General features: G+C 70.8%; 57 protein-coding genes, 2 tRNA genes and 1 other RNA gene (2 of these 60 running past the window's edge). 22 read left to right on the top strand and 38 right to left on the bottom strand.

Annotation, left to right across the window (positions count from 1 at the left end):
- From ASD90_RS15500 to ASD90_RS24545, 3 genes are all read right to left on the bottom strand, one after another.
- A protein-coding gene (locus ASD90_RS15500) for a molybdopterin oxidoreductase family protein (protein WP_056758429.1) crosses the window boundary here: on the bottom strand, positions 1-335 show its 5' end (the start). 2080 nt of this gene lie to the left of the window's left edge; the window shows 335 of its 2415 coding nt (coding positions 1-335); the start codon lies at positions 333-335; the stop codon falls past the left edge of the window.
- Between the two features lie 130 nt (positions 336-465).
- On the bottom strand, positions 466-1116 hold the full coding sequence (locus tag ASD90_RS15505; protein ID WP_056758432.1) for an HAD family hydrolase: 651 nt from the start codon (positions 1114-1116) through the stop codon (positions 466-468).
- On the bottom strand, positions 1113-1241 hold the full coding sequence (locus ASD90_RS24545; RefSeq protein ID WP_255358577.1) for a hypothetical protein: 129 nt from the start codon (positions 1239-1241) through the stop codon (positions 1113-1115). Before ASD90_RS24545 ends, ASD90_RS15505 begins: the two co-directional genes overlap by 4 nt.
- Positions 1242-1525: 284 nt before the next feature.
- Here ASD90_RS24545 and ASD90_RS15510 point away from each other — a divergent pair, with 284 nt between their 5' ends.
- Positions 1526-2269: a GAF and ANTAR domain-containing protein gene (locus ASD90_RS15510; protein ID WP_056758434.1), complete on the top strand. Its 744-nt coding sequence runs from the start codon at positions 1526-1528 to the stop codon at positions 2267-2269.
- 119 nt (positions 2270-2388) lie between these two features.
- On the opposite strand, the gene ASD90_RS15515 is transcribed toward ASD90_RS15510, so the two are convergent.
- From ASD90_RS15515 to ASD90_RS15530, 4 genes are all read right to left on the bottom strand, one after another.
- Positions 2389-3243: an NAD(P)H-hydrate dehydratase gene (locus ASD90_RS15515; RefSeq protein WP_056758437.1), complete on the bottom strand. Its 855-nt coding sequence runs from the start codon at positions 3241-3243 to the stop codon at positions 2389-2391.
- 1 nt (position 3244) lies between these two features.
- The gene (locus ASD90_RS15520) at positions 3245-4027 is read right to left on the bottom strand and encodes a histidine phosphatase family protein (RefSeq protein ID WP_235506689.1); all 783 of its coding nucleotides are present in this window, start codon (positions 4025-4027) and stop codon (positions 3245-3247) included.
- A 309-nt stretch (positions 4028-4336) separates the two neighbouring features.
- Positions 4337-4720 (bottom strand): hypothetical protein, encoded by a 384-nt coding sequence (locus ASD90_RS15525; RefSeq protein ID WP_056758440.1) that lies wholly within the window; start codon positions 4718-4720, stop codon positions 4337-4339.
- Positions 4717-5259 carry a hypothetical protein gene (locus ASD90_RS15530; protein ID WP_056758442.1) on the bottom strand — a complete coding sequence of 181 codons (543 nt, stop codon included), beginning with the start codon at positions 5257-5259 and terminating at the stop codon, positions 4717-4719. Before ASD90_RS15530 ends, ASD90_RS15525 begins: the two co-directional genes overlap by 4 nt.
- 216 nt (positions 5260-5475) lie before the next feature.
- Here ASD90_RS15530 and ASD90_RS15535 point away from each other — a divergent pair, with 216 nt between their 5' ends.
- Positions 5476-6720, top strand: a complete 1245-nt coding sequence (locus ASD90_RS15535; RefSeq protein ID WP_056758444.1) for a threonine/serine exporter ThrE family protein — start codon at positions 5476-5478, stop codon at positions 6718-6720.
- An 11-nt stretch (positions 6721-6731) separates the two neighbouring features.
- On the opposite strand, the gene ASD90_RS15540 is transcribed toward ASD90_RS15535, so the two are convergent.
- The 8 genes from ASD90_RS15540 to ASD90_RS15575 form a co-directional block, all read right to left on the bottom strand.
- On the bottom strand, positions 6732-7106 hold the full coding sequence (locus tag ASD90_RS15540; protein WP_056758447.1) for a hypothetical protein: 375 nt from the start codon (positions 7104-7106) through the stop codon (positions 6732-6734).
- Between the two features lie 108 nt (positions 7107-7214).
- Positions 7215-7814: a hypothetical protein gene (locus ASD90_RS15545; protein ID WP_056758449.1), complete on the bottom strand. Its 600-nt coding sequence runs from the start codon at positions 7812-7814 to the stop codon at positions 7215-7217.
- A 95-nt stretch (positions 7815-7909) separates the two neighbouring features.
- Positions 7910-8536 carry a Clp protease N-terminal domain-containing protein gene (locus ASD90_RS24635; protein WP_056758453.1) on the bottom strand — a complete coding sequence of 209 codons (627 nt, stop codon included), beginning with the start codon at positions 8534-8536 and terminating at the stop codon, positions 7910-7912.
- Between the two features lie 4 nt (positions 8537-8540).
- Positions 8541-8753: a helix-turn-helix domain-containing protein gene (locus ASD90_RS15555; protein ID WP_056758945.1), complete on the bottom strand. Its 213-nt coding sequence runs from the start codon at positions 8751-8753 to the stop codon at positions 8541-8543.
- Positions 8754-8856: 103 nt separating this feature from the next.
- Positions 8857-9252 carry a VOC family protein gene (locus ASD90_RS15560; RefSeq protein WP_056758455.1) on the bottom strand — a complete coding sequence of 132 codons (396 nt, stop codon included), beginning with the start codon at positions 9250-9252 and terminating at the stop codon, positions 8857-8859.
- A gap of 173 nt (positions 9253-9425) precedes the next feature.
- Positions 9426-9995 carry a dihydrofolate reductase family protein gene (locus tag ASD90_RS15565; protein WP_056758458.1) on the bottom strand — a complete coding sequence of 190 codons (570 nt, stop codon included), beginning with the start codon at positions 9993-9995 and terminating at the stop codon, positions 9426-9428.
- A 146-nt stretch (positions 9996-10141) separates the two neighbouring features.
- The gene (locus ASD90_RS15570; RefSeq protein WP_369793613.1) at positions 10142-11707 is read right to left on the bottom strand and encodes an alkaline phosphatase family protein; all 1566 of its coding nucleotides are present in this window, start codon (positions 11705-11707) and stop codon (positions 10142-10144) included.
- A gap of 84 nt (positions 11708-11791) precedes the next feature.
- A complete protein-coding gene (locus tag ASD90_RS15575; protein ID WP_157623201.1) occupies positions 11792-12124 on the bottom strand; it encodes a hypothetical protein in 333 nt (110 codons plus the stop codon).
- A 607-nt stretch (positions 12125-12731) separates the two neighbouring features.
- Between ASD90_RS15575 and ASD90_RS15580 the strand changes: the two genes are divergently transcribed.
- Complete coding sequence (locus ASD90_RS15580; protein WP_056758466.1) at positions 12732-13169, top strand: hypothetical protein; 438 nt, start codon at positions 12732-12734, stop codon at positions 13167-13169.
- A gap of 931 nt (positions 13170-14100) precedes the next feature.
- Here ASD90_RS15580 and ASD90_RS15585 read toward each other — a convergent pair.
- Positions 14101-14514, bottom strand: a complete 414-nt coding sequence (locus ASD90_RS15585) for a PPOX class F420-dependent oxidoreductase (protein WP_056758947.1) — start codon at positions 14512-14514, stop codon at positions 14101-14103.
- 489 nt (positions 14515-15003) lie between these two features.
- Between ASD90_RS15585 and ASD90_RS15590 the strand changes: the two genes are divergently transcribed.
- Positions 15004-15696 (top strand): GAF and ANTAR domain-containing protein, encoded by a 693-nt coding sequence (locus ASD90_RS15590; RefSeq protein WP_056758469.1) that lies wholly within the window; start codon positions 15004-15006, stop codon positions 15694-15696.
- 73 nt (positions 15697-15769) lie between these two features.
- Here ASD90_RS15590 and ASD90_RS15595 read toward each other — a convergent pair whose 3' ends face one another.
- Complete coding sequence (locus ASD90_RS15595; protein ID WP_056758472.1) at positions 15770-16201, bottom strand: VOC family protein; 432 nt, start codon at positions 16199-16201, stop codon at positions 15770-15772.
- A gap of 371 nt (positions 16202-16572) precedes the next feature.
- Between ASD90_RS15595 and ASD90_RS15600 the strand changes: the two genes are divergently transcribed.
- The 3 genes from ASD90_RS15600 (at position 16573) to ASD90_RS15610 (ending at position 21619) form a co-directional block, all read left to right on the top strand.
- Positions 16573-17679, top strand: coding sequence for a phosphotransferase (locus ASD90_RS15600; RefSeq protein ID WP_056758475.1), 1107 nt, complete (start codon positions 16573-16575; stop codon positions 17677-17679).
- 366 nt (positions 17680-18045) lie between these two features.
- Positions 18046-19071, top strand: coding sequence for a glutaminase A (gene glsA, locus ASD90_RS15605; RefSeq protein WP_082588771.1), 1026 nt, complete (start codon positions 18046-18048; stop codon positions 19069-19071).
- A 661-nt stretch (positions 19072-19732) separates the two neighbouring features.
- On the top strand, positions 19733-21619 hold the full coding sequence (locus tag ASD90_RS15610; protein WP_056758478.1) for a CHAT domain-containing protein: 1887 nt from the start codon (positions 19733-19735) through the stop codon (positions 21617-21619).
- 246 nt (positions 21620-21865) lie between these two features.
- Here ASD90_RS15610 and rnpB read toward each other — a convergent pair.
- Positions 21866-22261, bottom strand: an RNA gene (gene rnpB / locus ASD90_RS16435) — RNase P RNA component class A.
- Between the two features lie 92 nt (positions 22262-22353).
- Positions 22354-24153 (bottom strand): PP2C family protein-serine/threonine phosphatase, encoded by a 1800-nt coding sequence (locus tag ASD90_RS15615; RefSeq protein WP_056758482.1) that lies wholly within the window; start codon positions 24151-24153, stop codon positions 22354-22356.
- A gap of 81 nt (positions 24154-24234) precedes the next feature.
- On the opposite strand from ASD90_RS15615, the gene ASD90_RS15620 reads away from it, so the two are divergent.
- Positions 24235-24618, top strand: coding sequence for an ATP-binding protein (locus tag ASD90_RS15620; protein WP_056758484.1), 384 nt, complete (start codon positions 24235-24237; stop codon positions 24616-24618).
- Between the two features lies 1 nt (position 24619).
- Here the strand turns inward: ASD90_RS15620 and ASD90_RS15625 are convergent, their stop codons facing one another.
- The 3 genes from ASD90_RS15625 to ASD90_RS15635 all read right to left on the bottom strand — a co-directional run bounded on the left by ASD90_RS15625 (position 24620) and on the right by ASD90_RS15635 (position 27428).
- Positions 24620-24982 carry an STAS domain-containing protein gene (locus ASD90_RS15625; protein ID WP_056758487.1) on the bottom strand — a complete coding sequence of 121 codons (363 nt, stop codon included), beginning with the start codon at positions 24980-24982 and terminating at the stop codon, positions 24620-24622.
- A 72-nt stretch (positions 24983-25054) separates the two neighbouring features.
- Positions 25055-25786, bottom strand: a complete 732-nt coding sequence (locus tag ASD90_RS15630; RefSeq protein WP_056758489.1) for a hypothetical protein — start codon at positions 25784-25786, stop codon at positions 25055-25057.
- 4 nt (positions 25787-25790) lie between these two features.
- Complete coding sequence (locus tag ASD90_RS15635) at positions 25791-27428, bottom strand: peptide chain release factor 3 (RefSeq protein WP_200958638.1); 1638 nt, start codon at positions 27426-27428, stop codon at positions 25791-25793.
- Positions 27429-27603: 175 nt separating this feature from the next.
- Here ASD90_RS15635 and ASD90_RS15640 point away from each other — a divergent pair, with 175 nt between their 5' ends.
- Positions 27604-28395 carry a hypothetical protein gene (locus ASD90_RS15640; protein WP_157623202.1) on the top strand — a complete coding sequence of 264 codons (792 nt, stop codon included), beginning with the start codon at positions 27604-27606 and terminating at the stop codon, positions 28393-28395.
- Between the two features lie 139 nt (positions 28396-28534).
- Here the strand turns inward: ASD90_RS15640 and ASD90_RS15645 are convergent, their stop codons facing one another.
- Both ASD90_RS15645 and ASD90_RS15650 read right to left on the bottom strand, forming a co-directional pair.
- On the bottom strand, positions 28535-29044 hold the full coding sequence (locus ASD90_RS15645; protein WP_056758953.1) for a hypothetical protein: 510 nt from the start codon (positions 29042-29044) through the stop codon (positions 28535-28537).
- Between the two features lie 83 nt (positions 29045-29127).
- The gene (locus ASD90_RS15650) at positions 29128-30564 is read right to left on the bottom strand and encodes an RNB domain-containing ribonuclease (RefSeq protein WP_056758495.1); all 1437 of its coding nucleotides are present in this window, start codon (positions 30562-30564) and stop codon (positions 29128-29130) included.
- A 151-nt stretch (positions 30565-30715) separates the two neighbouring features.
- On the opposite strand from ASD90_RS15650, the gene ASD90_RS15655 reads away from it, so the two are divergent.
- Both ASD90_RS15655 and ASD90_RS15660 read left to right on the top strand, forming a co-directional pair.
- Positions 30716-31465, top strand: coding sequence for a YaaA family protein (locus ASD90_RS15655; RefSeq protein WP_056758499.1), 750 nt, complete (start codon positions 30716-30718; stop codon positions 31463-31465).
- A gap of 1 nt (position 31466) precedes the next feature.
- Entirely contained in the window at positions 31467-32561 is a 1095-nt protein-coding gene (locus ASD90_RS15660) for an SLC13 family permease (RefSeq protein ID WP_056758502.1), read from the top strand.
- A gap of 118 nt (positions 32562-32679) precedes the next feature.
- On the opposite strand, the gene ASD90_RS15665 is transcribed toward ASD90_RS15660, so the two are convergent.
- The 8 genes from ASD90_RS15665 to ASD90_RS15700 form a co-directional block, all read right to left on the bottom strand.
- On the bottom strand, positions 32680-33861 hold the full coding sequence (locus ASD90_RS15665; RefSeq protein WP_056758504.1) for an O-succinylhomoserine sulfhydrylase: 1182 nt from the start codon (positions 33859-33861) through the stop codon (positions 32680-32682).
- On the bottom strand, positions 33858-34271 hold the full coding sequence (locus tag ASD90_RS15670) for a rhodanese-like domain-containing protein (RefSeq protein WP_056758507.1): 414 nt from the start codon (positions 34269-34271) through the stop codon (positions 33858-33860). The genes ASD90_RS15665 and ASD90_RS15670 overlap by 4 nt, the downstream gene beginning before the upstream one ends.
- A 24-nt stretch (positions 34272-34295) precedes the next feature.
- Entirely contained in the window at positions 34296-35294 is a 999-nt protein-coding gene (locus ASD90_RS15675; RefSeq protein ID WP_056758510.1) for a reverse transcriptase-like protein, read from the bottom strand.
- Positions 35291-35941: a zinc ribbon domain-containing protein gene (locus tag ASD90_RS15680; RefSeq protein ID WP_369793614.1), complete on the bottom strand. Its 651-nt coding sequence runs from the start codon at positions 35939-35941 to the stop codon at positions 35291-35293. Before ASD90_RS15680 ends, ASD90_RS15675 begins: the two co-directional genes overlap by 4 nt.
- An 86-nt stretch (positions 35942-36027) precedes the next feature.
- A complete protein-coding gene (locus ASD90_RS15685; protein WP_056758960.1) occupies positions 36028-36918 on the bottom strand; it encodes a Nif3-like dinuclear metal center hexameric protein in 891 nt (296 codons plus the stop codon).
- Between the two features lies 1 nt (position 36919).
- Positions 36920-36992, bottom strand: a tRNA-Val gene (locus tag ASD90_RS15690).
- 34 nt (positions 36993-37026) lie between these two features.
- Complete coding sequence (locus ASD90_RS15695; RefSeq protein ID WP_082588776.1) at positions 37027-37554, bottom strand: peroxiredoxin; 528 nt, start codon at positions 37552-37554, stop codon at positions 37027-37029.
- 115 nt (positions 37555-37669) lie between these two features.
- A complete protein-coding gene (locus tag ASD90_RS15700) occupies positions 37670-38086 on the bottom strand; it encodes a DUF3052 domain-containing protein (RefSeq protein ID WP_056758514.1) in 417 nt (138 codons plus the stop codon).
- A 296-nt stretch (positions 38087-38382) separates the two neighbouring features.
- On the opposite strand from ASD90_RS15700, the gene aceE reads away from it, so the two are divergent.
- From aceE to fabF, 8 genes are all read left to right on the top strand, one after another.
- A complete protein-coding gene (gene aceE / locus ASD90_RS15705) occupies positions 38383-41154 on the top strand; it encodes a pyruvate dehydrogenase (acetyl-transferring), homodimeric type (protein WP_056758517.1) in 2772 nt (923 codons plus the stop codon).
- Between the two features lie 187 nt (positions 41155-41341).
- The gene (argG, locus tag ASD90_RS15710) at positions 41342-42766 is read left to right on the top strand and encodes an argininosuccinate synthase (protein ID WP_056758521.1); all 1425 of its coding nucleotides are present in this window, start codon (positions 41342-41344) and stop codon (positions 42764-42766) included.
- A 166-nt stretch (positions 42767-42932) separates the two neighbouring features.
- Entirely contained in the window at positions 42933-43649 is a 717-nt protein-coding gene (locus tag ASD90_RS15715; RefSeq protein WP_056758523.1) for a class I SAM-dependent methyltransferase, read from the top strand.
- 100 nt (positions 43650-43749) lie between these two features.
- Positions 43750-45078, top strand: coding sequence for a CdaR family transcriptional regulator (locus tag ASD90_RS15720; RefSeq protein ID WP_056758526.1), 1329 nt, complete (start codon positions 43750-43752; stop codon positions 45076-45078).
- 46 nt (positions 45079-45124) lie between these two features.
- Positions 45125-46075, top strand: coding sequence for an ACP S-malonyltransferase (locus tag ASD90_RS15725; protein ID WP_056758529.1), 951 nt, complete (start codon positions 45125-45127; stop codon positions 46073-46075).
- Positions 46076-46217: 142 nt separating this feature from the next.
- Positions 46218-47273 carry a beta-ketoacyl-ACP synthase III gene (locus ASD90_RS15730; RefSeq protein ID WP_200958639.1) on the top strand — a complete coding sequence of 352 codons (1056 nt, stop codon included), beginning with the start codon at positions 46218-46220 and terminating at the stop codon, positions 47271-47273.
- A 138-nt stretch (positions 47274-47411) separates the two neighbouring features.
- Positions 47412-47660, top strand: a complete 249-nt coding sequence (locus ASD90_RS15735; protein ID WP_020145270.1) for an acyl carrier protein — start codon at positions 47412-47414, stop codon at positions 47658-47660.
- A gap of 132 nt (positions 47661-47792) precedes the next feature.
- The gene (fabF, locus tag ASD90_RS15740) at positions 47793-49043 is read left to right on the top strand and encodes a beta-ketoacyl-ACP synthase II (protein WP_056758531.1); all 1251 of its coding nucleotides are present in this window, start codon (positions 47793-47795) and stop codon (positions 49041-49043) included.
- A gap of 34 nt (positions 49044-49077) precedes the next feature.
- Here the strand turns inward: fabF and ASD90_RS15745 are convergent, their stop codons facing one another.
- From ASD90_RS15745 to ASD90_RS15765, 5 genes are all read right to left on the bottom strand, one after another.
- Positions 49078-49902 (bottom strand): LAGLIDADG family homing endonuclease, encoded by an 825-nt coding sequence (locus ASD90_RS15745; RefSeq protein WP_056758534.1) that lies wholly within the window; start codon positions 49900-49902, stop codon positions 49078-49080.
- Positions 49903-50006: 104 nt separating this feature from the next.
- On the bottom strand, positions 50007-50381 hold the full coding sequence (locus ASD90_RS15750) for a WhiB family transcriptional regulator (protein ID WP_056758537.1): 375 nt from the start codon (positions 50379-50381) through the stop codon (positions 50007-50009).
- Positions 50378-50884 carry an HNH endonuclease gene (locus ASD90_RS15755; protein WP_056758540.1) on the bottom strand — a complete coding sequence of 169 codons (507 nt, stop codon included), beginning with the start codon at positions 50882-50884 and terminating at the stop codon, positions 50378-50380. Before ASD90_RS15755 ends, ASD90_RS15750 begins: the two co-directional genes overlap by 4 nt.
- Positions 50885-51381: 497 nt before the next feature.
- Positions 51382-51897: a DUF3145 domain-containing protein gene (locus tag ASD90_RS15760; RefSeq protein WP_082588777.1), complete on the bottom strand. Its 516-nt coding sequence runs from the start codon at positions 51895-51897 to the stop codon at positions 51382-51384.
- A gap of 175 nt (positions 51898-52072) precedes the next feature.
- The gene (locus ASD90_RS15765; RefSeq protein ID WP_056758543.1) at positions 52073-52414 is read right to left on the bottom strand and encodes a bifunctional 3-phenylpropionate/cinnamic acid dioxygenase ferredoxin subunit; all 342 of its coding nucleotides are present in this window, start codon (positions 52412-52414) and stop codon (positions 52073-52075) included.
- A gap of 142 nt (positions 52415-52556) precedes the next feature.
- Here ASD90_RS15765 and ASD90_RS15770 point away from each other — a divergent pair.
- Both ASD90_RS15770 and ASD90_RS15775 read left to right on the top strand, forming a co-directional pair.
- Positions 52557-52630, top strand: a tRNA-Ile gene (locus tag ASD90_RS15770).
- A gap of 1162 nt (positions 52631-53792) precedes the next feature.
- Positions 53793-54743 (top strand): zinc metalloprotease, encoded by a 951-nt coding sequence (locus ASD90_RS15775; protein WP_056758546.1) that lies wholly within the window; start codon positions 53793-53795, stop codon positions 54741-54743.
- Positions 54744-54839: 96 nt separating this feature from the next.
- Here ASD90_RS15775 and ASD90_RS15780 read toward each other — a convergent pair whose 3' ends face one another.
- Positions 54840-55649, bottom strand: a complete 810-nt coding sequence (locus ASD90_RS15780) for a maleylpyruvate isomerase family mycothiol-dependent enzyme (protein ID WP_056758549.1) — start codon at positions 55647-55649, stop codon at positions 54840-54842.
- Positions 55650-56005: 356 nt separating this feature from the next.
- Here ASD90_RS15780 and ASD90_RS15785 point away from each other — a divergent pair, with 356 nt between their 5' ends.
- On the top strand, positions 56006-56901 hold the 5' portion of the coding sequence (locus ASD90_RS15785) for a M23 family metallopeptidase (RefSeq protein ID WP_056758552.1). Its footprint extends 427 nt past the window's final position; the window shows 896 of its 1323 coding nt (coding positions 1-896); its start codon is at positions 56006-56008; its stop codon lies off the right edge, out of view.

The raw sequence follows: 56901 nt of genomic DNA on the forward strand, positions 1-56901 counted from the left end.
TCGACGAGCCGGCCGTCGCGGCGCACCAGTGGACGCGTCAGCCGGTCGGGTGACTGGATCGCCTGCCAGCCGAAGAGGTCCTTGGGACCCAGCCGTCCCCGGTTGACGCGGTCGTCCGGGCGTCCCCTGACGCCCACCATCCGACCGTCGCGGACGGCGACGTCGAAGGCGTCCCCGTTCGAGTGCAGGGTCGATGCCGTCTGCACCCACCGGTCGACCTCACCGGGGCTCAGGTCGGCGGCGAGGTGTGCATCGACCCTCACGGGCCAGTCACCACCGCGTGGGTACGGTGTGCGATCCCCCCAGACATCGGCGATGCGGTCTTCGGTCGGCACAGGTGTCTCCTCGTCGGCAGGGCCGTCGGCGAGCGGCGCGGGTCAGGGCCAGAGGCCCTTCGGCCGTTGCTTACCCCGCGGGCCCTGGCTCAGTCGGAGCGGCCGACGTGCCGCGCCGACCGTCGCACGGTCAGGAGGACAGGCGTTCCACGAGACCAGCCCAGAGGGCCGCGGCCAGGGCGGCCGGCCCCTCGAAGACCTCGGTCGCGCCGGCGTCCCGCAGCTCGGCCTCGCTGAAGCCCCCGGTCAGCACTCCCACCGACGGCATGCCCGCGGCCTGAGCCGCACGGGCGTCCCATGTGGCATCACCCACCATGACGCCGGCAGACCCACCGACGCGACTCAAGGCGACCTCGAGCAGGTCGGCGGCAGGCTTGCTCTCGTCGGCGTCGTCGGCCGTCGTCCACGCATCCGCGAGAGACTCACCGTCGAAGAGGCGCAGGAAGGTCTCGACGCGCTGGGGCTGCCCGGAGCTCGCCAGCACGAGGTGGTGTCCGCGCAGCTTGACCTCCTCGAGCAGCGTCCGAGCTCCGTCGAACGGCCTGACCTCCTCGATGAGCCGGTCGAACTCGCGAGTCCACTGGTCGCGCAGCGCCTCCCCGAGACGCTGCTCGGCGGCGTCCCCCGCCACGTGGGCGACGAGCTTGTCGCCTCCCATGCCGATCGCACGGTGGATCCGCCAGAGCGGCACGGTCAGGTCGTACTGCGCGAACGCTCGCGCCCACGCCACAGCGTGGTGGTAGTTGCTGTCGACCAGAGTGCCGTCCACGTCGAGGATCACGGTGTCAGCCCAGGGACCGTCTGGCGGGCCTCCGCGGTCAGGCGCTGGAGGTCCTGGCGTAGGTCGACGTCGCCATAGCGCTCCAGCTCCATCAGCGCCTCGTCTGTCTCGGGTATCGGTTCCACCGTCTCTCCATCGGCGCGTCTCGGGTACGGGTCGCCTGGGTCAGGCGCGCCCAGCGGCAGGTAGCCCCTACCTCGACACGTGTGCCCCCGGGGCCGGGTTTCGAAACAGCACGGGCCGAGTCGCAATGGCGGTCGCAGGATGGATCGAGGCCCGGTGGGTACGTGCACGTGGAGTCGGCACCAGCCGCTCGTGACCGACGCGACGGTGATTCGAACCGGAGTTGCCGCCCCTGACCCGTCTCGGCGCGCAGAGCGTGACCGCAGACTGACGGGAGCCTACCCGGATGAACGACACGACGACCACGAACCCGAACGTGCCCGGCTACCTCCGGGGGGTGGCCGAGGACTTCGACCGCCTCGGCCGTCAGCTTGCCCGGGCAAGCGCGAAGAACGCGTTCGCGGCGGTGACGCGCATCGCCGTCGAGCGGGTGCCCAGCGCGAGATCCGCCAGCATCACGACGTTGAGCCACAACCGGTTCGCCACGGCGGCCTCCTCCGACGACGTGGCCCGCGAGGCGGACGCGATCCAGTACGAGCTGGGTTCGGGCCCATGCGTCGACGCCATCGTCGAGCACACGATCTACCAGCCCAAGGACCTCGCCACAGACGAGCGGTGGCCGGAGTACGGCAGGCGCGTGGCGGACGAGCTCGGCCTGCGGAGCATGTTGTCCTTCCGGATGAACCTCGAGGAGACGACCCTCATCGCAGGGCTCAACTTCTACGCCGACGAGCCGAACGCGTTCGACGAGCAGGATCTCGCCGAGGGCCTGCTGCTCACCACCCATGCCGCGCAGTCCGTCATGGTTGCCCATCTGCGCGAGCGCGTCGACAACCTCGAGCGGGCGCTGACCTCCAACCGCGACATCGGGACGGCCGTGGGCGTGCTCGTCGCGCAGCACAAGCTGACCCGCGACCAGGCGTTCGACCTGCTGCGCATCGCGAGCCAGAACACCAACCGGAAGCTGCACGACGTCGCTCTCGACGTCATCGACACCGGCGCCCTCGACGTCACCCCCCACGGACGGTAGGAGGACGTCCCTGCGGGCCATCCGGCATACGACAGCCCTTCTCCTGGACCACGTCAGGGTCAACCGGTCGGGCGCACGGCCTCGGTGGAGCTCAAGTCCCGCTCGACGCGGTCGATCTCTCACGGAATGGCACGCGGCACGTCGCGGGCCAGGAAGCCGGGGCGGTCCTCGCGCAGCCGCGCGCCCGCATGGGCGTGCAGCCACGACGTCCACACGGCGGCCTGCGCCGGCGACGCACCCTTGGCCATGAGGCCGGCAGCACATCCGGCCTTCACGTCACCCGAACCGGCCGTCGCCAGGTCCGAGGGGCCCGAGTCGCACGACCACGCCTCACCCTCGGGCGAGACGATGTAGGAGACCTCTCCCCCGCTCAGGACGACCGCGCCGGTCCGGTCGGCGACCGTGCCCGTCGCGCGGAGCTGCGCGCGCGTGACCTCCTCCTCAGACCGCTCGAGGAGGGCGGCCACCTCGGTGACATTGGGGGTGAGCAGCACCCGCCCGTCCAGATGTCGCACTCCGTCACGGTGACCCGTCAGGTAGGCGGTGCCCAGAGCGTCCAGCACGAGGCCTGCGTCAAGATGCGGAACGATTTGCGCTGCAAAGAGGCTCGCATCGCGGGGCTTGCCCAGACCGGGCCCGAGGACGACGACGTCGGCGCCCGCTGCCAGCTCGAGCACGCGGTCGGCACCGGCCACTGCCAGCTCACCGTCGTGCAGGACGGGAAGACCCTCGACGAAGGCCTCGGGCAGCGCGACGGCCAGGGCCGCGGCGGTGTCGGCGGCCGTGGCCACCTGCACCTTGCCGGCGCCCACCCGTAGTGCAGCCTCCGCGACGAGCAGGACCGCGCCCGGTGTCTGGCGTGCCCCGCCGACGACCAGGACGGTGCCGTGGTCGGACTTGTCCCCATCCGGATCGGGCAGAGGCCACCCACGCAGCAGCTCACGGTCCACGCGTACGGGACGCTCGACGGCCACGTCACCCCCTCCTCTCGTGCACCTCGAGGGCGGGCGGCTCCTCGGCAGCCTCCTCGTGCGTCTCCTCGACGGCGGCCCCCTCGAGGTGGCGGGTGTCGGCGAAGGACTCGAGCTCGAGCTGTCCGTCCGAGCCTCGCCGGTAGCGCGTCACGGAGCAGTTGCCGAGAGGTTGGGTCCGGTCCACGTCGAGGAGCGTCGTCTCGTCGAGCCCTTCCAGGGCGAGGCGAAAGCTCATGATGACCGCCTGGTGGGTGAAGATCCAGACCCGACGACCTGCGTGGGCCTGAGCCAGGTCGAGCAGGACATGACGCACTCGCAGGGCGACGTCGGTCCAGCTCTCACCACCCGGCGGCCGGTAGTAGAACTTGCCGAGCCGCGTCCTCCTGTCGGCCTCCTCGGGGTAGCTCTCGCGGATCCCCACCCCGGTGAGGCCGTCGAAGACCCCGAGGTCACGCTCGCGCAGACGCTCGTCCCACACCGGCGCCATGCCGACGGCCTCGGCGACGATGCGCGCCGTGCTCGCCGCCCTCAGGTACGGCGAGCTCATCACGACGTCCGGTCGCGGCCTCTCCGCCTTCGCGACGTGCCGAGCCAGTACCGTGGCCTGTCGCTCACCGCGCTCGGACAGGGGCGTGTCCGGGTCCCGGGTGCCGAGCTCCAGGCGGCCGGCACCGGCACGCCGCGCCTGCGCGTCGGCGAGGTTGCCCACGCTCTCGCCGTGACGCACCAGGACGAGCGACTCGACCTGGGCGGACGTCGTCCGAGCGCTGACGTCCGTCAGCACCGGGACCGGCTTCCCGCGCGGCGGGGTGTCGCCCGGCAGGTGCTGTGTCGCTCAGGTCTCTGCATGCCCGACAGGTACCCGCGGTCGCCGGCGCAAAACACCCGCCTCGGCCGCAACCGCCTTGTTGAACGTTGGACAGATCGCTTCCGTGGCGGCGACCCGGTGGGAGTTTCGGAGGTGCGGTGCCGGCCTTGAAGACACAGGGCCGGCGCCGCCGCGGTCGTGTCGGCCCGGGACGCGTTCGTCGCGGCCATCGAGAGGACGGCCACAGACGGACGGCGACAGACGGACGGCGACAGACGGACGGCGTCAGTGCCGTAGTGCCGCGGCGAGCGCCTCCGGGTCGGCGACCGTCACCGTCGCGGCCGGGTGACGAAGCAGGCCCGTGGGCTCGATCGCACGGACCTTCTCGACGAACGAGATGCACAGCCCCCGCCGCGAGTTCGTCGCGAACGTGACGCCACGGTCGGCGAGCGACAGGTGGGCCGGACCCGCCGTCCGCACGAGGGAGTACCCCGTCGTGACCTGCGTGCCCGCGACGTTGGCGAGGGGCGTCCTGAGTCGCCAGGGGCCGAACCGGACGAGCAGCTCGTCGTCGGTGACGACGACCCGCGCCGTGGCCGGTCTGATCCCGAAGACCATGCCCGGTAGGCGGTAGCGGCCTTCGAAGGCGAAGTCGAACTCGCGCGTCACGCCCGTTCCCCCGGGCGGGACGGGTTGTCGAGCAGGCCGGGGACGCCGCGCTGCTGCTCACCCAGGTAGGCGTCGAGCACGAGGAGACCGGCGGTGGTCACGGGTGTGGCCCATCGCAGCCAGGCCATCCGCTGCCCGAGGGTTCGCGCCGCTTGCCGTGACGCCGCATCCGACTCCGCGCGCTCGAGCGCATCGCTGAGCTCCGCGTCGGAGCGGTACGCCTCGGCGCTCACCGCGAGCGCGGCACCCGTCAGTGCCGTCTTGAGGACGACGGCGACCGCGGTCGGGCGGTGCGCGACGACGCGACGCCTGTTGTCGACGACGACGGCGACCCCGCTCAGCAGGTGAAGGCCGATGGCCAGCCCCTGGGCCGGACCCCACCGCCGCCGTGCTGCTTCGGCCATCGCGAGCCCCCCACGTGCCTCGTCGTCCTCCCGCGAGACCTCGTCGAGCGCCACCGCGCTGGCCAGTGAGCCGCCGAACCACGCCGCGTTGGTGAGCACGTGCGTCGAGCGGACAAGAGTGCTGTATGCCGTCATGCGGAGTCCTTGGTCCGGTGCCGCCGTGCCGGCGACGCGTTGCGGGGTGGGACTCTGCCGTACCCGCTTCGCGCCGCGGGAGACCCGAGCGGTGCGGCAATTCGCGACGTGCTCGCCATGCGCGTCTCCAGCCGGGACGTCTCGCTGCCTCGGTGGGTGGACCTTTGACATGATGGCGAGCGTGAGTGGACCGTGGCAGCGACGCGTTGAGCTGTGATGCTGCCACCGGGTGATGCCGATGGGGACCAGACAACCGAGACCCGTGCCCTCCTGGCAGAGCTCGGCACGGCCATGATCGCGACCGGGCAGCCGGTCCAGGAGATCGAGGAGGAGCTGGCGGAGGTCGGCTCCCGGCTGGGTTTCCCGGACGTCCAGACCGCAGTCGGCCCCACAGGACTGCTCGTCACCCTGAAGGCGGGAGACCCCGCCACGTATCGTTCGGCTCCCGCTGGCCTGCGCCTCCACCAGTCCGCGAGCGTCCGCCTCATCCGCCATCAGCTGGTCCACGGCGGCCTGGCGACCGGCGCCGCCCGGGAGCAGCTCGCGGCGGTCGCTCGGCGTCCAGTCGGACAGCCGTTGTGGCTGGTCGCGCTGGCGTGGCCCGTGCTGGCCGTCGGCATCTCGCTGATCCTGCAACCGGGTTGGGCCAACATCGTTGCGGCCGCGGCGGGGTCGGTCCTCGTCTTTGCGCTCGTCCAGCTGGCCGAGCGGTACGAGGTCGTCAGGGCGCTGCTCCCCACCCTTGCCGCGTTCGTGGTGTCGCTGGCCATCTTCGGCGCCGCTGACGCCGGACTGCTCGAGGGTCCGTTGCGCACGGTCCTGCCCCCGCTGGCGGTCCTTCTCCCCGGAGCGCTCGTCGTCAACGGCTTGTCGGAGCTCGCCGCCGGGCACATGCAGGCGGGCTCGGCCCGGCTGACCTACGGGCTGGCCCAGCTCGGGTTGTTCGCGCTGGGACTGCTCATGGCCACCGCCCTGCTGCGCGTGCCCGCCTCCACCCTGGTCAACCTCCGGGTGGACGAGATCGGCTGGGCCGGCGCTGCCGTGGGTCTGGTGCTCATCGGATCGAGCATCTGCCTGATGGAGGGCGTTCCCCTCCGCATGCAGGGGTGGGTCCTGCTGGTGCTCAGTCTCGCCTTCGGCGCCCAGCTCGTCGGGCAGGAGGTGGGCTCGATCGGGCTCGGTGGCTTCCTGGGGGCCATCGCGGCCAGCCTCGGAGCGAGCGTGGTCGAGCTGCGACGCCCACAGCTGCCCCGCCTCGTGCTCTTCCTCCCGGCATTCTGGCTGCTCGTGCCCGGGAGCCTGGGCCTGGTCGGTGTGACCGAGCTCGCGGCGGGTCGCGAGTCGGCCACCGACGTCGCCCTCGGGCTGCTGGGCGTTGCCATCGCGATCTCGCTCGGCCTGCTGGTGGGCTCCTCCGTGGGCCGGGCCCTGCGTGGGCGTCGCGCCGCGCCCGCCGCATAGACGTCAGTCCGTCAGTCCGTCAGGGGCGTCAGGGGCGTCAGCGTCACCATCGGTGAGGCGCTCACCCAGTCGTCGATGGAGTACGCCTGCGCCGCGTACCACGGCTGAATCCGCCACGCCTGCTCGACGACATGTCGCCGCGTGGCCGGATCCGTCACCTCGTCCGCCACGACCTGCAGGTCGCTCACCGGCTCACCCAGATGCAGCACCGCCTCTCGGTGGCCGCGCAGGTTGGCCAGCCAGTGCCTCGAGCCGGGAGTGCCGGTCAGGACGATCTGCGCGTCGACGACGACGTACCAGATCTCGATCCTGCTGACCCTGCCGCTACGGCGCCCGAGCGTGCTGATCTCGCACGTACCTGTCGGGGGCAGCTCCGCCACATCCATTCTCGAAGGCTAGGGACCATCCCGGCATCCGTGGCTCGCAACGCGTCCACTCGGCGCGTCCCGTCTGCTCTGGAGTCGGCGTCCGTCCCTTCGCGCCGGGCTGCGGCGTCAGGTCCGCGCCTGCCGATCCGCCAGGACCAGACCCGCGGCCCACCCCGGCGCCCGGCCTCCGGCCGGCGGCCCGATCGCCTGCATGTCGTGGCCGGTCCGCGCCAGCGCCCAGGCCACTGCCGAGTTGGAGTTCCACATCTCGCCCGCAGACAGCTCGTCCCTGCCCCAGGTCAGCACGGGCAGCGCTCGGAGCACCTCGACCACGGCTGCGACCCTTTGCGGGTCGTCCGTGGTGCGCAGCGGGCTGCCGACGGCTTCGGCGATATCTGGAATGAAACCCCCTGGCCAGACACGCATCTCATAGCGAAACGCGCGGAAGCGGCCGAGCCACCGCGAGCCGACAGGCCCCTCGGCGAGGACGCCACGATCGGTGTCCTCGACGTTCCACACCGGACCCATCTCGACGGCATAGGCGACGCCCTCGAGACTGATCATCAGGGCGCAGTGGTAGAGGTCCGCCGCAGCGCGGTGGTGTCGCCGCGCCGAGCCCTCTTCATAGAGGCGGCCGCACCATCGCACGACGTGGCCTCCCGCCCCGAGCGGAAGCCAGAACAGATCGACCGAGGCACCGGCAGGTTCATCGAGCACGCCTTCCACTCTCGCCCGATCCCGAGCGGGCGGTAAGGGGCGAAGGTCACGTCCGAGCGACGCGGTGACCAAGCGTACGAATCCCACCGATGACGGTCAGCCGATCAGGCGGTGCGGCGGCCGTGATCCACGAGGTCGGCACGCAGGGCCCGAGGGTCGGCGCCGATCGCCCGGATCAGCATGGTGACCGCCTCGTCGTCGACGCGCAGCACGCCGAGGGCGATGTGTTCGGTGCGGATCTCGCGCGCTCCGGCGCGGATTGCCTCGCGCAGTGCCAGCTCGAGCACCTTCTTCGAGCCGCGCCCGAATGGGATGTGACCGCCCCACCCGAAGCGTCCACGAGCGGTGTCCAGGTCGTCGTCGCCCTCATCCGACGCAGCTCGGCCGGCGGGGGGCGTGGGCCCTGCGGCCGGCTCGTCGAGTGCCCCGTGGCCGAACTGGCGCTCGACGGCCTCACGGATGGAGTCGAGGTCGATGCCGAGGGTCCGGAGCGCCGCAGCATCGTCCTCGCCCAGCGGGGCGGGCGGAGCGGACGGCACGACGCCGAGGCACTCCGCGACGGCATCCGTCGTGATGCCGTGGGCGGAGAGGACGTCATGGACGCCGCTGCCCTCTTCGGTCAGGGCGAGGAGGAGGTGGACCGGGCGTACCTCGTCGGCTCCGAGCTCGCGACAGAGGTCCTGGGTCGAGACCACGACGGCGCGAGCATCACGGGCAAAGCGTTCGAACACGGGTCTACCTCCGGGCGTGCTTGCGGTGGACGGTCTGCTTCGTGACGCCAAGCGCGTCGGCGATCTCCTGCCACGACCAGCCCTTGCCCCGGGCGTTGCGCACCTGCAGGGCCTCGAGCTGGTCAAGGAGACGACCCAGCGCGGCCACCGCCCGCAGCCCGACCGTCGGGTCGGTGCTGTCGAGGTCGCCCGCGAGGTCGGCGGCGGTTCTGGTCATGCCTGTCAGCATATGCTGACAGGCGGCCGCCGTCAACACATGCTGACGAGCGCAGGAGAGCACCCGTGTCGGTCCAGCCCCACCCCCGGACCGCGCTTGCCCCTCAGTCCTCCGGGAAGCCGGAGTCGATGCAGAGGATGTTGCCCTCGCTGTCCTTGAACCAGGCCGCCTTGCCCATTCCGCCCATGTCCGCGATGCCGTCGTCCCACTCGACCCCCGGCAGGTCGTACGTCTCGAGTGCGACACCCTTGGCCTGCAGTGCACGAGCCTCGGCCACGACGTCGTCGACGTGGAACTGGGCGATGGTGTGACCGGCCTGGCCGGCATACTCGGTCTGGTAGACGCTGAACATCGTCCCGCCGTCGGTGCGGTAGACGAGCATTCCGGCGTCACCGATCTCGGCGGCCGGCTTGAGGCCGAGGGTGTCGGCGTAGAACGACTTGGCCCGCGCGAGATCGGCGGCGGGGATGTTGGCGGTGACGGACGCACTGGTGAGCATGGGGACCTCCTGATGAGCTGACGAACGTGATTCTGCGGTGGAGTCGGGGCGGTGACGGTGACACCGCGCGCCCTCATTCCGCCCTACACCTCCGCCGGCGATGCCGCAGCCGAACCATGAAGATTCCCGTTCGCAGCACAGTGGGCATGGCCGCGGGTGTCGACCACCGAGGCTCAGGACGTGCCAGGTGGACCGTCCAGCACCGTGGGCACGTACTCGACGAGCTGGATCTGGCCGTCGAACGTGCGGCAGTCGACCATGTCGAGAGCGACGTCGGGGTAGCCGTCGTAGATGCGCTCCCTGCCCGTCGCGCCGGTGATGACGGGGAACATCACGACCCGGAACCGGTCGACGAGGCCGGCTTCGAGCAGCGAGCGGCACAGGGAGACGCTCCCGATCGTGCGCATCGACCTGTCGCCCTCGTCCTTCAGCTGCCGTACGGCCTCGACGGCATCGCCGGCGAACAGCGTCGAGTTCTCCCACTCGAGGGGCTCGGTCAGCGTGTTCGAGAAGACGAACTTCGACATGCCTCCCAGCACGTCGGTCCCCGGCTCGCCCTCCTTCGTGAAGGAGTGCATGAGGCGATAGGTGTTCGCTCCCATCAGGACCACGTAGTCCGCCTCGGGGCTCTCACCCAGCCAGGCGAGGTACTCCGGCCCCTGCAAGCCCCACCAGCCGGGCCACCCCTCGGCAGCCGCGTACCCGTCGAGCGACGTGATGAAGTCGACCACAAGCTCAGCCATCTGGACTCCCCTCCCTGCTCACTGACCAGTCTGCCTCGGGTGCCTGTCGTCCGACCAGCGTCATGACACCGCCGCCCGACCGATGGAGGGGCGCTGTCGCAGATCCTCACCGAGTCAGCAGCGCTTCTCCCCGATCCTGGGCCTCCTCAACACTCGTCGCCGTTCGTCAGTCGCTGGGTGCCTTCGAGCCGAACCGCATCGAGCAGGCTCTCCTTGAGCCCGAGGGCGCGCAGGACGGTCGGCGCCACCTGTCGCAACGAGACGGGACAGCTGAGCGTGCGGCCTCCCTTGCGCCCGGGCTCGACGACCACCAGCGGGACGTGGGTGTCCTCGGCGCTGCCGCTCCCGTGGTCGACGAGCTTCGAGCTCACTGCTGCGTAGACGACACCGGGCACCGGCTGTACGACGATGTCGGGTATGCGGCCTGGGTTCCCGCCGAGCTGGCCGGCGAAGAGCGAGGCGACCGCGGCGCCGCTGGTGATCGTGCCCGCTCCCACGGTGCCTGCGTTCGCCTCGAGCACTGCCGCGGCGTCGGCTGCCCGGCCGCGATCCTTGAGCCAGATGAGTGCCATCGTGTCCGCCGTCACCTGTGCGGTCAGCCCGGGCTCCACGCTGTTGACCAGCGCGGCGAAGGCTGATGGGTCTACCCAGCGCAGGGTCGAGCGGTCGACCGGGCTGTTGGCGTGCTTCGCGGTCAGGATGATCATCGTCTCGTCCGTCAGGCCGTTGGCCTCGAGCCGGCTCAGCATGCGACCGATCGCGCCGTCCACGTAGTCGAGCGCCTGCGCCAGGCCAGGTGCGGTGCCGGCGAGCGTGCCGAGGGTGGCGATGCTCTGGGGGGTCGTGCCGGCCCCATCGACGTAGCCGGAGAACTTCTGCCCGATGTTCGGCGCCTGGAAGTTCATGCCGTAGATCGCCGGCACACCGACGACGGCCGAGCCGTCGTGGCTGAGGCCGTCCATCTCGTTCAGCACGGCGTCGACCTTGAACTCGTCGTTGGCGATGATCTTGGTGATGTCGGCCTTGGCCGCGTTGAACTCGGGGCCGTAGAAGTCATCGACACCTGTCCCTGAGGGGCCGGACAAGATCTCGTAGCTCGGGTGCTTGTCGGCGACCGCCGTGCGCAGCCCCGCCGCGTGCGCCACCTCGTAGATGGTGTTCACCTTGAGGAACTGGTGGGGGTAGACGACGCTGCACCCGTTGTCCGGGTCACGCGGCAGCTTGGCCGGGTTGATGTCGGCCACGCTGTCGCCGGCATTGGCGTTGACGTTGATGGTCTGGTTGAAGGGAACGAGCGCCCCGCGTGTGCTGCAGTCCGAGCCGGCGGGCGACAGGTCGTTGTCCCATGACACGTCGTAGTAGACGCCGGTGGAGCTCGGGGAGCCACCCGTCGTCATGGCGAGTGTGCCTGGGAACGAGTCCGACGGCGCCTGGGCTGACGCGTTCGAGTAGCGACGTCCCCGCTCCACCACCGCAGCCAGCGCTGAGCTCGGATGCGCGGCCACGTAGTTCGTCAGATCGGCGTCGTGGAATCCATCGAGGCTGAGGAGGAGAACATGGTCCACCTTCGGGTTGATGTCCGCCGAGGCAGAACCCACAGGTGCAAACGTCAAGGCCCCTGCAAGCGGCGCCAACACCACCGCAAAGACCCGCCACCGAAGATCTCGCACGGCTCCCCCTTTCGGGGTCGAGTACCACCCCAACCTGACCACTTTAGCGACGAAGAGCCCGAATTGAGCCCGAATCGGCCCAGACTCCCGGGCCCGTCAGGTCACCTGTCTGGAGCGTGGCCCGCGTCAGGCCGACCTGATCGCGCCCTCGTAGTAGTCGCAATGACGTCGAAAGCCGGCGTTCGCCAACGTCGGAGGCAGGTCGGTATCTCCGGGCTCGACGTTCACCACGACGGCCGCGCAGCCGAGGTCGTGGGCCTGACCGGTCGCGACAGGCACGGCCTGCTGAGGGTTGGCGACTTCAGGCAGAAAGAGGATGGGCCCCGGCGGCGCGTACACGGGTGGTGCTGGAACCGTGATCGCCTGGGCCCCGGGCAGCGTGACCTCGACGCAGGCGTCGCCACCGCCCGAGCCTGGCAGCTCCTTCAACCACCACGAGGCCGTGATTGTCAGTCCCACCTGCAGGGCGAAGGCTCCTCGGGCTTGCTCGTAGGCCGGACACACGAACCGCACGTGGTCGCCCTGACAGTCGCGGCTGAGAGCGATCCAGAGGTCGCGGCCGTCACGCGTCCAGCTCTCCTGGTCGACGAAGGAGTCGTCGACCAGCCATCCGTCCGCTCGAGGGAAGCAACAAGCACTGAGTCGTCAGTTCGATAAGCCATGGCGCTGCTGTCCCTGAGGAGCTGGTCAAGGAAAGCGCGGTGCCGGCTCACGCGTCAGGTGCAGATCGCCAGAACACAGGCGCGTGCTGGACCAGTGGCTCTCGGCGGCGGTTCAGGGCAGCGGCGATCCAGGCAGAGTCATCCACGACGGCTGCACGGGCGGGCATGGAAGGACGGTAGCTGGGCCATTGCTCCGCGGGATGCTCAGTCAGCGGAGGGGTGGCGGCGACCAGACTGCCGCGCTGAGGGCGGCCAAGGCGCTCGACAACGCCGCTCCGAGGGCGACGACGATCGCCCGACCAAGCCGGTAGCGCAGCACTCGTGTGCGGGCGGTGCCGCATCAGGTGCCCGGTCGATCCGCCACGGCGTCCTGTCGGGCTACGTGCGTCGGTAGGCTCGGCGTTGTGCCGGACATCAAGGATCTCGAGCCGCTGATCGGTCGTTGGCGCCAGCTCGTCGACGCCCCGCGGCACGTCGCGGAAAAGGTCACGGGCGACATGACACTGGAGTGGCTCCGTGACGAGAAGGTGATCCTCCAGCGCTCGATCGTCGCGAACCCGATGTTTCCCGAGGGCGTCGTCCTGATCATGGCCGCGGACGAGGACGCCGAAGGCGACTTCACCGCGCACTACTTCGACTCCCGTGCGGTCTCGCGCCTGCTCCATATGAGCTTCCAGGACGGCGTCTGGAAGTGGTGGCGCCAAGCGAGCAACCCTGATGATTTCGATCAGCGCTTCGAAGGCACGCTCTCAGAGGACGGCAAGACGATCGAAAGCTCCTGCTACCTCGTCGAAGACGGCGAGTGGATCCACGACTTCGACGTCACCTACACACGCGTTTAGTCCCAGGGGTGCCCGGTGAGCCGGTACCTCATGATTCGCTTCTTCTTCACGCATTTCCGCTTCAGCCGGACCGGACGTCGGGAGCGAGGGCCGACATGGTGCGGTGGCAGGACGAACCGGAGGCAACTCTGGAACAGCGACCTCGGCGCAGCCTGGCGGGGCTACGTGCGCCCAGCTGGCATGAGCTGGTGCCACGGATCTCGTGCGACCGGATCACGATGACCTCTGACGCCACCTTCGATAGAGGAAGCGAACGAGGTGGCGCTGGAGGCGCCGCCAGTTGAACGGATCCGCCGCGTTGAGGGGCGGCTACGCTCGCCCCGTCATGTCGCCGTCCGAGCGATGGAGCCGAAGTGCGGTGGTCCTGGCAGCGTCCTCAGTGATTCGGTGCGAGCTGCGATGCTGCCCGCGCGGGACCTCGGTATTCGTCATCGTCAGTGGGCGCATCGAGCTTCTCGAAAAGGTAGGGCCCTGCGCTCCAGCTTCCCGCGGTCCCTGCTGACTGATCGGCAAGGACTTCTTCGGCTACCTCGGGCCGCACCACGTCAGGCTGGTCGAGCTCGAACGCTGCGGCGCGTCCAGCGCAGCTACGGGCTCCGTGGTCGGCGTGCGGGTCTTTGGGTCCCAACCCGTCTCGCCAACTCCCATGTCGGCGTCATCGACCGCCGCGGCCGACTTCCCCTCCTCGCGCGGGCTGCTCATCCGGGAAGGCTAACCGCGCAGATGGCACCGACTCCGTAATAGCGATGCGGGACTCCAGCGCATTTCGCGCGGGGCTCGCCGAGACCTCGAAGGCAGCGTCGTACTGCCGCGCGCGTCTCAGGGTGCCGACCGGCTGATCTCCTCAGAGGTCATGTTCGGCTGCGAGGCGAGGATGTAGTACGCCTGACGCCTGTGGTGCAACGTCCCGGACGTCCTTGTTGCAGGCCGGCTATAACGCGAGTTCGGCCTGACCGAATATCCGCTCGAGGTGCAGCCGCACCAGCGTCTCCCCCGGAGCATCGTTGCGGGCCGCGAAATCGTCGGCCCGGTCCGGTACATAGCGCGAAGCGATACGCGTGGCCCACCCCAACCGATCTGGCGGCTCATCGTCAAGAGTCACCGAACCCCTTGCCACCACGAATGCATAGGGAAACGAATCGTCCTCGACCACGGCGGCTGCCCGAGGGTTCGCGTGAAGATGACGACCCTTCACACTCGTCGCCGATGTGAGGAACACCAAATCGTCACCGTCGAGGATGAACCACACAGGCGCGACGAGCGGCTTTCCGGTGCTGGAGGCGGTTGCGACCTTTGCAGTGCGAGCTCCAGAGCCCAGAAACGCTCGAGCCTCAGCTGCATCCATGTCTCGCATCGGGCGCCCCCACCTTCTTCGGCGCAGCCGAACAGCCTCCGCGGATCCGTCCGCGGCGGGCGGCTGGTACTGACATCGTATGACCGGTCCGAGGCCCATTCGTTCGGAAGCCGCGATCAGAGCCCGGTCCACGCAGTTCGGGCCGAGGCGCCGCGACGGCGACCCGGCTACCGACCGGGACGCGGGCGTAGCCGTGTCATACGGTCGTTCGATCATCGGTCTCCCTTCGGTGGCCGGGCGACGGGACCGGCCAGCTTCTCGAGCCTCCACATCGCGTGGTGGTTGCAATGAAGGAGCCAAAACCATTGCGACTCAGGTCGATTCGGGCAGTGGGTTGCGATCTTCTTGAGCGGCTATGTTGCATGTCTCCTTCGCGTCCGCTCTGGATTGAGGTAGCCGTCGCCTCCCGCGACGCTCACTTCCTCACCCTGTGTTGCCCACGGGGTTCGGGTAGGCGAGCCCAATGGGTACTTCAAGAGCATGGAACCGATCCCGGAGACGCGGCAAGCCCTCGAGCGACTCGGCCAGTACGGCGACTCAGCCTTGCAAGACGACCTGACGGACATCGCGGCGACGGTTCTGGCAGCGGCCCCGGGGATCGTGGGGTTCAGCCTTGGCCTCGTTCGCGAAGGTGTCACCTTCACCTATGTGGCGACCTCCGAGACCGTGGCCTCGCTCGACGCAGTCCAGTTCGTCGACGGCGGTCCCTGCGTCGACGCGGTCGGGGCCGGCGAGACCGTGCTCACGGACGAGGAGGAGCTGTTCGACGAGAAGCGCTGGCAGTGCTTCGCCCAAGCCAGCGCCACCGCTGGAGTCCGCAGCACGCTGTCTCTGCCGATCCTGACTGGCGAGACGGTCACTGCGGGCATCAACGTCTACGGCGCCGGGAGCGACACCTTCAGCGGTCACGAGCAGCGACTCGCCGAGATCTTCGGTGCCTGGGTCCCGGGTGCCGTGCACAACGCCGATCTCTCCTTCACCACCCGGACCAGAGCGACGGAAACCCCCGCACGGATCGAGGACCTCGACACGCTCAGCCGCGCGGCCGGCATCCTTGCGGCCCAGCAAGGCATTTCGCCCCGCGAGGCCGACGCCAAGCTTCACGATGCTGCGGACCGCGCCGGAGTGTCGGTCGTAGCCGTGGCCCGGTTGATCGTCCGCTCCCGTTCGTGACGACGCACGATTGCGGCTCACCCGCAGGTCCCGGCCGAGCGTCGTTTGTCGTCTTTGGGGGCCGCTGTGCCGCTCAGCCACCGCCCATCGCGACACTGCCGTCGGACAGCACCGGTGAGATGAGCCCGAAGACGTTCCCATCGGGGTCGAGCAGGTAGCCGACACGGCCGATGCCCTGCATGTCGGCCAGCGGCAGTGCCTCCGAGGCCCCGAGGTCGAGGCCCTTCTGGAAGAGCTCGTCGATGCTGCCGTCGACGCCCACCACGACGTTGCAGCCGTTGACGGGCCCGCCGCGCTCGGGTGCCGGGCCCTGACGCTGCGTGAGCCCGCCGTTGATGCCGTTGCCGGGGGCGTTCATGCCGATGGCGCCATCGCCGGTGTCGATCGACCAGTAGGGCATGTCGCCGAACTGCGTGAACGTCCACCCCAGCAGCTGCCCGTAGAAGTCGATGAGCGCCTGCGGCTCAGACGCATGGATCTCGAAGTGCACCACGAGGTTCGACACGGCAACTCCCCCAGACGATGGGCTTTCACGCTACGCCGGTCGGACGGCATCCTCCAGAGATCTCGTCGGCAGCGGCGGGGGCTCGAAGGTGGATGAGTCGGCCGATACGCCGGAGATTGAAACAGCCCGGTCGTCCGTGCTGCCTGTAGTGCCCCAAGCCCCTGAACTGCACAAATGCGAAGTTGGCATCGTGGGGCACGGAAGCCACGCGGTAGGGGGACCGGGCTGCCGCCGGGACGAAGTGGCCGGGGCGGAGGCGTTGAGTCCTTGGACGGTCATCGGCTGAAGGGCTGCGCGTCGCGCATGCCGATGGGACAGTGGGCGGGGAGGTGTGCATGTCTTGGGGCGGCCTTGACCACCAACGTCCCGACGTGACGGCTGCGGTCCGGCGGCTCCTGGCCGACGAGGCGGCCGAGGTCGGCGACTGGGCCACCACCGAGCTCGCTCTGGGGGCGGCCAACAACCCGACATCCGGTGCCGCGACCCGACTTCGCGGGACCGCCACGACGAACGGGACAGACCGAGCGTGGTCGCTGGTTGCCAAGGTCGTCCGCCCCAGCCCGCACGACAGGCAGACCCCTCACTCCGTCATCTACTGGAGGCGCGAGGCCGACGTCGCCATCAGCGGTGTGCTGGAGCACGGCCTGGGCCTACGCGCTCCTCGGTGCCTGGGCGTTGTCGAAGCACACCCCGAGGCTGTCGTGATCCTGTTCGAGGACATCGGCGAGGTGTCGCACGTGTCGGGCTACGACGACGAGGAGTTCGCCGTCGCCGCGGCCGCGCTCGGCCGCTTCCAGGCGTACTACGTCCAGGGCCCGCCGCTGCCTGCGCGAGCGTGGTTGACCGGCAACCTGGTCGGGCGGTTCCGGAGCGCGTGCCTGCCCCAGCTCCGGGTCGTGCACGACGTGCTGTGGGACCGGCCCGCTCGCCTCAGACGCTTCGAGATCGCGATGGGCGTCGACCCGGCTCTGCTCGTCGCTGCGCTGGATGACCCGACCCCCTTCATCGAGGTCCTGGAATGGCTGCCACAGGCGTTGTGCCACAACGACGCTCACGTGAACAACCTCGTCGTGCGGCGGTCCGCCGAGGGTGGTTGGGACGTGTGGGCCATCGACTGGCAGATGGTCGGCACCGGTCCACTCGGCAGCGACCTCGCGCAGCTGCTCGTCGAGGTGGCCGAGCCTGACCTGCCGCGCGTGGAGACGATCGTGCTCGAGGCCTACCTCGCCGCCCTGCACGACGACGGTGTCAGGGTCGGGCGTGAGGCAGTCGAGTTCGCGTATGCCGCGAACGTGGCGCTGAGGCATGCTTCGTGGGTGCTCTACCTGCTGGGACGCTCCCTGGACGAGCTGCCACAGGGCGCACCGGACGAGGACGTCCTCAGGGCCTGCCTGCCGGCCCTCGAGCACCCGGGGCTCGGGCACTGCGCCGCGATGCTCGAACGCGCCGACCGCCTCCGGCGCCGGCTCGGCACGTGACCCTGCGCTGGAGCCAGACAGGGTGCGTGATCGGACTGGAGTGAGACGACGGAATGGACACGTGACTCGCTGCACGCAGTCGTGGCCACCTGGATGCTGTCAACGACGTCGACTCAGTTCGGCTCATCGACCGTGAATGTCCTGGGAGCGCATTCAATCTGAATCGCGCATGAGACGGCGCCGCGGTGCGAACCAGGTGCTCGCTGCCTGCCGCATGCACTCGGCGATCCACGCGCGTTGGACCTTCCGGGTCGCCGACGCTCTGACAACGTTCACCGCCCGCGCACCCGGGCCGAAGACCCTGAAGGCCATGGTGGCGCCGCAGGTGTGTCATAGGCTTCGCACATCCGGCATTGGAGGCGCGCCATGAGCAAGCTGTCGATGCATGAGCAGCTGCCGTTCGACGAGGAAGCGGTCAGGTCGTCGATCTCGACCGGAGAGCTACCAGAACCGGACGAGGTCAAGGTCGCTGTCACCGAGGCGTACGAGCGGTATCGGGCAAACCGCGAAGGTGCCGTGGCCGACTACATCCCGGTCCTGGCCGAGGCGTCGCCGGACTGGTTCGGTATCTCGGTGGTGGGAGCTCGAGGAAGGTCGTTCGAGATCGGGGACGTCGAGAGAACGTTCTCGATCCAGAGTGTGTCGAAGCCGTTCGTGTTCGCGCTGGTCTGTGAGGCGGTCGGAGACGTCGACGCGCGCCGCCTGCTCGGGGTCAACAGCACCGGCTTCCCCTTCGACTCGCTGGTGGCGGTCGAGCTCAACCTGGACAGGACGATGAACCCGTTGGTCAACGCGGGCGCGATTGCGGCCACGAGTCTGGTGCCGGGGAGCACCGCGGCGGAGAAGTGGGACCGGGTCAGAGACGGCCTTTCGCGCTTCGCCGGCCGTGAGCTCAGCCTGAACGAGAGGGTCTACGCCTCGGAGTCCGCCACCAACCTGCGCAACCAGGGCATCGCCCACCTGCTGCAGAGCTACGGCCGTCTCTACTTCGACCCCGACGAGGCCACCGACGTCTACACCCGCCAGTGCTCTCTCGACGTGAACGTCCACGACCTTGCGGTCATGGCGTCCACGCTCGCCAACGGTGGCGTCAACCCGGTGACCGGAGAGGCGGTCGTCGGGCCCGGCGCGTGCCGGCGTGTTCTGGCGGTGATGGCCACAGCCGGCCTGTACGAGCTGTCCGGCGACTGGCTCTACGAGGTCGGGGTCCCCGGCAAGAGCGGGGTGAGCGGCGGCATCGTCACTGTCGCACCCGGCAAGGGCGGTCTGGCCACGTTCTCCCCTCCCCTGGACGTGGCGGGCAACAGCGTGCGCGGTCAGCTGGTCACCAAGTACCTGGCGGAACGGCTCGGACTCAACCTCTTCGCCTCGGTGACGGTCTCGAAGGACTAGGCAGGCCGTGCGAGGCACCCAGCCCGCCGACTCTCTCCTCCCGGTCAGCCCGAGCATCCGGTACCTGGAGCCCAGTTCGACGTCGGTCCCCTGGTAGTCCGGCCCCGGGTCGCACGATGGATCGCGCGACCATGCCGGTGACCTTCCCCGTCCTCCGAGCACGAGAGTCAGGCGCGTCGATTCCCTTCGGCTGCAAGCCCGGTCATGTCTGCCGCGGACACCGTCGTGTACAGGCTGCTCGGCTTGGCCCACTGGCGGCTCCGATTCCTGTGTCACCGAGTGGCTTGCACAGCGGACGCCGGCGTTCGGGCCTGGTAGCCGACCTTTGAGCTCCACGTGCCTGTTGTTCGATCTGCACGCCGTCACCGCTGAGGTGTAGGCGATGGCGGTCCCTGACGAGCCAGCACGCTGCGCCCCACGAGGGTTGGCGATTCCACACGCGTGGCGGCCCTTGAACGGGATGTCGTCACGCCGCCGTGCCGCCGCGCCCACCAGCATTGACCGCAGGCAAGCTGAGCCGACCCTCGGCATAGGCAGCTGACGCGCGTATTCGTCCGGGCTCGGTCAGAGAACTGACGCGGGGTGCGTTTCGGCTGACAACGTGACGAACCAAGGGGATGATCGAAAGGGTGCATGGGCGAGGCGGCGCATGGATTCAGTGATGGAGATCGAGATCGGGCCGGCGGGCGTGGCCGGTCGGTTCACCGTGCGGGTGCTTCGTTCGGTCGGCGCGGGGGAGCCCACGACGTCGTGCGCGCTCGACGTGGAGGGTCTGCTCGCGCAGCGGCACGGGCTAGAGGACAGCATTCTCGCCTCGTCCATCGCGGCTCGTCGTGTCACGCCGGCGCACGAGTCATCTCTGGAGGCGGTCGGCACCCTGCTCTTCGACGCTGTTTTCGCCGGGCAGGTGCGCGAGGCCTACCGCACAAGTGTCGCCGTCGCGGAAAACCGTGGTGAAGGGGTGCGCCTGCTTCTTCGGCTGACAGCGCCGGGGCTCGCCGCGCTGCCTTGGGAGGCCCTCTATGACCGTGAGGGGCGCATCTACCTGTGTCGCAAGGAGCCGCTGCTGCGGCAGATCGGGACGACGCCCGCCACACCAACTCTTCCCCTCGAGCCACCTCTGCGGGTGCTCGCACTCATCGCATCGCCGAGCACGCTGCCCTCACTGGACGTTGCCGGCGAACGGGCACGTTTGGAGGAGGCCCTGGGCGAGCAGGTCGATACCGGATGGATCCACCTCGAGTGGCTCCTCGACGCAAGCTGGCAGCGTCTGCACGAGAAGCTGCTAGACGAGTCGTGGCACGTCCTGCACTTCATCGGGCACGGCGCCTTCGACCACACACGAGACGAGGGCGTGCTCGCGTTCGTCGGACCCGACGGGCGCGCGGACCTCATCAACGCGAGCAGCTTCGCGGACTTGCTGCACGAAGCCAGGCAACGGCCGCGACTGGTCGTGCTCAACGCGTGCCTCACCGCGGCCGAGAGCACCGACGACCTCTTCTCGGGTACGGCAGCAGCCTTGGTACGCAGCGGGATCAACGCTGTGGCTGCGATGCAGTTCGCCATCAGTGATAGAGCGGCCATCGCCTTTGCGCGCGGCTTCTACATGTCGCTCGCGCACGGTCGCGCCATCGACGAGGCGATGCGCAGCGGGAGGATCGGCATCCTCGGTGTCACCCGAGACACGCTCGAGTGGGTGACACCCGTTCTATGTGTGCGCGGCGACGACACACGACTCTTCGATGTCAAGCCCGATGCAGCACCCGTCCCTCCGACAGGAGATCCCGTCTCGCCGACAGGAGAGCCCGACCCGCCAAGCATGGAGCGCACCGCTCCGGCATCTGGTCCACGGGAGGGGGACCGCACCCGGTCTCTTCAGGTAGAGCCAGCAGAGGGCGCGACAACGGTCGGCGGGCCGACTCGCGTCGCCCGGCTAGCGCGGCCGCGCCGCCGCCGGGTCTACGCTGCCGCGGCTGCACTGTTCATCGCGGTCGCCGGGACCGCGGCCACCCTGCTGATCCTGGACCGGAGGGACGCGGGCCGCCCAGCAGGCAACGAGATCACCGCGGCAGCCGCTTGGCGGCTCGTCATCAGCAACAAGATCAAGGGCAGCAACGGCTGCACTGTCACAGTGACGAACACCGACACCGGCGATCAGAGACCATTCGAGAGTGTCTGGGGGACCAAGACGTTCCAGATGCAGACCGAAGGCACGTTCCGATGGGAAGCCAACGACCCGGGCTGCCTCGTGGTCCAGCGCTCCGGGTCCGGGAAGGCCGTCCTGCCATTCAGCCAGAAGGCCGGCACGGGTGACACCGACGTCTTCGCGGCACCGAAGGCTCCGGGTAAAGTCGCCGTGCAGGTCTTGGCGTTCAACAGCTACGGCCAGTGCGCTTTCGAGCTGCACGATGCCGCGGACGGACAGCTTGTGGACCTCGGCACGGTGCCCCAAGGCGAAGGCCCGCTGCGGCTCGAGCCGAACGGACGCTCCGAGGTCTACCTCGCCGACTTCGCCGGATGCGACGTGCGGGTATCCGCTGAGCCCTAATTGGACTGACCACCGACGTCAGGCGCGGCGTGCCTGCTGGACGATGACGAAGACCTCGGAGTGAGGTGCGGAGCAACCACGCACCCACACCGGACTCACAACGGAGGTCTTCGTTGTCCCATGCCAACGCCTGTCCGACTCCTGCCGGTCGACTCCGCCTGGCCCAGCTCGTCGTCGAGCAGGGCGGACGCATTGCGGACCAACGGGGGTGACCAAACACATCACCGCAGGTCAGAGGCCTGAAAGTGGATGAGTCGGCCGATACGCCGGGTTCTGTTCCGCGCCACCGTTACCGGTGACGTGGCGACGGCCATCCATCTAGGCCGGCCATTGCTGGCCGGCTCGAGCGTCCTACCCGCGCACTCGACCGGGCCGGTCTCCCCGACACCCGAGGGCGTCGATCGTGCACTGTCTGGACTTGCTCCGGGTGGGGTTTACCGAGCCGCTCCAGTCACCTGGAGCGCTGGTGGTCTCTTACACCACCGTTTCACCCTTACCGGCTGCCGAAGCGGCCGGCGGTCTGTTCTCTGTGGCACTGTCCCGCGGGTCACCCCGGGTGGCTGTTGGCCACCACCCTGCCCTGTGGAGCCCGGACGTTCCTCGGCAGGGCCGAGGCCCTGACGCGACCGTCTGGCCGACTCATCCGCGCACCAGCATAGGGGCGTATGCCGTCCGCCGCGTCGGCGCCCACCGGGCCGACTCCCCCGGCAGGGCGCTCGAGCGGTTCAGGGTGCTCAGACCAGACGGCGGAAGGCGAGAACGGCGACGTCGTCGTGGCGGTCGGGGTCGGACACGACCTCGGCGAGCTCGGCGAGGACATCGTCGAGGTCGGCGTCGTCCCCGACGTCCGTGAGCAGCTCCTCGGCGGCGACCTGCAGCCGTTTGAGCCCGATGTCGATGCTCTCACCGCGGCGCTCGACGAGTCCGTCCGTGTACATCAGCAGGAGGTCGCCGGCGACGAACGGCACCCGGGCCGCCAGCCGCGGGATCTCGCCGAGGCCGTGGACCGGTGAGCCGTCCTCGGTGACGAAGCGCGTCCGACCGCCTGACACGAGCAGGGGTGGCGGGTGACCGGCGACGACGACGGCCAGGTCGTCCCGCGCCGGCTCGAAGAGCAGGTAGACCGAGGACGCCATCTGCGTCGGCGGCTCGGTCGCCATGAAGCGGTCCATCGCGCCGGCAAGCGCGTCGGGCTCGGGGTCCTGGGTCGCGAGCACCCTTGCGGCAGAGCGCATCCGCGACCCGGCGACCGCGGCGTCGACACCGCGACCCATGACGTCGCCGAGGACGACAGTGACCCGGCCGTCGTCGAGGCCGCTGACGTCGTAGTAGTCGCCACCGACGTCGGTGCGACCGGCCTGCCGGTAGACCGTGCCGATCTGCCACCCCGGGATTTCGGGCAGGTCCTGCGGCAGCAGCGTCGCCTGGAGCACCGACGCGACGCGCCTCGTCTGGGAGTAGAGGTCGGCGTTGTCGATGGCGAGCGCTGCCCGTCGGGCGAGGTCCTCGGCGAAGGCGACGTCGTCGTGCGTGTAGCGGCGTCCGGACTCCGCCACGACGAAGGTCAGGACGCCCAGCACCCGGTCCTTGGCCACGAGCGGCACCGACATCGCGCTCTGCAGGCCGAGCTCGCGCGCGACCCTGAGGTGCTCGTCGTCCTGGGCCGACGCGACGAGCATCTCGTCGGTGACGTTCTCGACGAGCAGGCTCTCGCCGGTGCGAGCCACGTGCGCCGCCCCACCCTGCCGGTCCGGGTCGGGGGGCCAGCGCGTCTCGAGCTCGCGGGCGAGCTGCACCTTGTCGGGGTCGATGTGGGCGACGGCGAGGGTCCGCAGGACGCCGTCGTCGACCATCTGGACGGAGCACCAGTCGGCGTGGGCGGGCACGGCGAGCGAGGCGACCTGGCGCAGGGTCTGCCGGTAGTCGAGCGAGGTGGCGAGCGCCTGCGACGCGTCGGCCAGGAACTCGAGCTGGGCGGCGCGGTTGGCGCTCTGCGCCTCGGCACGCAGGCGCAGCATGGTCTGCGCGCACATGTCGGCAAGCACACCCAGCACCCACACCAGGTCGGGATCGACCGGCCCGACCTGCCCCTCGAACCGGAAGCCCACGGCCCCGAAGGCCGACCCGTCGGCGCGCGAGATGAGCGGCAGCGTCACCGACGACCGCTCCGTGCCGTCGTCGAGATCCGGGTAGCGCTCGAGCAGCTCCTGCCGCCCCTCGACCGAGACGATCTGGGTGGTCCGGACGGCGTCGGTGAGCGGCGAGCGCGCGTCGAGGTCGAGGGTCGCCCAGTGACGGGCCTCGGACGGGGTCAGACCGTGGGTCGCGATCGTGCGCAGCCGCGCCGGACCGTCCTGAACCGCGAGCACGGCGCGGGAGGCCCCCATGACGGTCGAGGCGCGCTCGGTGATGGTCTCGGTGAGCTCGTCCAGCGTCGTGGCCGCCGCGACCTGGGCCGCGATGCCCGCCAACGCCGCCAGTCGCGGGGCGACCGAGGCGCGGCTCGCCCCCGGGCTCTGCCATGGCGCGTTCATGGGGCCATCCTGACAGTCGGCGGCCTCGGGCACCCACGGATGGGGCAGAAGTGGGAGCATGCAGGAGTGACGGGTCGGCGGGTGGCCAGGGGACGCGAGCTGGGCCGGGTCGAGTTCGGCCCCGACGACCTCCGCCGCGTGCGCGAGATCGTGCGGGCCATCGCCCGCGAACGCATCCCCGACCGGGCCGACAACGCCGTGCTCGCCGTCCACGAGGTGGCCGTCAACAGCATCGTCCACGGCGGCGGCCACGGGGTCCTGCTCATCGACGAGACGGCCGACTCGCTCGTCTTCACGGTCGAGGACGACGACGGCACCGGGTCGGTGCCGGAGGTCCTCCCGCTCGACGAGCAGTCGACGAGCGGACGCGGGCTGTGGATCGCCCAGCGCCTGAGTGACCGGCTGACCATCGAGGCCCGCCCGATGCGTACGCGCATCGGCGTGCACCTCAGGCTGGCATCCTGACCTACGAGGGCTCCGACGGCTCCGACGGCTCCGACGGCTCCGACGGCTCCGACGGCTCCGACGCGTCGACCACGTCGATGACCTGGTCGAGGTGCGTGAGCCTGACGAGGCGCAGGGTGATGTCGCCGCAGACGAGCTGCAGCCGGCCCCCGTGCTCCCCCACCTGGTGGTAGAGCCCGATGACGGCCCCGAGACCCGACGAGTCGAGGAAGGTGACGTCCCGCAGGTCGACGACGACCTTCTGACCGGGCTCGATGGCGAGCTCCTCGAACGCCGCCCGGACGTCCGGCACGGTGTACGTGTCGATCACTCCGCTGAGCCGGGCCCAAGTGACGCCCCCCGTGCTCGAGACGGTGACGCTCATCGAACCTCCTGCCGACGTCGGTGTCCTGGCCTCACCGTAGGACGTCCGCGGGCGGTGTGTGGGCAGATGCGCTCAGTCGGCGGGCCGGCGTCCGGGGGTCGTGTTCGCGACGTAGACGGTGTTGGACGACGTGCCGCCGGTGAGCGGGTTCGCGAAGGTGACCTCGTGGGCCGCGACGTCGGCGAAGACCTCTGCCAGGAGCGCGGTGAAGGCGTCCTCGGGCGGGTCGTCAGACCAGAGGGCGAAGACCCCGCCGGGGTGCAGCCCGGCGGCCAGTCGCGCGAGACCCTCTCGGGTGTAGAGGTAGGCGTGGCTGGGGTGGAGGACGTGGTGCGGCGTGTGGTCGACGTCGAGCAGCACGGCGTGCACGAGCTCCGGCGCGACACCGAAGCCCTTCCCCTCGCGCGCCAGGGCGAAGAAGTCCCCCTCCACCAGAGCGGTCCGCGGGTCGTCGGTCAGGGCCGCGGTGGCCGGGAGCAGCTGCCGCTCGTGCCAGGAGATGACGGGCCCGAGCGCCTCGACGACCGTCACCGTCCGCACGCGGGCGTCCTCGAGGGCGGCTGCGGCCGTGTAGCCGAGGCCCAGCCCGCCGACGACGACGTCGAGGTCGTCACCGTCGACGGCGGCGAGTCCGAGCCGTGCCAGCTCGATCTCGGCGACCGTGAAGAGGCTCGACATGAGGAACTCCTCACCGAGCTTCACCTCGTAGACGTCGACGAGCAGCGACGGCTCCACTCGACGTCGGAGGCTGATCTCGCCCATCGGCGTCTGCTGCCAGTCGATCTCCTCGAAACGCCGGCTCACGACGTCACCCGAAGATCGGCGTGAGGGCGCCGGCGGGCAGGTCCTTCTCGACGGACGCGAGGCGCCACTTGTCGGCGAAGACCGCGACGTGCAGGCCGTCCTCGCGCGTCAGCGACTCCGCCCCGGGGCGGCTGTCGACGATCGGCATGGCGGCTGCCGTGACGGCGCGCGCGACCGAGTAGCTCAAGGGCTCGAGGCGGATCGGCGAGCCGAACTCGTGCTCCATCCGGTGCTTGGCGACGTCGAACTGCATCGGCCCGACGGCCGCGAGCACGGGCGCCTGGGCGCCACGGCGGTCAGAGTGCAGCACCTGCACCACGCCCTCCTCGCCCAGCTGCTCGATGCCCTTGCGGAACTGCTTCTGCTTGCCCGTGACGGCGGCCCGCGCGACGGCGAAGTGCTCGGGGGCGAAGAGCGGGATGCGAGGGAAGGCGACCTTCTCGTCGGCGAAGAGGGTGTCGCCGACCCGCAGCGCGTTGGCGTTGACGAGGCCGATGACGTCGCCCGGGAAGGCCTCGTCAAGCGTCGAGCGGTCGCGGCCGAAGACGCTCTGGGCGTACTTCGTCGCGAACGGACGTCCGGTGTCGGCATGCGTGACGACCATGCCGCGGCTGAACCGGCCCGAGCAGACGCGGACGAACGCGAGCCGGTCACGGTGGGCACGGTCCATACCGGCCTGGATCTTGAAGACGAAGCCCGAGAACGGCGCCGACACGTCACGCGGGGCGCCGGAGCGGTCGGGTCGCGCGCCCGGGGCGGGGGCGAGCGTCACGAGCGTGTCGAGCAGCTGGCGTACGCCGAAGTTGAGGACGGCCGAGCCGAAGAGCACGGGCGAGGCCGCGCCCGAGAGGAACAGCTCGAGGTCGAGGTCGTGGCCCGACGAGCGCAGGAGGTCGTACTCCTCGACGGCGTCGGTCCAGACCGGGCCCAGCGACCGCTCGGCCTCCTCCGCAGTCATGCGGGTGGCGATGGCCTCGGTGGCACCGCCCGGCGTACGCGTGAACTCGACGAAGTCGCCGGTCGCGCAGTCGAGCACGCCCCGGAAGTCGCCGGCCACGCCGACCGGCCACGTCAGCGGCATCGGGTGCAGGTCGATCCGGGTGGTCAGCTCGTCCATGATCGCGAGCGCGTCGAGGCCGGGCCGGTCCCACTTGTTGACCACGGTGATGACGGGGACGCCACGGGCGCGGCAGACCTCGAAGAGCTTGAACGTCTGTGGCTCGATGCCCTTGGCGGCGTCGACGAGCATGACGGCGGCGTCGACGGCTGCGAGCACGCGATAGGTGTCCTCGGAGAAGTCGGCGTGGCCGGGGGTGTCGAGCAGGTTGATGACGGTGCCGTCGTAGGCGAACTGGAGCACCGCGGAGGTGATCGAGATGCCGCGGTCCTTCTCCATCTCCATCCAGTCCGAGACGACGCCACGACGGTTGCCCTTGCCGTGCACGGCGCCGGCCTCGCCGATGGCGCGCGCGTGCAGGGCCAGCGCCTCGGTCAGGGTCGACTTGCCGGCGTCGGGGTGCGAGATGACGGCGAAGGTGCGTCGGCGGGCCGCCTCCTCGGCGACCGCTCGCCCGTTGTGGTCCGCGCCGTCGGGGTCTCGGCGTTCCGCGAGCTCGCGGTCGTGCAGGGCGGTGGCGTCCATGGTCCTCCAGTGATCGCCCCGAGTCTGTCACCGCTGGGCACGATCGCCCGAATCGGTACCGCCGTCACGCCTGGGCGGTGAGGTGACCCGAGTCACACCTGCCGGTTCACGTCAACGATCCGGCACCGTCGTTCGTCGTGCATGGGAGATGACGATCGCAACCGACCCCAGGACCATGACCGAACAGCTGACCGACGACCTGCCCGACACCCGACCCGGCTCCACGCCAGACGCGGAGCCCGACGCACGGCCCAGAGCGAAGCTGCTCGACCTCTCCCTGACCCAGCTGCTCGGCGGCTCGATGGCGGCGGCGACGGCAGCGGCCCTGGGCTCGCGACTCGGCGTCGTCGGCACCATTGCCGGCGCGGCGGTGCTCAGCGTCATCTCGGCGATCGCGGCCAGCCTCTACACGAACTCCATGGCCCGCGCCCGCGAGGCCGTGGTGCTCGTGCGCTCCCGCCGAGGGGTGGACGGCACCGACCTGGAGGTCGTCCGCGAGACCTGGTGGCGACGCCCCGACCGGGCGACGACCCGACGCGTCCTCGTCACGACGGGCGCGGTCTTCGTCATCGCTGCGGCCTTCCTCACCGGACTCCAGCTCGCGACCGGCGCACAGGTGACCGGCACCGACCTCGGCGTGCGCGCGAGCGCGGGGGCGGTGGTCGACAGCCCGGCCGACACCGCCGGTGACACCGCTCGGGACGGCAGCGGCGCCTCCGACAGCGGCGCCACCGGGTCGCTCGCGACGACGCCGACCGCTCCCGCGGCCACGCCCGCGCCGGCGACGACCTCTGGGACCGACGTGACCCCGGGTCAGGCCCCGTCGACCGGCACCCCTGCCGCGACGACCCCCGCGACCCCGGCCGACCCGGGTGGAGCGGCGGGGTCCCCCGACCCGGCCGCGCCCACGGCACCGTCCACGCCCGACCCCGCCGCGACGACGACCGGCCCCGTCACCGCTCCCTGAGCGCCAGAGCGCCCGAGCCACCGGACGACGTATGCCGTCCCTCCCTCCGGGTGCGACGGCATACCTCGTCCGTGGCCGGCCACGGCGTACGGCCGGTGGCGTCCTGACCCGGCGGCCGCAGCCGCCGCCGGCCTCGCCCTCAGCGTCGCTCGGGCCAGGGCCAGTCGACGTCGAGCGACTCGCCGACCGCGAGCCGTGACCACGCTGCCGAGAGGCGGTCGAGGTCGGCGAACGCCTCGGCGAGCTCGCGGGGTCCGAGGTCGGCGGCGGCTACCTCGGCTCGAGCGTGGTGGAGGTCGGGCGTCATCCCGCGGTGCCGCAGCCACGCCGGGTAGACCGCAGCGGCCAGCTGCTCGGACCGCCCGATCTGCGTGCCGCGCGACTGGTTCCGACGTTCGACGCGACGTGCCCACGCCTTCGTGCGCGGTTCCTGGGTGGGCACGAAAGTGCCTGCGTTGCCGCCGGCTGCGATCTGGCCGAAGATGCCGTCGCGCAGCCCGAAGCGGTGCTCCACGACGAGGTGCACGAGGTCGTGCGGAGCGAGGGCGCTCCACCCCGGGGCCGGGCTCATGACGAGGTCGGTCGCGAGGTCGCGCGCGATGCGCACCTCGTAGCGACGATCACCGGTCCTCGCGAAGCTCACCCGCATGCCGACGAGGCTAGGAGCGGCGGCGGCGCGGTGCCACCGCATTTCGGGCGCGGCCCGCCGCGTGACCGTCGACCCGCCGGCCGTCAGGCGACCGAGAGCGCGATCGTGCCGGTCGCGACGTCGGCCGCGTCGACCCTCAGGGTCACCGTCTCGCCGGCCTGTGCCGACCCGCTGGCCTTGGCGACGACGGCGAGGTCGATGAGCTGGACGACGACGCCCTTCTCGTTCTCGTCGACCACGACCCCCTGCACCGTGCTCCCCACGAGCGGGTGCAGCTCGGCGGCCTCGACGGCGTCGGTGCAGGCCCGCTCGACCCCATTCGTGCGCCGGTCGGAGGCGGACATGATCTCGGGCAGCGTCGGCAGCGCCTCGCGCACCCAGCCGGGCACGTCCTGGCCCGCCGAGATCGCCTCGCACACGACGAGGCCGAACCGGTCGACGAGGCGGCGCAGCGGCGCCGTGACGTGGGCGTACGGGTTGGCGACGGCGGCGTGCGTCGGCTGCGCGGGCGCCTCTCCGTCGAAGGGCGTGTAGCCAGCGCCGCGGAAGAGCGTCGTCGCCTCGTGGATGAGCGCGAGGTGCCGCGGGTCCGTGTGGTCGAGCGAGCGCAGCAGCTCGCCGTAGGACAGGCCCTTCGGCCAGTCCACACCCGCCGCCGCGACCTGTCGGCGGAAGCGCGCCAGGTCGCGCGGGTCGGGCGGCGGCATGGTGCGCAGGATGCCGATCCTGCCTCGCAGCATGAGGTCGGCACCGCCCATGCCGGTGAGCAGCGAGATCTGGGCGTTCCAGTCCTCCGAGGCCAGCAGCGGGCGGAACGAGATGCGGAAGCCGCCGTCCTCGACCTCCTCGACCTCCTGCTCGGGCATCGGCAGCGTCGCGCCACCGCGCTTGCGCTCGAGCAGGACCCGCTTCTCACCGACCTCCTTGAGCAGCACGAGGCACTCCTCGGCGGTGCCGGCGTCGACCTCCTTCTGCACCTGCTCGTAGTCGTAGCGCCGGACGCTGCGGACCATCGCGCGGTAGACCTCGACGGAGGTGCCCTCTCCATCGGCCGCCAGGGTCATGTCCCACACGAAGGCGGGCCGCACCTGTTCGGGCAGCAGGCTCGCCGCGCCCTCGCTCAGCTCCGAGGGGTGCAGCTGGACGCGCTCGTCGGGGCAGTAGACCGTCTGCCCGCGCCGGCGCGCCTCTGCGTCGACGGCGCCGCCGGCACGGACGAAGGCCGGCACGTCGGCGATGGCGTAGCGCACCCGGTAGCCCTCGCCGCTGCGCTCGATCGACATGGCCTGGTCGAGGTCCATCGACGTCGGCGGGTCGATGGTGATGAACGGGACGGCCGTCTCGTCGCGCTCCGGCAGGGTCGCGGCACCGGCAGCCGCGGCCGCCTCGGCCAGGACCTCCGGCGGGAACTGGTCCGGCAGCTCGAACTCGCGGCGCACCGCCTCGAAGCGAGCCGTGAGCTGCCGTGCCACGTCGCCGGGCTGCGTCGCCGGGCGGAAGACGATGTGTCGCTGGGCCATGGCGCCACCCTACGCATCACGACCCGCTCCGGGCGGCTGCTAACCTCGCTCCGGCCGGCCACTGCGGGCGCGTCGGACCGCACCGTTTCTCGTCGTCCGCGACACGCGGCGCGATGAGACATCGCTGTCCGGTTTGCCTAGGCTGGCCCCCGTGCTCATCCTGCTCCCCCCGTCCGAGGGCAAGACCCCACCCCGGCGGGGGCGGTCGCTGGACCTCGGCACCCTCTCCTTCCCGGAGCTGACGCCGCTGCGCGAGTCGCTCGTCGGGACGGTGGCCCGGGTGAGCGGCGAGCCGGAAGCGGCGACCGTCCTGTCGGTCAGCCCCAACCTCGTCGGCGACATCGAGCGCAACACCCGCCTGTTGACGGCGCCCACGGCGGCCGCGTCCCACGTCTACACCGGCGTGCTCTACCAGGCGCTCGACGTCGACTCCCTCGACGCGGCCGCCAAGCGCCGCGCCAACCGCTGGGTCGTCGTCGTCTCTGCCCTCTTCGGCGCGTTGCGCCTCGCCGACCGCGTCCCGGCCTACCGCGTCAACATCTGCAGCACCCTTCCCGGCGTCGGCTACGTCTCGCACGAGTGGCGCAAGGAGCTGCCGGCGGCGCTCGACGCCGCGGTGAAGCCCGGTGAGCTCGTCGTCGACTGCAGGTCGAGCACGTATGCCGCCGTGTGGCGTCCCACGGGCGAGCGTGCCGAGCGCTGGGTGCACGTCACGGTCCCCGGCGCCTCGCACATGGCCAAGCACACCCGAGGACTCGTCACGCGCGAGCTCGTGCAGGCCGAGGCCCCGCGCACGCCGCAGGCCCTGGCCGAGCGGCTCTCGGAGCGCTTCGAGGTCGAGCTGACGCCCCCGCCGCGCGCGGGCCGGCCGTGGCAGCTGGCCACGACGCCGAGGGCCTGACGTGCACCTCGACCTCACCCTGCTCGTCGAGCGGGTCGCGCCGATCCTCGTCTTCCTCGTCGCGATCACCCTCGTGGCCGAGATCTGCGACCTGGCGGGCCTCTTCGACGTCATGGCCCACCACGCGGCGCGCACCGCGAAGGGGCGGGTGCTCGTGCTGTGGCTGCTCATCGTCGGTCTCGCGGTCGTGTGCACCGTCGTGCTCAGCCTCGACACCACTGCCGTGCTGCTGACGCCGGTGGCCATCACGGTGGCCCGTCAGGTCGGCGCCCCACCCCTGCCGTTCGCCATGACGACGCTCTGGCTGGCCAACACGGCGTCCCTGCTGCTGCCGGTGTCCAACCTGACCAACCTGCTGTCCCTCCACCCGTTCGCCGAGCTCGGCGTCGGGACCCTCGGCTACATCAGGCTGATGGCCGTGCCCGCGGTCGTCGCGATCGTCGCCACCGTCGTCGTGCTCTGGCTGCTGCACCGACGCGACCTCGGCAGCACCTACGACACGCCTCCGCCCGCCGAGCCGCACGACCGGGTGCTCATGCAGATCGCGGGCGGTGTCTGCGTCCTGCTCGCCCCGGCCTTCGTGGTCGGCGTTCAGCCAGCCCTGGCCTCCGTGCCTGCCGCGGGCATCCTCCTCGCGGCGACCTACTGGCGGGCGCCCGAGCTGCTGCGCCGGATCAAGATGCCGTGGCTCACCGTCATGGGCATCTGCATCCTCTTCCTCGTCATCGACGCCGCCCTGCGCCTCGGGCTGGAGGCGTGGCTGCGCACCGTCGTCGGGCACGGAGCCGACACGGCCGACCTCTTCCGCGTCAGCGGACTCGGCGTGCTGAGCTCGAACGCCATCAACAACCTGCCGACCTACCTGGCGCTCGAACCGACCGTGGCCGACTCCCCTGCCCGCCTCGCGGCCCTGCTCATCGGGGTCAATGCCGGCCCCATCATCACGATGTGGGGCTCGGTCGCGACGCTGCTCTGGGCCTCGCGCTGCCGGTCCGCGGACCTGTCGGTCGACGTGGGCCGGATCGCCCGCACCGGCGCGCTCTGTGCCGTCACGGTCGTGGCCGCCGCGACGCTGGCCCTCGCCGCCACCACCTGACCGGGCTGACCACCTGACCGGGCTGACGGCATACGCCATGACGTCGACCACACACCCTCCAGCCAGGCGCACGCCGTAGGCGGTGTGCGGCTGACCCCGAGGTGTGCCGACGCTCGGGTCAGCCGAGCGCGCGGCGGAGGTCGTCGACGAGGTCGCGGACGTCCTCGAGGCCGACCGACACGCGTAGGACGCCGTCGGTGATGCCGACCGCGGCCCGCGCTTCGGGCGCCAGGCGGCGGTGCGTCGTCGTCGCCGGGTGGGTGATGAGCGACTTCGAGTCGCCGAGGTTGTTGGAGATGTCGATGATCTGCAGGGCGTTCATGAGCGCGAAGGCCTCGTCCTTGCCCCCGTCGAGCTCGAACGTCACGACCGTGCCACCGGCGAGCATCTGCCGCTTGGCGAGGTCGTGCTGCGGGTGCGACTCGAGGAAGGGGTGCACGACGCGGGTGACCTTGGGGTGCGACTCGAGGAAGCGAGCCACCTCGAGGGCGCTGTCGGCCATCCGCTCGACGCGTAGCGACATGGTCTCGAGGCCCTTGACGAGCACCCACGCGTTGAAGGGCGACATCGACGGGCCGGTGTGGCGCATGAGGTTCTGCACCGGGCCGTCGATGAACTCCTTAGGTCCGAGGACGGCGCCGCCGAGCGTGCGACCCTGGCCGTCGATGTGCTTCGTCGCGGAGTAGACGATGATGTCGGCGCCGAGGTCGAGCGGCTTCGAGAAGACCGGGGTGCCGAAGACGTTGTCGACGACGACCTTGGCGCCCGCGGCGTGGGCCAGCTCGGTGACGGCGGCGATGTCGACGAGCTCCTGCATCGGGTTGCTCGGCGTCTCGAAGAAGACGGCGGTGGTCGGCACGGAGAGCGCCTCACGCCACTGGTCGAGGTCGGCCCCGTCGACGAAGACGGTCTCGACACCCCAGCGCGGCAGGATCTCGTCGAGGATGACGAAGCACGAGCCGAAGAGGGCGCGGGACGAGACGACGCGGTCGCCCTGGCCGAGCAACGCGGCCAGCGCGACGAAGACGGCGGACATGCCGGAGCCGGTGGCGAAGCACGCCTCCGCGCCCTCGATCTGCCGCAGCCGCTCCTCGAACATCGCGACCGTGGGGTTGCCGTAGCGGGAGTAGACGAATCTGTCGACGTCACCCTTGAAGGCCGCCTCGGCGTCCTCGGCGGTGTCGTAGACGAAGCCGGACGTCAGGTAGAGCGCCTCGGAGGTCTCCTCGAAACCACTGCGGGACAAGCCTCCCCGCACGGCCAAGGTGTCAGGGCGCCACGGCTGGCTCGCGTCGCTCATCCCTGCACCCACGGCAGACCCGCGACCTTCCAGCCCGAGACCGAACGGTGGCGCTGCTCGTCGTGCGGCCCCTCGAAGCCCTCGACGACGTTGTGCGACCGGACCCACCCGCCACGCGTGGCGGCCTCGGCCGCCGCGACGGAGCGCACCCCGGAGCGGCAGAGGAAGTAGACGGGTGCCTCCTTGGGCACCCCGGCTGCCTCGAGCTCGGCGACGAAACGACCGTTGACCGCCCCGTCGGGGTAGGTCTGCCACTCGACGAGGACGACCTCCTTGCCGAGGTCGGCGAGGTCGGGCAGCCCGACGTAGGACCACTCCGCCCTCGTGCGCACGTCGACGAGCACCGCACCGGGCTCGTCGCGCAGGACCGTCCAGGCCTGCTCGGGGGTCACGTCACCGGCATAGCTCATGCCCCGAATATCGCACAGCGTCCGTCAGGCGAGATGGTCGGTCCGATTGGTGAATGCCACCGACGCGGACCCGTTCTCCCAGACCTCGACCGCGGTGAGGCTGCCGGGCGCCGTCGCGACGGCCCAGAAGCGCTCCACGGGCGTGCCGAGCACGTCGGCGAGGACCGAGAGCACGCCCCGCCTGCTCGTCACCGCGACGACGGTGCCGCCTGACGCCGTGAGCGAGTGGTATGCCGTCCGCACCCTGTCGTCGGCCCCCTCGCCGGGTGCCTGGCCGGACCAGTCACCCGCCGTGTGCGGCTCGACCTCGAGAGCCGCGGCGAGGTCGGCCGCCATGCGCGTGGCAAGGTCGTCGTCGGCACCGACGACGCTCGTGCCGGGCCCGACGAGGCGCCGGACGGCCGTGACGATGCGGGGCACCGCAGCATCGTCGAGCGGCGCCTGGACGAGCAGCAGCCGCAGGGGGCGGCTGCTCGTCGGGGTGGAGGCGACCTCTGAGTCACCTTGCGCCGGAAGGGAGCTCGACTCTCGATCGGCGTCGGAGCCGTCACCGGTCACGTTCGTCAGGATCCGGTGGACGCTCTTGCCGTCCATCGCGTCGTTGCTCAGCGCGTCGGCGTCCTTGTTCTTCTCGCGCGGGATCCACTCGAAGTCGACGCTGCCGCCGGCGTCGGAGATCTCGGCGCACAGGTCGCGGGCCTCGAGCGCGAGCCGGCGCATGTCCTCGTGCTTGATCTTCCAGCGGCCCGACATCTGCTCGACGACGAGCTTGGAGTCCATCTTGACGCGCACGGTGGCGCCGGGGTCGAGGTCGAGCACGGCCCGCAGCCCGGCGATCAGACCGGAGTACTCCGCCACGTTGTTGCTGGCCTTGCCCAGCGGCTCGGCCAGCTCGACGAGGACGCGGCCGTTCGCAGGGTCACGGACGAGGGCGCCGTAACCGGCCACCCCCGGGTTGCCCCGTGAGCCGCCGTCGGCCTCGACGACGAGCCGGCGTCCCGACCCGCGAGACGCAGCGGTCACAGACCGGACTCGCCCGTACGGATCATGATGCGACGGCACTCCTCGCAGCGCACGACCTCGTCCTCCGGAGCGTTGCGGATGCGGGCAAGGTCGACGTTTCCGAGCTCGAGCCGGCACCCGCCGCAGCGGCGGTGGCGCAGCTCGGCGGCGGCCATGCCACCGCTGCTGGCGCGGATCTTCTCGTAGAGGGCGATGAGCTCGTCACCGACACCCGCGACGATGTCGGCCCGCCCGGAGCCCACCTTCTCGGCCTCGGCGTCGAGCGTCGAGATGGCGGCGGCGCGCTCGGACTCGAGGGTCTCGACGCGTTCGGCGAGCTCGACCCGGCGGCCCTCGAGCTCGGTGACCCGGGCCGTGAGCGACTCGGACCGCTCCATCACCTCCAGCTCGACGTCCTCGAGCTCGGCCTGGCGGCGCGCCAACGAGGTCAGCTCGTGCTGGAGTGCCTGGAGGTCCTTGGCGCTGCCCTGGCCCGCGTCGAGACGCGACTGGTTGCGCGCCGCACGGTCGCGCACGAGCTGGACGTCCTGGTCGGCCTTGGTCAGCTCGCGCTGGACGTCGCCGGCGGCGGTGCGGGCGTTGACGATCTCCGTCTCGAGCGCCCCGAGCTCACGCCGGGCCGCCTCGACCGCCGGGGTCTGCGGCAACGTCGCCTTCGCGTGCCTGATCTGGTCCAGACGGGTGTCGATCGCCTGCAGGTCGAGCAGGCGCCACTGGCGGGACGGGTCGGCTTTCAGGACACACCTCCGGTTTCGGGAGCCGCGCGGTCGGCCCGCGCGGCGTTCGCACCGACGACGAACGTCCACGGCTCGGTGCGGATGGCTGAGACTCTGGTCTCGACCCTAGTCGCTCCGGGCACGTGCTCCAGCGCCGAGAGCAGGCGCTCGCGTCCGCTCACGAGCCACAGCGACTCCGTGGCCCAGTGCCCGGCGTCGACGAGGTAGGGAGGCCCGCCACGGGCCTCCTCCCGAGCCTCCAGGACGGGGTGGTGGCGCAGGTCCGCCGTCACGTAGACGTGGGCCCCGCTCGCGCGCACGTCGTCGAAGCGGTCGTCGCCCGATCCGCCCATGACGGCGACCGTGGAGACCAAGCCCTTGGGATCACCGCTCACCCGGATGCCGCCGGCGGTGGCGGGCAGGACCGAGACGACGAGGTCGGCGAACTCGGCGAGCGTCATCGCGGAGGCGAGCTCGCCGACCCGACCGATCGCGTGGGCGCCCTCGCTCGACAGCGGGCGCTGCTCGCCCAGCCCGAGCGCGTCGGCGAGGACCGTCGAGACCCCGGGGACGGCGACGTCGGCGTTCGTGTGGCCCACCCACAGCGCGACACCGGCACGCACGAGGGCCGTCACGGATGCGCCCTTCGCCGACGACGTCGCGACCGAGTGGACCCCACGCAGCAGCAGCGGGTGGTGCGTCACGAGCAGGTCGGCGCCCCACTCGCGCGCCTCGTCGATGACGGCGAGGGTCGGGTCGAGCGCGAAGAGGATGCGGCGTACCGGCTGGTCGAGGTCACCCGTCACGAGGCCGACGCGGTCCCACTCGGCCGCGTCCCCGAGGGGGTAGAGGGACTCGAGCGCCGCGACGACGTCACGGAGGCTGAGGGCGGGGGCGGGGTCGTCCACGTGGGCCCGGCCGGGCTCGAACCGACGACACCCGCGGTGTAAACGCGGTGCTCTACCAACTGAGCTACAGGCCCTCACGTGCCGGCCGGGGTCACCGACGGGCGGCGGTCAGCCTACGGCATCGCGCTGGCTCGCGCGGAGCGTCGCGAGCGCCTCGCGGTAGGCCCTGAAGTCTCGGCCCTGGCCGATGCCTCGGACCTCGGTCCAGACGATCCGACCGGAGCGGTCGAGCAGGAACGTCCCCCGCAGCGCGAAGCCGTCCTCGTCGTCGAGGACGCCGTAGCGTCGCGCCACCTCGCCGTGCGGCCAGAAGTCCGACAGGAGCGGGAAGAAGTGGCCCTCGGCGTCGGCCCACGCGCGCAGGGTGTACATCGAGTCGCAGGAGATGGCGAAGACCTGGATGTCGTCGTCCTGGAAGTCCTCGAGCCCGTCGCGGATCTCGCGCAGCTCGCCGCGGCAGATGCCCGAGAACGCCGCCGGGTAGAAGACGACGACGGCGTTCTTCAGGTCGCGCACGGCCGAGAGGCTGACGTCGACGCCGTACTGGTCGACGAGGGTGAAGTCCGGCGCCAGCGCGCCCACACCCAGCGGGGCGGACGCCTGGACCGGGGACTCGGTCGGGTGCGCGTTCGTCATGGCGGCAAGTGTGACACCACCGCCCGAGTGCCCGCGTCACCCTGGACACCGGCCCGACGTCGGGCCCTCGGGTCACGGGGCATCACGGTGCCGTCAGTGTGCCCTCAGTGTGCCCTCAGCGGCGCGGACCCTTGGGTGGCATGAGGCGCGTGGCCGCCCAGTCGGCGGCGACGTTCACCTGTCCGCCGGTCGTCAGGCCGGCCGTCGAGGCGGCCTCCTCGACCTCGCTCGCGTCGACGTGTCCCGATCGGCCGGACTTCGGCGTCAGCAGCACGATGAAGCCCTGGTCGAAGAGCTTGGTCAGCCCGTCGACCATGAGGTCGACGAGGTCGTCGTCACCGTCGCGGTACCAGATGAGCACCCCGTCAGCGCCGTCGTTGAAGTCCTCGTCCTCGAGCTCTGTCCCGATGGCGTCCTCGAGCTCGAACCGCAGGTCGTCGTCGACGTCGTCGTCATAGCCGAACTCCTGGATGACCTGCCCCTTGGCAAATCCGAGCTTGCTGAAGGACGCCGCTCCCGCGGTCTCGCTCACTGTCACCGGTCCTCTCGATCGGTTGGTGCGTCGTGTCGCGGCGTGGGTGCCACGACATCAGTGCACTGGCTCCGACGCTATCGCGCAAGCCCGACCCGATGGGCGCAGAACGCGCGCGCCGCGCCCGAGGGAGCACACGGCATACCACCGGCTGGGACGGTGGCGGCGTCGAAGCGGGCGGTCCCGGTGCTGGACCCGAGTGTGACGGCCACCACGGTTTGGTAGAGGATGGGTGGGTGCAGCGCCGTGGCCGACCGGCCGCGGGCGCCGCCTCGCGACGAGAAAGGACCCACGACGTGGCATCCGAGGCCGGACCGATCCTCAACGGCATCCCCAGTCAGCTCCCGGACATCGACCCGGACGAGACGCAGGAGTGGATCGACTCCCTCGACGCCGTCCTCGACGAGAAGGGCCGGACGCGGGCGCGCTACATCATGCTCAAGCTCATCGAGCGTGCGCGTCAGCAGCAGGTCGGCGTCCCGTCCCTGACGGCGACCGACTACATCAACACGATCCCGCCAGAGCGCGAGCCGTGGTTCCCCGGCGACGAGGACGTCGAGCGCGAGATGCGCCGCTACATCCGCTGGAACGCCGCGATCATGGTCCACCGCGCCCAGCGTCCCGGCATCGGGGTCGGTGGCCACATCTCGACGTACGCGTCCGCCGCGACGCTCTACGAGGTGGGCATGAACCACTTCTTCCGCGGCAAGGACCACCCGGGCGGCGGCGACCAGATCTACTTCCAGGGCCACGCCTCCCCCGGCATGTACGCCCGCAGCTTCCTCGAGGGCCACCTCACCGAGGCGCAGCTCGACGGCTTCCGCCAGGAGAAGAGCCACGTCGTCGACGGCGCCGTCCAGGCCGTGCCGTCCTACCCGCACCCGCGGCTGCTCCCCAACTACTGGGAGTTCCCGACGGTCTCGATGGGCATCGGCCCGATGAACGCGATCTACCAGGCGCAGTTCAACAAGTACCTCCACAACCGCGGCATCAAGGACACCAGCCAGCAGGACGTCTGGGCCTTCCTCGGCGACGGCGAGATGGACGAGCCCGAGTCGCGCGGCCTGCTCCAGCTCGCGGCCAACGAGGAGCTCGACAACCTCAACTTCGTCATCAACTGCAACCTGCAGCGACTCGACGGCCCGGTCCGCGGCAACGGCAAGATCATCCAGGAGCTCGAGGCGTTCTTCCGCGGCGCCGGCTGGAACGTCATCAAGGTCGTGTGGGGCCGCGGCTGGGACCCGCTGCTCGCCGCCGACCGCGACGGTGCGCTCGTGCACATCATGAACCAGACCAGCGACGGCGACTACCAGACCTTCCGTGCCAACGACGGCAAGTACGTCCGCGACCACTTCTTCGGACGCGACCCGCGCACCGCCAAGATGGTCGAGGACTGGACCGACGAGCAGGTCTGGTGGGACCTCAAGCGCGGCGGCCACGACTACCGCAAGGTCTACGCGGCCTACCAGGCGGCGCGCCAGCACACGGGGCAGCCGACCGTCATTCTCGCCAAGACCATCAAGGGCTACGGCCTCGGCTCGCACTTCGCGGGCCGCAACGCCACGCACCAGATGAAGAAGATGACGCTGGACGACCTCAAGACCTTCCGCGACAGCCTGCGCATCCCGATCACCGACGAGCAGCTCGAGGCCAACCCCTACCAACCGCCGTACTACCACCCGGGTGCCGACAGCGAGGTCATCAAGTACTCCGTCGACCGCCGCCAGAAGCTCGGTGGCACGCTGCCGAGCCGCCGCGTCGACTTCGAGCCGGTCAAGCTGCCCGGAGACGAGGCGTACGCCCAGGTCAAGAAGGGGTCGGGCAAGCAGGAGGTCGCCACGACGATGGCGTTCGTCCGCCTGCTCAAGGACCTGCTGCGCGACAAGGAGTTCGGCCCTCGCATCGTGCCGATCATCCCGGACGAGGCGCGCACGTTCGGCATGGACGCGTTCTTCCCGACGATCAAGATCTACAACCCCAACGGGCAGAACTACACGCCGGTCGACGCCGAGCTCATGCTCGCCTACCGCGAGAACGTCAGCGGCCAGATCCTGCACCTCGGCATCAACGAGGCGGGCTCGCTCGCGGCGTTCACGGCCGCCGGCACGTCCTACGCCACGCACGGCAAGCCGATGATCCCCATCTACGTCTTCTACTCGATGTTCGGCTTCCAGCGCACGGGCGACTCGATCTGGGCGGCCGCCGACCAGATGACCCGCGGCTTCCTCATCGGCGCCACGGCCGGTCGCACGACCCTGACCGGTGAGGGCCTGCAGCACGCCGACGGGCACAGCCCGCTCCTCGCGTCGACGAACCCCGCAGTCGTGCACTACGACCCGGCGTACGCCTACGAGGTCGCGCACATCATGCAGGACGGCCTCAAGCGGATGTACGGCGAGGGCAACACGCCCGAGGAGTCGAACCTCATCTACTACCTCACCGTCTACAACGAGCCGATCCAGCAGCCCAAGGAGCCCGAGGGCGTCGACGTCGAGGGCATCCTGCGCGGCATGCACCGCATCTCGCAGGCCGACACCACGGGCTGGACGCACGAGGCGCCGCGCGCCCAGCTGCTCGGCTCGGGCGTCGGTGTCCCGTGGGTGCTCGAGGCGCAGCAGCTGCTCGCCGACGACTGGGGGGTGGCCGCCGACGTGTGGTCGGTGACCTCGTGGAACGAGCTGCGCCGTGACGGCCTCGCGGCCGACAACCAGGAGTTCCTCAGGCCCGAGGGCCCGCCGATCAAGCCGTGGGTCACCCAGTGCCTCGAGGGCACCGAGGGCCCGGTCGTGGGCGTGTCCGACTACATGCGGGCCGTCCAGGACCAGATCCGCGAGTGGGTCCCCGGCACCTACGCCACCCTGGGCGCCGACGGCTTCGGCTTCTCCGACACCCGCGCTGCGGCCCGTCGCTTCTTCAAGATCGACGGCCCCTCGGTCGCGGTGCGCACGCTGCAGCTGCTTGCCAAGGAGGGCAAGGTCGACGCCGACGTCCCGCGCCGCGCGGCCGAGAAGTACCAGCTCGACGACGTCACGGCCGGCACGTCGGGCAACGCGGGCGGCGAGAGCTGACCCTCCCCCGCTGACGTATGCCGTGTGGCCCGGTCCCTGCCCAGGGGCCGGGCCGCACGCATACCCCCTGGTCACGGCCACCGCCTCAGCAGACTGATCCGCAGCCTGTTCTCGTCCGGATCTGTCGGCCGATCAGTCTGCCTGCGCGATTGGATAGGTATGCGTGGCTGTGCATATACTTACATCCATGTCCAAGGTCCTGACCTCGCTCCCCGTCGGTGAACGTGTCGGCATCGCCTTCTCCGGCGGCCTCGACACCTCTGTTGCTGTTGCCTGGATGCGTGAGAAGGGCGCGGTCCCGTGCACCTACACGGCCGACCTCGGGCAGTACGACGAGCCCGACATCGACTCCGTCCCGGGCCGGGCCGGCCAGTACGGCGCCGAGATCAGCCGCCTCGTCGACTGCAAGGCCGCCCTCGTCGAGGAGGGCCTGTCCGCCATCGTCTGCGGCGCCTTCCACATCCGCAGCGGCGGCAAGACGTACTTCAACACGACCCCGCTCGGCCGCGTCGTCACCGGCACCCTGCTCGTGCGCGCCATGCAGGACGACGGCGTCTCCATCTGGGGCGACGGCTCGACCTTCAAGGGCAACGACATCGAGCGCTTCTACCGCTACGGCCTCATGGCCAACCCGCACCTGCGCATCTACAAGCCGTGGCTCGACGCCGACTTCGTCACCGAGCTCGGCGGCCGGCACGAGATGTCCGAGTGGCTCACGGCGCGCGAGCTGCCCTACCGCGCCTCCGCCGAGAAGGCGTACTCCACCGACGCGAACATCTGGGGCGCCACCCACGAGGCCAAGACGCTCGAGTTCCTCGACGAGTCGATCGAGGTCGTCGAGCCGATCATGGGGGTCAAGTTCTGGGACCCCTCGGTCGCGATCGAGACCGAGGACGTCACGGTCCGCTGGGAGCGCGGCCGGCCCGTCGCCGTCAACGGCCAGGAGTACGCCGACGCCGTCGCCCTCGTCGACGCGGCCAACACGATCGGAGGGCGCCACGGCCTCGGCATGAGCGACCAGATCGAGAACCGCATCATCGAGGCCAAGTCGCGCGGCATCTACGAGGCCCCGGCGATGGCGCTGCTCCACATCACGTACGAGCGCCTGCTCAACGCGATCCACAACGAGGACACGATCGCCAACTACCACGCCGAGGGCCGCAGGCTAGGTCGCCTTCTCTACGAAGGCCGTTGGCTCGACCCGCAGTCGCTGATGGTGCGCGAGTCGCTCCAGCGCTGGGTCGCGTCGGCCGTCACCGGCGAGGTCACGATCCGCCTGCGCCGCGGGGACGACTGGTCGATCATCAACACCGCCGGGCCCGCCTTCAGCTACCACCCGGAGAAGCTCTCGATGGAGCGCACCGAGGACGCCGCGTTCGGTCCCGTCGACCGCATCGGCCAGCTGACGATGCGCAACCTCGACATCGCCGACTCCCGCGCCAAGCTCGAGCTGTATGCCGCCCAGGGCCTGCTCGGTGCCGACGCGCACGAGCTCGTCGGCGAGCTCACCCCCGGTGGTGCGGCCGCGATCTCGGCCAACCCGGCCGTCGTGGGGCTCGACGAGCAGGACGACGCGCTCGACCGCGCCGCCATGGAGTTCGGCACCGACTGACCGGCGTCCCGTCGCCAGTCCGGTGGAGGTGATCGCGGCCGCCACCCGGCTGCCGGGATCACCTCGACCGGTGGCGGGGCGCTCGCGTCGGTCGCGTCGAGCTGACCCACGCACCCCTCGGCGGCCCCGGGGTTCCCTCCGTTGGCCGTCGCTAGGGTGTCGGGTCATGGACTCGACCAGCCACCTCACCGAGAGCGACCACGTCGCCGGGCAGTACGCCTCCACCGACAACCTCCGCACGCGTCGGAGCGTGTGGGGCCCCGGCCCGGAGGGCGTGTCTCCCGTGGACGTCCTGCGGACGCTCGTGCTGTCCTCCCGGCCGAGGCGAGTCATCGAGATCGGCTGCGGCACAGGCCAGTTCGCCCGCTCGATCCTTGACCAGGAGCCGAACATCGACTACGTCGCGACCGACCTCTCGCCGGCGATGGTGGAGGCCGCCCGTGCGCTGGGCGTCACCGCTGAGGTCGCCTCCTCGGACGTGCTGCCCTTCGGCGACGGCACGTGCGACGGCGCCGTCGCGGCCTGGATGCTCTACCACGTGCCCGACCTCGACGGCACCCTGCGCGAGCTGCGCCGGGTCCTGCGCGACGGCGGCACGCTCCACGTCGCGACGAACGGCCGCGAGCACCTCTCCGGCCTGCTCCGGGAGGCCGGCGGAGAGCCCCTCGTCACCCAGTTCATGTCGGAGAACGCCGCCGAGGTGCTCGGCCGGCACTTCGAGCACGTCGCCCAGCGGGACGTCGAGACCCGCGCGACCTTCGCCGACCACGCGGCCGCGAGCGCCTACCTCGCGACCTTCTCGCCCGAGCTGGCGCAGTCGCTCCCCCACTTCGAGGGCCCGCGGACGTATGCCGGCCACACCGCCGTCCTGTCGGCGCACTGACACCGCGCGTCCCGAGCGGACCCCGTCGGCGGACCATGGCTGACGACCGCTTTGTGAGCGGCATACAAAGTCCGGGTGGGCGGAGACCTAGGCTGGCCCCGTGAGCGGACGGCGGCAGCACCCGAGCGAGGCGACCTCGCGCGCCGTCGAGCGCAGCGCCGGCGAGCTCGCGACCCTGGCGTCGCAGCGCATGGAGGAGCACCTGCGGTGGTACCGCGACCTCTCGGCGGAGGAGCGGTCGCAGGTCGGGCTCGTCGCCCAGGCCGGCATCTCGCAGTTCATCGCGTGGTTCCACCAGGAGGAGAGCCACCCGCCGTCGGCGATCTCGATCTTCGCGAACGCGCCGCAGGAGCTGACCCGCTCGGTGAGCCTGCGCCAGACGCTCGACCTCGTGCGCACCGTCGTCGACGTCGTCGAGTCGCGCGTCGAGGGCCTCGCGGCCCCCGGCGACGAGCAGCTGCTACGCGAGTCGGTGCTGCGCTTCTCGCGCGAGATCGCCTTCGCTGCGGCGGAGGTCTATGCCGGCGCGGCCGAGGCCCGGGGCGCGTGGGACGCCCGGCTCGAGGCGCTCGTCGTCGATGCCGTGCTCCGCGGCGAAGCGGACGACTCCATGCAGTCCCGGGCCAGCGCGCTCGGCTGGGGCGAGCTCGCCGACGTGACGTTCGTCGTCGGCAGCACCCCGACGGCGACCGGCGGGGCGGTCCCTGCGGTCGACGACCTGCGCCGGGCCGTACGCCAGCACGGGGTCGAGGCACTGGCCATCGTCCAGCGCTCGCGGCTCATCGCGATCCTCGGCGGCACCCGTGAGGCTCCTCGCATCGTGGAGGCCGTGGCCGACTGCTTCGGACCGGGCCCGATCGTGCTCGGACCCACGGTCCCCCACCTCTTCGCCGCCGGCCGCTCGGCGCGCGCCGCCCTGAGCGGGCTGGCGGCCGCACCGGCGTGGCCCGACGCGCCACGCGTGCTCGAGTCGGACGCCGTGCTCCCCGAACGTGCCCTGGCCGGCGACCCCCCGGCTCGGCGCATCCTCGTCGACCGCATCCACCGGCCGCTCGCCGGCGGCGGTCATGCGCCCCTGCTCCAGACGGCGACGGCCTATCTCGAGAGCGGCGGGTCGCTGGAGGCGACCGCGAGGGTGCTCTTCATCCACCCCAACACCGTGCGCTACCGGCTCGGCCGCATCTCCGACGTCACGGGCTACGACCTGACGACGCCACGCGAGGCGTGGGCCGTGCGCATAGCGCTCGCCCTGGGCCGGCTCGCGGCGACGCCGACGGGCCCGGCCACGGCCGCGTCGCCAGCCGGCGGCGCGGGGTCGTCGGGCGACGCTGGACCGGGCGCCCTGTCACGGACCCCTCGCCTGCGCCCACGCACGACCGATCGTTCTCCCTTGGAGGAAACCTCCAAACTATCCCCCACGACTTCGTGACATTCGGTGGCGAGGTCCTCACCGGTAACCGGGAAAGGTTGACCCCGTGCTAGCGATCGTCTGCCCTGGACAGGGCTCCCAGACCCCCGGCTTCCTCGCCCCGTGGCTCGAGCTCGACGGCGTGCGTGAGCAGCTGACCGCCCTCGGCCGGGCCGCCGGCCACGACCTCGTCGCGCACGGTACCGAGTCCGACGCCGAGACGATCAAGGACACCGCCGTCGCGCAGCCCCTCATCGTCGCGGCCGGTCTCGTGACGGCCTCGGCCCTCTTCGCGTCGCACGCCGAGCTCGCCGGCACGGGCGCCGTCCTGGCCGGCCACTCCGTCGGAGAGCTCACCGCCACCGCCCTCGCGGGCGTCGTCACCGACGAGCAGGCCATCTCCCTCGTCGCGACCCGCGGCCGGGCCATGGCCGAGGCCAGTGCGGTCACCCCCACCGGCATGGCAGCCGTGCTCGGCGGCGACCCCGACGAGGTCCTGGCGGCGCTCGAGGCCCACGGCCTGACGCCCGCCAACATCAACGGCGCGGGCCAGGTCGTCGCCGCCGGCACCCTCGAGCAGGTCGAGGCGCTCCGCGGGGCACCCCCGGCCAAGGCGCGGGTCATCCCCCTCCAGGTCGCGGGCGCCTTCCACACCAGCCACATGTCCCCGGCCGTCGACGCGCTCGCCGCCGCGGCCGAGGACGTCACGCCCTCGGCGCCGACCCTGCGCCTGCTGTCGAACGCCGACGGGGCCACCGTGGCCGACGGACCCGACGCCCTCGACCGCCTCGTCCGCCAGGTGAGCAACCCCGTGCGCTGGGACCGCTGCATGGAGACGATGCTCGCCCTCGGCGTCACCGGGCTGGTCGAGCTCGCCCCCGCCGGCACCCTCGTCGGACTCGCCAAGCGGGCCATGCCCGGGGTCGAGACCCTCGCCGTGAAGACGCCCGACGACCTCGAGGCAGCGCGCACGCTCGTCGCGACCCACGCGACCCCTTCGACCGAGTCGGCACCTTGACGCACCCGATGACTGGCGCACCGACCCCGACAGGGGCACGCTCGTGGAGAGACCCCCGTCCGACGGAGACCCCGTCCGCACCGGACCTCTCCAGCGCCGCACCACGACCCACCTGAACCCTCACCCCTCGAGAAGGCCTCACGTGACATCCCCCAGCGCCACCGCGCCGACGCCCAAGGGCACCGGCACCCTTGCCGACACCGGCGCCGCGCGCCACTCGCGCATCCTGGGTGTGGGCGCCTACCGCCCGGCCCGCGTCGTCATGAACTCCGAGATCGTCGACAAGATCGACTCGAGCGACGAGTGGATCCGCGAGCGGTCCGGCATCATCAGCCGCCACTACGCCGCCGACGACGAGAGCGTCATCGACATGGCGGAGGCGGCCTCCCGCCAGGCGCTCGAGCACGCGGGCATCGCGCCCGAGCAGATCGGCTTCGTCCTCGTCGCCACGGTCACGCACCCCTACCAGACTCCAGCCGCGGCCCCGGAGCTCGCGTCGCGGCTCGGCTCGACGGCCCCGGCTCTCGACATCTCCGCCGCGTGCGCCGGCTACTGCTACGGCGTCGCCATGGCCAGCGACATGGTCAAGGGCGGCTCGGCCGACCACGTCCTCGTCGTCGGCGTCGAGAAGCTCAGCGACTTCACCGACCCCTACGACCGCGGCAGCGCGTTCATATTCGGCGACGGTGCCGGTGCCTGCGTCATCGGACCGAGCGACACCCCGGGCATCGGCCCGACGGTGTGGGGCTCGGACGGCACGCAGCGCGACGCCATCACGCAGAAGCAGGCCTGGACCGACGTCCGCGAGTCCTGGCAGTCCGCCCAGGCCGACAAGAACGTGTGGCCCGCGATCGGCATGGCCGGCCAGACGGTCTTCCGCTGGGCCGTCTGGGGCATGGCCCCGGTGGCGCAGCAGGCGATCGACAAGGCCGGCATCAAGGCCGACGACCTCGACGCCTTCATCCCGCACCAGGCGAACATCCGCATCATCGACGCGATGGTCAAGCAGCTCAAGCTGCCGGGCGACATCCCCGTGGCCCGCGACATCGTGACCACCGCCAACACCTCGGCGGCCTCGATCCCGATCGCGACGACGCGGATGCTCGCGGAGAAGGAGATCCCGAGCGGCGGCCTGGCGCTGCAGATCGGCTTCGGGGCCGGTCTGGTGTATGCCGCGCAGGTCGTCGTGCTGCCCTGAGCACTCCCAGCACGGGCAGTCCCAGCACTCCCGCCGGTCCCGACGGGTCATTCGGGCCACGGAATGCCATCCACGACGGATGACAGCCCCGAGCACCACCGCCAGCACGAACCGCCAACACGAACAAGGAGCAGACAGATGGCTCAGTCCGAGCAGGAGATCCTCGAGGGTCTTGCAGAGATCGTCAACGAGGAGACCGGCCTCGACACCGCGTCCGTCGAGATGGACAAGTCCTTCACCGAGGACCTCGACATCGACTCCCTCTCGATGATGACGATCGTCGTCAACGCCGAGGAGAAGTTCGGCGTGCGCATCCCGGACAGCGAGGTCAAGAACCTCAAGACCGTCCGCGACGCCGTCACCTTCATCGCCGGCGCGCAGTCCTGATGCACCCGGTCGGCGCCCGGCACCACCGGGCGCCGGCCGAGCCGCAACGCCGGCACACCCGCGGCACCGCACTCCCGTCACACCCACCCCTCGCACCACACCACCCCACTCGACCCAGAGGAGCACGTCACCATGACGTCCAATCGCGACCGACGCGTCGTGGTCACCGGTCTCGGAGCCACCACGCCCCTGGGCGGTACCGCCACGGAGACGTGGGAGGCCCTGCTCGCCGGCCGGTCCGGCGCCCGCACGATGGACTTCGACTGGGTCGCCAAGTACGAGCTCCCCGTCACGTTCGCGGCGACGATCGCCACCCCGCCGATCGACGTGCTCGCCAAGGTCGAGACGCGCCGTCTCGACCCCTCGAGCCAGTACGCCCTCATCGCGGCCCGTGAGGCGTGGGCCGACGCCGGCGCCCCCGAGATCGACCCCGAGCGCCTCGGCGCCGCGATCGGGTCCGGCATCGGCGGCGTGTGGACCCTGCTCGACCAGTGGGACGTGCTGAAGGAGAAGGGCCCCCGGCGCGTCTACCCGCTGGCGGTCCCGATGCTCATGCCCAACGGGCCCGCCGCAGCCGTGTCGCTCGACCTCGGCGCCCGCGCCGGGGCCCACACGACGGTCAGCGCGTGCGCGTCCGGCGCAGAGAGCATGGGCTACGCCATCGACATGATCCGCACCGGCCGGGCCGACGTCGTCGTCGCCGGCGGCACGGAGGCCGCCGTCCACCCGCTGCCCATCTCGGGGTTCGCCGCGATGCAGGCGCTCTCGACGCGCAACGACGACCCGGCCCGGGCCTCGCGGCCCTACGACACCGGGCGCGACGGCTTCGTTCTCGGTGAGGGTGCAGCGGTCATCGTCCTCGAGTCAGAGGAGCACGCCCGCGCCCGGGGTGCCCGCATCTACGCCGAGCTGGCGAGCGTCGGCATGTCGGCCGACGCCCACCACATCACGGCCCCCGAGCCCAACGGCTCCGGCGCGAGCCGCGCGATGCTGTATGCCGTCGAGCGGGCCGACCTGTCACCGACCGACATCATCCACATCAACGTGCACGCCACCTCGACCCCCGTGGGCGACGTGGCCGAGTACAACGCAATCAAGCGAGCCTTCGGCGACCACACCGAGAACATGTCGGTGACGGCGACGAAGTCGATGACCGGGCACCTGCTCGGCGCGGCGGGCGCACTCGAGGCGGTCATCACGATCCAGTCGATCTACCACCGGCTCGTGCCGGCGACGATCAACCTGGACGACCAGGACCCCGAGATCCCGCTCAACGTCGTCACGGGCGAGCACCAGAAGCTGCCCGACGGCGACATCGCGGCCCTGAACAACTCGTTCGGCTTCGGCGGCCACAACGTCGCCCTGGCGGTCCGCAGCATCTGACTCATCGCCACGCCGGAACCAGAGTCCTGACTGCTCAAGGGTGGTCAGGACTCTGGTGTCCGTTCGTGATGCCGTGCCGGAGGCGCCATCGGCGCACGGATACCGACTTCATGGTGCGCCCGAGGATCTCCGCGGCCTCGGCAAGTGGGTGTGAGAACAGCAGCTCGTCCTGGGCCGCCGTCCACTTCTCCCGCTTGACGCCGTAGCGACCGGCCTTCTCGGGCGGGGGCTTCCACGCTGCGACCTCGGCCGCGGCGCTCGCCTTTCGAGCCATGACCGGCCAGTCCCCCGCCTGCCAGCAATGCCCTGCCATCAGCGTTGCGGACACGTTGGTCACCATCACGTTGAACACTCCGTCACGGGTGTTCCGCTGTGTCGAGCGTCTTACGCGGCAGACCTGCCAGACCTGGTCCTCGAAGAACCGCGCCATGGGCTCTGATGCGGTCACCAGGCTCACGAACGGAGCACCCGTCCGCGTGAATCCCACCGACCCATCTCCATCGAGCACTCCCCGCAGATATGCCCTCGACACCAAGCCGCACTCTTTCGGTGGCGCCACGTCGAGCGACTTGGGTCCCGGGCGCATACCCAGTCTCGCAAGTTCGATCCGCACGGCCTGGTCGGAGAACAGGAGCTGGTAGCTGACGTAGTCGTCGGCGAAGTTGGTGCGACGCCGACGACGCTTGAGAGCCGAGTAGCAGGGGATGACTCGCCTGATCTCATGCAGGACGTCGACATCGCGCTCGTGCAGCTCGATGCCAACCTTGCCCTTGTGGTCGACGCACCCCGAGTGCCATCCGTCCGTGTGCAGCAGTCCGAGCAGATAGGAAACCTCGGGTCGGGACGGATCGAGCAACATGACCGGACGCTAGACGGCGCCACCGACACAGCCCTCCGCCTGGCAGGGGCTCGGCGGGCTGGCGCCGTCCGCACGGGCGGGGCACCCGGCATACGGCCTTGGTGTCAGGCGCTGCGCGCCGCGTCGTGTCCCGTCGGGCGCACGTTGCCCGGCAGCTCGGTCGTCGGGCGCCCCTTGGCGAGCAGCTCGCCACCCCAGACACCCCACTCGAGGCGCCGCTGTGCCACGGCGAGGCATGCCGCGGCGAGCGGGCAGGTGCGGCACACCGACTTGGCCCGCTCCGCCTCCGCCTCGGTGGCCGGCCAGAAGAGGTCCGGGTCCTCGGCCGCGCAGAGCGGGACCGCGCCGTCGAGCTCGAAGGGATGCTCCGACGCCGCGCGGAAGATCCACGCGTCGAGACCCGGTGCGCCGCGGGGCGCCGGGCGGAGCCCGAGCTGTCCGAGCGACTGGGTGCGAAGGGTCGTGCGGTTCCTGGTCATCTGGCGGGCTCCTTCCCGGCGGTGGTGACGTGCGTGGCGTTGGACGGGGCGGCGCGGGCGAAGTGCAGCTGCACCCGCGTGGGGACGTACGGGTCCCAGCGCAGCGGCATACGTGCCTCGTCGGGGGTCCGGTCGCCCTTGCGGAGGTTGCACGGCTCGCAGGCCGCGACCGCGTTGGACCAGCCGGTCGCGCCGCCCCGCGAGCGGGGCAGGACGTGGTCCATGGTCGTGGCCGTGAGGCGACCGCAGTAGGCGCATCGGCGGCCGTCCCGAAGCAGCACGCCTTCACGCGAGTAGGTCGCCCGGGTGCGTGAGTAGAGCCACTTCTGCTCGACGTAGCGCACGAGCCGGACGACGACCGGCACCTGGTACGGGCCGAACCGCTCCGTCGCGTGGACCTCGACTGGGGTGGCGACGCCGCGCCAGATCATCCGCACCGCGTGCCGCACGCTCACGCGGTGCAGCAGGGTCTCGTCGGCGTTCCACACCTCGACCTGCGTCATGACCGCTCCTCCTCTCCGCCTGTCTCGATGTCGCTGCTGTCGGTCGTCGACGGGCGGCACGAGAAGAGCCGCCCGTCCGGGTCATCCCGGTGGGCGGCTCGATGAACGGAGCCGTCAGGCTCGTCGCGTCAGCGAGATCGCAGCCGGGGACGCCATGGCTGGGCCAGAGGGCGCCGCATGCAGCCCTCTCCCGGGAACGGGTAGGCCACATCGGCGACGCACAGGCTGCGCTTCGCTTTGGTGGTGAGTCCCGTTGCCATGACAGGTCCTTCGTGTTCGCGGACTGGAGATGCGTTGACGTGCGGACGGTGTCGCACGCCAGATCGATGATGACAGGCGAAGGCGACTGTCGCCCAGTGGTTTTCCGGAAGGTGGCGCTTCGTCCGGGTGACAGCCTCCGCGCGACGACGCGACGAGGGCCCGGGAGCACGAACCGCCCGGGCCCTCGTCATCTCGAGCGCCGCGCTGGAGGTCGCGGCGGGCGAGACGTCTGGTGGTCAGCCGACCTTGTGCAGCCAGCGCACGGCGGCACCGTCACCGGCGTAGCGGAACACCTCGAGCTCCTCGTCCCACGGGACGCCGAGCAGCAGGTCGATCTCGTCCTGGAGCGCCTCGGCGTCGCCGCGCGTGCGCAGGATCGCCTCGCGGAGACGGTCCTCCTGGACGACCGCGTCGCCCGACGCCGACGTCATGGCGTGGTGGATGCCGAGCCGTGGCGTGTAGGACCACCGCGCCCCGTCGCAGCCGGGTGACGGCTCCTCGGTCACCTCGTAGCGCAGGCCGTCCCAGCCGCGCAGCGCACTGGCCAGCTCGGCCCCGGTGCCGGGGGCGCCGGTCCAGGACAGCTCGCTGCGCACCATCCGCGGTGCCGCCGGCTGCTGGACCCAGTCGAGCGCCACCCGCTCGTCGAGGACGGCCTCGATCGCCCACGTGATGTGCGGGCAGAGCGCGGCGGGGGCCCCGTGTACGAACAGGACCCCACGTGTCGTGGTGCGCGGCATCGCGACAGCCATCCGAACCTCCTGAAGTTGCAGGGACGTCTTCCCCAACGCCTGCGTCTTCATGCTTCGGTGGACTGACTCGGTGGTGCCGGACGATCGTGCTCGACCACGAGCACTCGCCCATTGTGCACCACGGGACACATCGGCACCAGCAGTCTCGAGACCCGATATGTGGCGTTCGCCCGGATCAGGTGCCGGCGGGCACACCGGGGAAGAGGTAGACCTCCTCGCCACGGACCTCGACCCGGTGGGTCCGCACCGGCTTCGTCGCGGGCAGGCACATGGGCTTGCCGTCGCTCAGGCAGAAGCGCGTGGCGTGCAGTGGGCACTCGACCTCGCCGGCCTCGACCCAGCCGTCCGCGAGCGAGGCGTCCTCGTGCGAGCACGTGTCGTCGAGGGCGTAGTACGTGCCGTCGTCGTCGCGGAAGAGCGAGATCGGCTCGTCCGTCGCCGTGACCGCGACATCGAGGACGAGCGCCTCGCCGGGCTCGACGTCGTCGACCGCAGCCACGCGGATGCCGTCACTCATGCTGTCGTTCCTCACGTGCCAGGGGAATGGTCACGGGCGAGCCTAGAGGTTGGCTCCGCGACCACCGCGCCCGCCTCCACGCGGGTTGCAGGCCGGTCGCTAGACTCCGACCGATCTCAGCGGCCCGGTCGCTGGCGGTCCCGGGGCAGTAGCTCAGCCGGTCAGAGCAGCGGACTCATAATCCGTCGGTCCAGGGTTCAAGCCCCTGCTGCCCCACCCCGTCTCTGTGTATGACTTCGCCTGATCGTTGACATTCGGGCTTCGCCTGATGCTTGACGATGTTTCGGGTGATGGTTGACAGCTACTTCGGCTGATCCTTGACGCTCTCTTCATGAAGGAGATGAGCGTGGCTGCTGGACGTGGGGAACCGGCATGCGCTAGGCGGCGTGGTGCATCACTCGATCGAGTGATGTCTTCGTCCCCCCCGCTGAGCGCCATCCACGACGTCGACCGCTGGTTGGCGGGTAAGGCCGAGCGCGCCGCCGCCATCCCGGGCGCGACCAGCCCCGCGGCGGCAAGGTGCGGGTGGCGCGCCGGCGGGCCGGCGGGCCGGCGGGCCGGCGGACGGCCTGGTCCGCAACCCGCTATCGAGGTCGGCGACCAGGCCGGGGGCGATGATCAGCGGGTGAACCACGGTATGAATTGACCGCTTGGGCCGGCTGAGTGGTTGCGGGTTTGACCCGACGCGGCAGGGACTGACCGGCGGGGTGCGACCACCGCCGGCCAGTCCTGCACCGAGTGGCCCGCACGGGCCGGTCGGCACCCGAACGGCGCTGAGGGGTCGGCACGGGACCCTGGGGTGGGAGTAGGGCCACGTGCTCGTCGACCACTGGGGTCTCGCCGTCCGCTGGTCCGCGCCGACCCTCCTCCCGAGAAGGGGCCTGCGCGACCATGGGTCCAGTGTCCCCCGCGGGCGCGCACCCTGCGAGCAAACGGCACAGATACGGCACCCCGGGACGACGACCGGCCCCCGAGCCCGTCGGGTCTCGCCCGCCTCACCCGCTGTGGCGCGACAGCACCCGTCGCCGGGGACGGCGATCGGGGCGGGTCCCGCCGACTCCCCCGGCAGAACCCGCCCCGTCCTCACCCCAACCGGCTCTCCCGCCGGTCACGCTCCGACCTGTCCCCCCACGGTCCGGTCGGCCTTCCTCCCCCACAACGACCACTGTGCCCTGCGGACTGCAAGATCGAAACCCCCCAAATGCCGTGGTTTCCGCAAGATTGGCGCAAGGGGTGCGACGGGATCCGTCGTCGAAGGCCCCGAGGACCACCGTTCGAGGGGTCACGGATCGTCAGGTGCCAAGGCCCCGTGGCCGCCACGGCGCGAGTAGGTTCCGAGGACTGCACGCTCCGGGCCACCACATCTGGGAGATCACGAATGCCACGCAAGCCCACCCTGCGCTGGATGGCCGTCGCCGCCGCCGCGTTCAGCGTCGTCGCCGTCGGCTCCTCGAGCGCCACGGTCAGTGCCGCTCCGACCCGTCCGTCACCCGGCACGGCCGCGTGCGCGACGGCGCCCGACCTCGCGCGCGTCCGCGCCGGGAGCACGGCCAAGGAGCCCGAGCTCTACTCCACCAACGAGGCCAACGCATACGGCGTCATCAAGGACGCTCCGCGGATGCCGAACGGCAGCGTCCACATCCCCACGGTCTTCCACGTCGTCTCGGACCACACGCTCTCGACGACCGAGAAGGCACGCTGGGAGCGGCTCATCGCGGCCCAGATGACCGTCCTCAACGACTCCTACAGCGGGCGGACGGCGCCCGACGCCGCGAACTCCCCGTTCCGGTTCTCCCTGACCAGGATCGACTACACGGTCAACGCGCGGTGGTACACCGTGACGCCCGGGAAGACCGAGCGCGACATGAAGAAGGCGCTCTACACCGGCAACTCCGAGACGCTCAACGTCTACTCGGCCAACATCGGCGGCGGCCTGCTCGGCTGGTCCTACTTCCCCAAGGGCTACAACAACGGTCGCGACTTCATCGACGGTGTCGTCATGCTCGACGAGTCGATGCCGGGTGGCACGGCCGGCAAGTACGCCCAGGGCGACACCCTGACGCACGAGGTCGGTCACTGGCTCATGCTCGAGCACACCTTCAAGGGCGGCTGCTCGGCGAGCGGCGACTTCGTGGCGGACACGCCCCGTGAGGCCGTGCCGCAGTTCGACTGCCCGACAGGAGCCGACACGTGCACCGCACCGGGCGCCGACCCCATCCACAACTTCATGGACTACACGCAGGACTCCTGCATGGACATGTTCACGCGGGGCCAGGTCGAGCGGATGAACGACGCCTGGGTCGCCTTCCGCAAGATCCCGACGTCCTGACGGCGACTCGGCCACCCACTCAGGGCGTATGCCGTGTGCTGCGGACGTCGGAGCCCGCCGGTCCCGTGGCCGGCGGGCTCCACCGCGTCCCGTCGGTCAGAAGCCGGGGAACACCCGGCGCAGCGCGGGGAGGTGCGCGGCGCCGGCGACGCCTTCAGGGGTGTGCTCGGCGTCGAGCCGCCCGTAGACGAGGCGGACGAGCGACTCCGCGGGCAGGACGACGTCAGCCGCGTCCGTGCCAGCGCCGGAGCCGGCTGCCTCGGCCGCTGCCTCGGTCTCCACGGGCTGGAGGCGGACGGCGTCGGCATCGACGTCCAGTCGGAAGCGGCGCTCGGTCCCGCGGGTCCCGACGACCACCGAGGTCGGCCCGGCGTCCGCCGGCGGACGGCCCGCGAAGGCGACCGTGCCCGGCAGGCGGTCCACGAGCAGGTCGACGGCCTCGGGTCCGACCGTGGCAGCCGGGTCGAGGACGACCTCGACGTCCCACGTGTGAACGGCGTGCTCGGCGAGCCGGGCTGCGGCGACGCCCGAGAGGTCGGACGGCCCGCCGAAGAGCTCGACCTCGAACGGCGCACCGGAGGAGGCGACCTCCTCCAGCCTGGCGACGAAGCGGTCGTTGGCCGCGACGCTCTCGGCGACCTGGTCGGCCGGAGCCATGGCGTCCCACCGGGCCCAGACGGCCTTGAAGGCGTCGCCGTCGGGTGCGACCCCGTCCGCGAGGCCCGCGTCGAGGAAGAGGCCGAAGATCTCGGCCTGGCTGCCGAGGTGCGACGCGACCTGGGCGATGCTCCAGTCGGAGGGGTAGGCACTGCTCTCGTAGCGTTGCGGCTCGACCCGGTCGAGGACTCCCCTGAGCCTCTCGTGGGACGTTCGGACGGCGTCGATCCAGGTTGCCTGCGGGGTCATGCTGGCTCCATCTCCTCTTCGGGGTACGGTCTCCAGCGCCAACCAACCGAGGGGATTCCCGATTCCCGATCGCCCCGCGAGAGACGGACATTGTCCCCATCAGTCACATACGTCACCGATTCTCGACCGGTTTTCCCGGGAACCGCCCCATGCGCAACCGGTCGACCTATGGTGGTCAGGACCGGCCGGTCAGGACGTGGGGGCGTTCGTGGGGTCCTTCCGGTTGCGGCGGTTCGCCCGTCGGGAGAGTGTCGATGGTGACAGCAGGTGTGCCTCGAGGGGGTGGCTTGACGGTGACAGACGCCAATGAGCGAAGCGGTCCGTTCGTCCTGAACATCAGGATGAGCGGTCGGTTGGTGCCCTTCGCGACCATGCTGTTGTTGTTCGCCTTGCTTCCGTTCCTCGGGGGGAGCACCCCCCAGACCCCGACCGCCTCGGTCGTGCTGGCGGCCGGCTCCCCCGCTGCGGTGAAGGACGCCGTCGCCGCCGTCGGGCAGGCCCGCCAGGAGATGCGCGGATCGGTCGTCGGAGCGCCCACGGCCGCCCTGGCCCCGGTCGACTCGGCGTTCTCGGCCGCCATCGGAGGCGGCCTCTTCATGTTCCCCGCGATCAGCCTTGCGCCGGCCACGGCCCAGGCCATCGCGGCCCCCATCATCGGCCGACCCCTCTTCATCCACCCGGTGCCCGGTGGCGAGACCTCGCCGTTCGGACCGCGCATCCACCCGCTGCTCGGCCGTCCGATGTTCCACACGGGCATCGACCTCGCCGCCGCCTGCGGGACCCCGATCCACGCGGCCGCCGACGGCACGGTCATCTACGCCCGGGTGTCGGCGTCGTGGGGCGGGCGCACGATCATCGAGCACACCCCGACGCTGAAGACGGCCTACGGTCACCAGTCGAAGTTCCTCGTCACCGAGGGCCAGCACGTCAAGCAGGGCCAGGTCATCGGCCTCAGCGGCACGACCGGATGGTCGACCGGCTGCCACCTGCACTTCGACGTCATCGTCAACGACCGCTACGTCGACCCCGCGCCCTACCTGGGGTTCGCCCCGTCGGCCACCGCCTCCGTGCCGTATGCCGTCGTCCCGCACCTGGTGTTCGACCAGGGTGGCCGCGTCATCCGCACCGTCGAGGACGGTGACGTGCCGATCCCCGAGGCGACCGAGACGTCGTCGACCCAGACGAGCACCGGTGGCCGTCCGCCGACGTCCACGCCGACGCAGCCGACGACGACGCAGCCCAGCACCTCCAC

This window comes from Terrabacter sp. Root181 (assembly GCF_001428505.1).
Lineage (GTDB): Bacteria > Actinomycetota > Actinomycetes > Actinomycetales > Dermatophilaceae > Terrabacter.

Coding starts and splice junctions, on each gene's coding strand:
- ASD90_RS15510 (WP_056758434.1), top strand. CDS start 1,526: ATGAACGACACGACGACCACGAACCCGAACGTGCCCGGCTACCTCCGG.
- ASD90_RS15530 (WP_056758442.1), bottom strand. CDS start 5,259: ATGACGGCATACAGCACTCTTGTCCGCTCGACGCACGTGCTCACCAAC.
- ASD90_RS15535 (WP_056758444.1), top strand. CDS start 5,476: ATGCTGCCACCGGGTGATGCCGATGGGGACCAGACAACCGAGACCCGT.
- ASD90_RS15540 (WP_056758447.1), bottom strand. CDS start 7,106: ATGGATGTGGCGGAGCTGCCCCCGACAGGTACGTGCGAGATCAGCACG.
- ASD90_RS15555 (WP_056758945.1), bottom strand. CDS start 8,753: ATGACCAGAACCGCCGCCGACCTCGCGGGCGACCTCGACAGCACCGAC.
- ASD90_RS15560 (WP_056758455.1), bottom strand. CDS start 9,252: ATGCTCACCAGTGCGTCCGTCACCGCCAACATCCCCGCCGCCGATCTC.
- ASD90_RS15565 (WP_056758458.1), bottom strand. CDS start 9,995: ATGGCTGAGCTTGTGGTCGACTTCATCACGTCGCTCGACGGGTACGCG.
- ASD90_RS15585 (WP_056758947.1), bottom strand. CDS start 14,514: ATGGATGCAGCTGAGGCTCGAGCGTTTCTGGGCTCTGGAGCTCGCACT.
- ASD90_RS15590 (WP_056758469.1), top strand. CDS start 15,004: ATGGAACCGATCCCGGAGACGCGGCAAGCCCTCGAGCGACTCGGCCAG.
- glsA (WP_082588771.1), top strand. CDS start 18,046: ATGAGCAAGCTGTCGATGCATGAGCAGCTGCCGTTCGACGAGGAAGCG.
- ASD90_RS15610 (WP_056758478.1), top strand. CDS start 19,733: ATGGAGATCGAGATCGGGCCGGCGGGCGTGGCCGGTCGGTTCACCGTG.
- ASD90_RS15615 (WP_056758482.1), bottom strand. CDS start 24,153: ATGAACGCGCCATGGCAGAGCCCGGGGGCGAGCCGCGCCTCGGTCGCC.
- ASD90_RS15625 (WP_056758487.1), bottom strand. CDS start 24,982: ATGAGCGTCACCGTCTCGAGCACGGGGGGCGTCACTTGGGCCCGGCTC.
- ASD90_RS15635 (WP_200958638.1), bottom strand. CDS start 27,428: ATGGACGCCACCGCCCTGCACGACCGCGAGCTCGCGGAACGCCGAGAC.
- ASD90_RS15640 (WP_157623202.1), top strand. CDS start 27,604: ATGACCGAACAGCTGACCGACGACCTGCCCGACACCCGACCCGGCTCC.
- ASD90_RS15645 (WP_056758953.1), bottom strand. CDS start 29,044: ATGCGGGTGAGCTTCGCGAGGACCGGTGATCGTCGCTACGAGGTGCGC.
- ASD90_RS15650 (WP_056758495.1), bottom strand. CDS start 30,564: ATGGCCCAGCGACACATCGTCTTCCGCCCGGCGACGCAGCCCGGCGAC.
- ASD90_RS15665 (WP_056758504.1), bottom strand. CDS start 33,861: ATGAGCGACGCGAGCCAGCCGTGGCGCCCTGACACCTTGGCCGTGCGG.
- ASD90_RS15670 (WP_056758507.1), bottom strand. CDS start 34,271: ATGAGCTATGCCGGTGACGTGACCCCCGAGCAGGCCTGGACGGTCCTG.
- ASD90_RS15695 (WP_082588776.1), bottom strand. CDS start 37,554: ATGACGAACGCGCACCCGACCGAGTCCCCGGTCCAGGCGTCCGCCCCG.
- argG (WP_056758521.1), top strand. CDS start 41,342: ATGTCCAAGGTCCTGACCTCGCTCCCCGTCGGTGAACGTGTCGGCATC.
- ASD90_RS15715 (WP_056758523.1), top strand. CDS start 42,933: ATGGACTCGACCAGCCACCTCACCGAGAGCGACCACGTCGCCGGGCAG.
- ASD90_RS15735 (WP_020145270.1), top strand. CDS start 47,412: ATGGCTCAGTCCGAGCAGGAGATCCTCGAGGGTCTTGCAGAGATCGTC.
- fabF (WP_056758531.1), top strand. CDS start 47,793: ATGACGTCCAATCGCGACCGACGCGTCGTGGTCACCGGTCTCGGAGCC.
- ASD90_RS15745 (WP_056758534.1), bottom strand. CDS start 49,902: ATGTTGCTCGATCCGTCCCGACCCGAGGTTTCCTATCTGCTCGGACTG.
- ASD90_RS15750 (WP_056758537.1), bottom strand. CDS start 50,381: ATGACCAGGAACCGCACGACCCTTCGCACCCAGTCGCTCGGACAGCTC.
- ASD90_RS15755 (WP_056758540.1), bottom strand. CDS start 50,884: ATGACGCAGGTCGAGGTGTGGAACGCCGACGAGACCCTGCTGCACCGC.
- ASD90_RS15760 (WP_082588777.1), bottom strand. CDS start 51,897: ATGGCTGTCGCGATGCCGCGCACCACGACACGTGGGGTCCTGTTCGTA.
- ASD90_RS15765 (WP_056758543.1), bottom strand. CDS start 52,414: ATGAGTGACGGCATCCGCGTGGCTGCGGTCGACGACGTCGAGCCCGGC.
- ASD90_RS15775 (WP_056758546.1), top strand. CDS start 53,793: ATGCCACGCAAGCCCACCCTGCGCTGGATGGCCGTCGCCGCCGCCGCG.
- ASD90_RS15780 (WP_056758549.1), bottom strand. CDS start 55,649: ATGACCCCGCAGGCAACCTGGATCGACGCCGTCCGAACGTCCCACGAG.